Raw genomic sequence first — 57671 nt, 5'->3', positions numbered from 1 at the left:
GGGCGTGGATGATGAAGCGGCCGAAACCTTCATCAAGAAAGACAGCGTCGCCAAAGGCGTGATGCAGCTCAAGGCTGGCAAACGCGTGCAGGCACAGACCGACGAAGACGGCAATCTGCAATGGCTGCGCGCCGTCGTGGTGGATGGCAAGGACATCCCCGTCAAGAACATCCGCATCTCCCGCAAAGGCAATGCTTTCGTGGCGCAGGAAGAAGCTGCCAAGCTGGAACGCCGCGTGGAAATGCATGCGCGTACCATCAGTTCCACCCTGTACGCAGCTACCGACTCCAGCGAAGACGGCGCCAAACTGCCCGACAGCATCGTCAAACAGATCGTCGAAATGTTCTCGACCAGCATAGACTTCCGTGGCGACCTGAAAAAGGGCGACCATTTCAACGTGGTCTATGAAACCTTCTGGCAGGATGGCGAATTTGTGCGTGCCGGCCGCGTGCTGGCCGGCGAATTCACCAACAAGGGCACCACCTACCAGTCGGTCTGGTTCGAAGATCCGCAAAGCAAACAGGGCGGCGGCTACTACAGCTTCGACGGTAAGTCGCTGAAAAAAGCCTTCCTCAAATCGCCCGTCGAGTTCTCGCGGATTTCGTCCGGCTTCGCCATGCGCGTGCACCCGATTTCAGGCCAGTGGAAAGCCCACAAAGGCATAGACTTCCCGGCCGCGACCGGCACCCCTATCCGCGCCGCCGGTGATGGCGTGATCGATTTCGCCGGCACCCAGAACGGCTACGGCAACTTCGTCATCATCAAGCACTGGGCCAACTACACCACGGCCTACGCCCACATGAGCCGCTTCGCCAATGGCATCAAGAAGGGCAGCAAAGTCAGCCAGGGCGACGTGATCGGCTATGTCGGCACTACCGGCTGGTCCACCGGCGCCCACCTGCACTACGAATTCCGCGTCGGCGGCGATGCGCGCGACCCGAACACCATGAACGTGCAGCAGCAGGCGCCGCTGACGGCAGCCGAAATGAGCCGCTTCAAGAGCTACGCTTCCGACATGGCGCACCGCTTCGCGCTGCTGCAGCCGGGCGGCTCGCGCGGCACCCGCGTGGCAGCCAAATAAGCTAGCCCAATAAGCCAGCCACGTCCGCCCGCTGCGCAGGCTAATTCGCAGCCACAGCAAAACACAGGTCGCCACGGCGGCCTGTTTTTTTTTATACTCATGCCTAGCCGTAGCATCCGGCCGCGCCTCCCCTTCTCACCCGCAACAGAAAGCAGACGCCACATGAGTTTATTTATCGGCCTGATGTCAGGCACCAGCATGGATGGCGTGGACGCCGCACTGGCCCGCATCGATGCGGATGGCATCGCCACGCTGGGCGCCGCCTTCCTGGCTTTCCCGCCCGCGCTGCGCACGGAGCTGATGGCCCTGCAAGCTGCGGGCAGCAATGAAATCGAACGCGAAGCGCTGGCCGCCAACGGACTGGCCCGAGTGTACGCCGACTGCGTGACCCTGCTGCTGGAACAGAGCGGGCAGCGCCACGACGCCATCTGCGCCGTTGCCGTACACGGCCAGACCATCCGCCACCGTCCCGAGCTGGGCTTTACACGCCAGACCAACAACCCGGCCCTGCTGGCCGAACTGTGCGGCATCAACGTAATCGCCGACTTCCGCAGCCGCGACGTGGCCGCCGGGGGGCAGGGTGCACCGCTGGTGCCAGCTTTCCACCACGCGCTGTTCAGCCATCCGGCGCAGACCCGTGTGGTGGCCAATATCGGCGGCATTGCCAACATCAGCATCCTGCCCGGTGCGGGTGCGGATGCGGGCGCAGGCACCCGCGTGCGCGGCTTCGACACGGGCCCCGGCAACGCCCTGCTCGACGGCTGGATACAGCGCCATCTGGGCCGCGAATATGATCAGGACGGCGCCTGGGGCGCCACTGGCCAGCTAGTGCCGGCACTACTGGAAAGTCTGCTGCGCGAACCTTATTTCGCCCTGCCCGCACCGAAAAGCACGGGGCGCGACCTGTTCCATATGAACTGGCTGGAGCAACATCTGTCGGCCTGCCCTGCAGCCGCCAGCGCCAGCCCGGCCGACATCCAGCACACGCTGGCGGCGCTGACAGCGCACACGCTGGCGCAAGCCATCCGCAGCGATGCTGACGGTGCCAATGCCAGCGCCGTGTATGTCTGTGGTGGCGGCGCCTACAACGCCCTGCTGATGCAGCAACTGGCAGTCGAACTGGGGCCGCACACCAGCGTGCAATCGACGGCAGCGCTGGGCGTCGCACCCAACCACGTAGAAGCGCTGGCGTTTGCATGGCTGGGCCAGCGCTACACGGCACGGCTGGCCGGCAACCTGCCCGCCGTCACGGGCGCCCACGGCGAACGCATCCTCGGCGCGCTCTACCCCGCCTAAACAACGGGGTCAGGTCGGGCAAAGTGTCGGGGTCAGGTCGGGCAATGTGACAAGCTCTACAATACGAATGCCGAATCTGTCCCTTTGCCCGACCTGACCCCTGCACTTTGCCCGACCTGACCCCGAATTAGGAAATAAAAAAACGGCGGCGCAACCGGAGTTGCCCGCCGTTTTGTAGCTGCCGGTGATAACCGGCGCGCGGTCCTTAGACCGAGAACGAGGAACCGCAGCCGCAAGTCGAGCTCGCAGTTGGGTTCTTGATCACGAATTGCGCACCTTCCAGATCGTCTTTGTAGTCGATCTCGGCGCCCACCAGATACTGGTAGCTCATCGAGTCGATCAGCAACTGAACGCCGTTTTTCACCATGGTGGTGTCGTCTTCGTTGACGATTTCATCGAAGGTGAAACCGTACTGGAAGCCGGAACAGCCGCCACCCTGTACGAATACGCGCAGTTTCAAATCCGGATTGCCCTCTTCCTCGATCAGTTGAGCGACTTTTTCAGCCGCGCTATCGGTGAAGATAATTGGTGCTGGCATTACATCTTGTGCGTCGGCGACAGCGTTCATTTCAGACTCCTAGGTAGAACAATTTGATCCATTATAGACCTTTGGCGAAAATCATGCATTTGGAAGCATCATTTTCCACCCGCCTGCCACAGGGGGCAGACCGGTGCTCATGCCTCTTATCCCCTAGTGTGAACATGGTTTTTCACACTGCGTCGTGCCCTGCAGCCGCACCCCGCACAAACGACACTTTTACAAGCAAAGTGTCGCCGATTGCGCAACCTTTTATTATGGCAGCAGCGCGATCTGGGTCAGGCCCGTGTTTTCTGCCAGACCGAACATCAGATTCATACACTGCACTGCCTGACCGGATGCGCCTTTGACCAGATTATCCTGCACCACCAGCACGATTACGGTGCGGCCATTGCCCGGACGGTGCAGCGCCAGACGCAACATATTCGAGCCACGGGTGGAGCGGGTTTCCGGATGCGAACCGAACGGCATCACATCGACAAACGCCGAATCCTTGTACTGCTCTTCGAACAGCGCCTGCAGTTCCTCATTGCTGATGTCGCGCGTCAGGCGGCCGTACAGCGTCGAGTGCATGCCGCGTATCATAGGCACCAGATGCGGAGTGAACACCAGTTCCACCGGCGCGCTGGTGAATTTCTGCAGTTGCGCCACGGTTTCCGGCGTGTGGCGGTGACCGGCCACGCCATAGGCTTTGAAGTTGTCGCTGGATTCCGAGAACAGCGTACCAATTTCCGCTTTGCGACCCGCACCGGAGACGCCCGATTTGCAGTCGGCAATCAGGCCGGCAGCATCGATCACGCCGGCTTTGAGCAGCGGGTAGTAGCCGAGTTGCATGGTGGTCGGGTAGCACCCCGGATTGGCCACCAGACGGGCTTTGCTGATCGCGTCGCGGTTCAGTTCGGCCAGGCCATAGGCCGCTTCTTCCAGCAGTCCCGGGCAGGTGTGCTCGATCTTGTACCACTGCTCGAACACGGCGCGATCCTTGATACGGAAGTCGGCCGCCAGATCGATCACTTTCACGCCGGCGGCCAGCAGTTCCGGCGCCTGCGCCATGGCCACGCCATGCGGGGTGGCAAAGAACACTACGTCGCACTGACGCAGATCCGCTTTGTCGGGCGAGGAAAACGCCAGATGCACGCGGCCGCGCAGCGACGGGAACATGTCGGCCACGGGCAAACCGTCTTCCTTGCGCGACGTAATCGCTGTCAGCTCTACATCAGGATGAACGGCCAGCAGTCGCAGCAATTCCACGCCGGTATAACCGGTGCCGCCAACAATGCCCACTTTGATCATGTTGTTTGTCCCTTACAAAAGAAAAATGGCGCGTCATGCGCGCATGACCCGCCATTTTATCAGGTAGCGGCGCCACGCGCCGCGCCTCACATCAGTTTAGCGACGTGCGCGGCGCACCAGGCCCAGCAGGCCCAGACCCGCCAGCAGCATGCCGTAGGTAGCAGGCTCCGGCACCGGCGTCGGGGCGTTGGCCCAGGATTGCGAAACGATATTCAGATAGCCGTAGGCCGTCGCGCCCGTCGCCGTGTCAAACGCGCCGCGCATGGTCTCGTGCAGGCTGCCCGTGCTGGTCTCCAGGTTGTAGGACAGCGGAATGAACCGGCCGCCCACAAACACCGCCCCCGTTACCGAGACATTGGCGTGCCCCCAGCCGCCATTCATCGTCATGACACTGGCAATCAGGGGTATGGAGAATTCGGTGTAACCATTGCTGGCAATAAAAGTGATCTTGGTGCTGGCGCTGCTGTAGACCAGTCCCTGGTCCGCCCACGATTCGGCCGAGTTCGTTACATTGGACGAAACTGCCAGCGCATTGTTACTACCAACCGGCAAATAAGTGCTCAGGGAATCCGCGCTGCTGCCCTTCAGTTCTACCGGCACCGCGTTCAGATTGGCGAAGTAACGCACCGTCGTGTCGCTCTGGAGCGAAGTGAAACTGAAGGTCGGGTAGTTGTTGTAGTCGGTCGAATTGAGGGGAGTTTGCGACCAGTGGGTATAGCCGTCGATCCCGGCAGTTGCCGACGATTGGGCCTGGGCGGGCACGACCACAACGGTGGCGGCCAGCAGAACAGCAGACAAGAAGCGTTTCATGGACGTATTTTCGAATGGGGAAAGTTTCAATTATGACAGCCAATTAAAGCTTTAACAACCCCAGAAAACACAACAGCCGCCAGACCCAAGGGCGTGGCGGCTGCCGCAGGGAAGACACGGTGCAGAGACCGTGTCGACCAAAAGCGATTAACGCTTCGAGAATTGTTTTGCGCGACGTGCTTTGCGCAGACCAACTTTTTTACGTTCAACTTCACGTGCATCGCGGGTTACGAAGCCAGCGCGTGCCAGGTCACCTTTCAGGCCCGAATCGTAGTCGATCAGAGCGCGGGTGATACCGTGACGAACTGCACCTGCTTGACCCGACTCACCGCCGCCGTGTACGTTGACTTTGATGTCGAAACGTTCAACGTTGCCGGTCAGTTCCAGCGGTTGACGGATTACCATCAGGCCGGTTTCACGGGAGAAGTATTCAGCAGCTGGTTTGCCGTTGACGATGATTTGGCCAGTGCCAACTTTGATGAACACACGAGCTACTGCACTCTTGCGACGGCCGGTGCCGTAATTGTAGTTACCGATCATGTCAGTTCCTTAGATTTCGAGTGCTTTAGGTTGCTGAGCAGCGTGTGGGTGAGTACCCTCAGCGTACACTTTCAGCTTCTTGATCATTGCGTAGCCCAGTGGGCCTTTAGGCAGCATGCCCTTAACGGCCTTCTCCAGAGCACGACCTGGGAAACGCTGTTGCATTTTCAGGAAGTTGGTCTCGTAGATGCCACCTGGGTAGCCCGAGTGACGGTAGTAGGTCTTCTCGGTTGCTTTGGTGCCGGTCACGCGCAGTTTGCCTGCGTTCACGATGACGATGTAGTCACCGGTGTCGACGTGAGGAGTAAATTCTGGCTTGTGTTTGCCGCGCAGTCGGAGTGCCACTTCGCTGGCAACACGTCCGAGGACTTTGTCCGTCGCGTCAATCACGAACCAATCGCGCTGGACTTCATGGCCCTTGGCGGAAAAAGTTTTCATGTTGACTTCCTAATTAATTGAAACACGCTCAAATGGTGGTTCCGCCACAGCTTCAGCGGACTCGGCCTTCTTATTTACTTTCCTGAGCGAATGGAAAGCCGACAAGTATAAACGCCAAATCCGTCGCAAGTCAAGGCTGGATGCGCTTTCCCGGCCCGTAGGCCGGCATTTTTCTGCGCTGGACCGCAGTTCCGCCCCGATTACGGGGCGGCGGCCTGCCAGCCCTGCGCCAGTCCATTACAATACGGCCAACCTTTACACGCGGAGAGCACGATGGAATGCAAAGTTAGCTGGAATGGCCCGACGGGCATGAGTTTTTTGGCACAGACGGGTTCCGGCCATCTGGTCAACATGGATGGCGCACCGGAAGGCGGCGGCCACAATCTGGCCCCTCGCCCTATGGAAATGGTGCTGCTCGGCACGGGCGGCTGCTCGGCCTATGACGTGGTGCTGATCCTGAAAAAAGGCCGCGCCGATGTCCGCGGCTGCGAGTGCACGCTGAAAGCCGAACGCGCCGAGACGGAACCGAAGGTCTTCACCAGCATCCATTTCCACTTCACCGTGACGGGCAAAGACTTGAAACCGGAAGCGGTGGAACGTGCCGTCAAGCTGTCGCACGAAAAATATTGCTCGGCTTCCATCATGCTGGCGAAAACCGCCAACATCACCCACTCCTTCGAGATTGTCGAAGCTTGATCTGGATGCCGTTTTAGGCGGCTGCGCCTAGCTGTAATCTTAGATGTAATAAGCGGTGCTGGTCATCACCTTGCCCATCACCGCCATCACGGCCTGCACCGGTGCTGGCGTATTGATTGCGCCCAGCGCCTGTGCGGCGGCACCGTGCTCGATTTCATCGATGCGCATCTGGTCGACAATCGCGCGCGAGCGGCCATCCTGCTCGGGCAGTTTTTGCAGATGGCTTTCCAGATGGGCTTCGACTTGACGTTCCGTTTCCACCACAAAGCCCAGACTGGCGCCGTCGCCGATCACGGCTGCCACCGTGCCCAGCGCATACGCGCCTGCATAGAACAGCGGATTGAGCACGCTGATATGCGAGCCCAGCTCTTCCAGCCGCTGGGCCGTCCAGGCCAGATGGTCTTCTTCCTCGCGGCCGGCCTGCTCGAACTGGGCGCGGATTTCCTCGGTCTTGGCAAAGCGGCCCTGCGAGTTGTACAGCGCTTGCGCGCACACCTCGCCCACATGGTTGACCCGCATCAGACCGGCACTATGGCGGCGCTCGGCGTCGCTCATTTGCGCGTCAGGAATGTGCAGGGCCGGCGTCGGACGCGAAGCCGAGGCCACACCCGTGATCACACGCAAAGCCTTGTCGGCGCCAGAGATGAAACGATCCAGTGGGGTGTGCTTGTAAGCCATGGCGAACTCGAGAATATGGAAGCGCATATTATACGGCGCAGCCGCTGATTTTCACGCTTAGTCGCGCTCAGCCCCTGCATCCGGCGCTGCCGTTGGGGTTGCCTGAGCAGCCGCCTGAGCAGCCTCCTCCGCCGCCTCGCGCAACTGGCGCTGGCGTTCGATGTAATCGGCCACGGGGCCGCGCACATCGATCTTGGAGATATCTTTTGCCACGCTCAGATTCAACCCGAGCAGGAAGGGTATGTTCTCCACTGGTACTTCCGTGCAGTATTCGCCGAATGCGCGCAGAAAGCGCTTGGATTCGAGTACCGGCACCACTTTTTCCCCGCTCATGTACTGCAGGATGCTGGTGATGCTATGGCCCTTGCCGATGGTGTGATAGATGAAACGGTTGAACTGGCGGTCCAGCCGCTTGAAATCCAGGGTTTCCTTGGTCATCAGGCCGGACAGGTAATACAGTCCCAGCGCCACGCGGAAAAAGCCGGTGGCTTCGTGCCGGTCCACGCCACAGCGGGTAACGGCCAGTATCTTTTCTTGGAGTTCCGGATTCATTTGCCCATTTTCCCATAATCGATGCTGTGCGGATATGAATCCATGCGAAACTGCAGCACAGTGTTGGCATTTCCTCAGCGCAAGTATTCGCTTGCCGTCCAGGTGGGCTTTTTTGCATCTTGGCGCAATCTTTATGCCGACTATCGCAATCCGCGCCCATGTCCTGCACAAGTTCAATACAATGCCATCTATGTAAAGTGTATAGCTACGTAGAAATAGGGCCAGGCCCGCCACAGGAGTTCGTATGGAATTACGTATCAGCAACCTGTCCAAGACCTACGCCAATGGCGTTGTCGCTTTGGACAATATTTCGCTGACCATCCCGACCGGGATGTTCGGCTTGCTGGGCCCGAATGGCGCCGGCAAGTCGACGCTGATGCGCACCCTCGCCACCCTGCAGGAATGCGATTCCGGTTCCGTCTTCCTCGACGATATTGATGTACTTGATGAAAAAGATGCCGTGCGCCGCCTGCTCGGCTATCTGCCGCAGGATTTTGGCCTGTACCCGAAAGTCACGGCCTATGAATTGCTCGACCATCTGGCCGAACTCAAAGGCCTGTCCAGCCGCGCGCGCCGGCGCGAAGTGGTGGACGGCTTGCTGCAGCAGACCAATCTGTTCGAAGTGCGGCACCAGCGGCTGGGCGGCTTCTCGGGCGGCATGCGCCAGCGCTTCGGCATCGCCCAAGCCCTGCTCGGCGATCCCAAGCTGATCATCGTCGACGAACCGACGGCCGGCCTCGACCCGCAGGAACGCGTGCGCTTCCACAACCTGCTGTCCGACATCGGCGAAGACAAGACGGTGATCCTGTCGACCCACATCGTCAGCGACGTGGCCGACCTGTGCGCCAACATGGCCATCATCAACAAAGGCCATCTGCTGCTGTGCGGCCCCACCCAGCAACTGATCCATGACGTCAGCGACAAGATCTGGGCCCGCTTCATCGACAAGCGCGACCTGCCCTCGTTCCAGTTGCGCCACCCGGTAATTTCCTCGCGCCTGCTGTCGGGCCGCACGCTGATCCACGTGTATAGCGAAAACGATCCGGGCGACGGCTTCGAAGAAACTCTGGGCGATCTGGAAGATGTGTATTTCGCCACGATTTCCGGCCGCCATCAGGCCGACAGTCAGTGCAGCTAAGGATAGATCATGTTCGCCATCGCCTCCTTTGAAGCGCGTCAGCGCCTCAAGCTGCTCTCCACCTGGGTGTATTTCGCCGGCTTCTTCGCGCTGGCCCTGCTGTGGATGGCGGCGGCCGGCGGCGCGCTGAAACAGGCCAATGTGAGCTTCGGCGGCGTGATGATCGATTCGCCGCGCTCGCTGATGCTGACGGCCAGCTATCTGGGTTCGTTCGGCGTGGTGGTGATCGCCGCCATGATGGGCCGCTCGGTGCAGCAGGATTTCGAATATGACATGCAGCACTTCTTCTTCAGTGCGCCCATCAGCAAAGCCCAGTATATGTTCGGCCGCTTCCTCGGCGCCTATCTGACGCTGGCCATCATATTCACCAGCATCATGCTCGGTGCCTGGCTGGGCCGCTATCTGCCCGGCATCGATCCCGACAAGCTGGCCGAGCCCAGCCTGCTGGCCTATCTGATGCCGTATCTGCTGGTCGTGCTGCCGAATATCCTGATCTTCGGCGCCGTGTTCTTCATGCTGGCCGCGCTGAGCCGGCGCATGCTGCCCGTGTATATTTCCAGCGTGGTGATGCTGGTAGCCTATCTGGTGGCGCCCGGTCTGGCGCGCGACCTCGACTACAAGACCCTGGCTGCGCTGATCGACCCGTTCGGCACCATGGCCGTGGGGCGCGTGACGGAATACTGGCCCATCATCGAACGCAATACCCGCATGTTCTGGCCCGAGGGTGTGTATCTGGTCAACCGCCTGATGTGGGCGTCCTTCGCCATCGTCGGTCTGCTGGCCGGCTACTGGCGCTTCCACTTCATCGCCAGCCTCGATACGGGCCGCGCCCGCAGCGAAGGCGAAGAAGCGCGTCCGCTCAGCAGCACGGCCGAACAGACGCGTCAGGCACCCGACTTCGCCAGCCGCAGCCTGAGCCTGCTGCTGGCCAAGATGAGCTGGATGAATTTACGCGAAAGCACCAAGAACATCTATTTCCTCGTCATCGTCCTGGCCGGCGTGCTGATGATGTATGCCAGTTCGCTGGAACTGGGCTCGCTGTACGGCACCGCCACCTACCCCGTCACCTATCTGGTGCTCGAGTCGATCAGCGAGACGTTCGCGCTGTTCATGTTCATCATCACCACTTTCTATGCGGGTGAGCTGGTCTGGCGCGAGCGCGAGGCGCACGTGAGCCAGATGTTCGATGCGCTGCCCATCCCCAACTGGCTGCCCCTGTTCTCCAAGCTGCTGGCCCTGATCGGCCTGCAGGCGCTGCTGATGCTGGTGGTGATGTTATGCGGCATGAGCATCCAGATCGCGCAGGGTTATTTCCTGCTCGAACCGGGCCTGTATGCGCGCCACCTGTTCCTCGTGCTGCTGCCCGGCTATGCCCTGCATGCCGTGCTGGCCATCGCCCTGCAGGTGCTGATCAACCAGCGCTACGTGGCCTACTTCGCCATGATCGTGTACTACATCCTCAGCATCGCCAGCAGCTCGCTGGGCATCGATGATCCCATGCTCATCTTCGGCAACACGCCCAGCTTCATCTACTCGGCCATGAATGGCTACGGCCACTACCTGACGCGCGAAAACTGGTTCCTGCTGTACTGGAGTGGCGCCGCCATCGTGCTGGTGCTGCTGTCGCTGCTGTTCTGGTCGCGCGGCACACCGCATAGCTGGGCGCAGCGTTTGCAACTGGCGCGCCATGGCCTGACGCCGCCAGTACTGGCCGGCTTGGCACTGGGCCTGCTGGTATTCGGCGGCACGGGGGGCCTGCTGTACTACAACACCCACGTGGCCAACCGCTACGAATCGGCCTACCAGAAGGATGCCGACCGTGCCAGCTACGAACGCCAGTACCGCCAGTATCTGGCGCTGCCGCAGGCCCGCATCACCGACGTCAAGCTGGACGTGGCGATCGAACCAGCCCAGCGCGCGCTAACCGTCAAAGGCCGCTACCTGCTGCAGAACAAGGGCAGCCAGCCCGTCACCGATGTGATCGTGTATCAGGACCACAAGGCTACCAGCTTCAACGTACGCTTCAGTCAGGCCAGCCGTCCCGGTCTGCGCGACACTGTTCTGGGCTTCTACAGCTACAAACTGGTCACGCCGCTGGCGCCGGGCGACAAGCTGGCCATGGATTTTGATCTGGCCTACCAGCCGCAAGGCATACTGGGACTGGGCGAGGAAACGCCCGTGATCGCCAACGGTACGTTCTTCAGCAATCAGGTGCTGCCGCATATCGGCTACCAGAGCGCACTGGAACTGCAGGATGCGGGCGACCGCAAGAAACACGGCCTGCCAGCGCGCGACCAGTTGCCGCCACGTGACGATGCTGCCGGCCTCGCCAACAACAACGTCAGCAACGACGCCGACTGGATCAGCTTCGATGCCACCGTCAGCACCAGCGCCGACCAGATCGCGATCGCACCGGGCACGCTGGTCAAGCAATGGAGCAGCAAAGAGCGCCACTACTATCACTACAGGATGGAGCAGCCCATCCTCAATCTGTACGCGTTCCAGTCGGCGCGCTATCAGGTCAAGCGCGACTGGTGGCAGGATGTCAGCATCGAGCTCTACTACCACCCCGGCCACAGCTACAACCTCGAACGCATGAACAAGGGCATCAAGGAAGCGCTGGACTACTACACGCGCAACTTCGGCCCCTACCAGAACAAGCTGGTACGCATCGTCGAGTTCCCCCGCTACGCCAGCTATGCGCAATCGCTGCCCACCACCATCGCCTATTCGGAAGCGTTGGGCTTCATTGCCAAGGTAAATGAGCGCAACCCCAAAGACGTCGACTACCCGTTCTACGTCACGGCACACGAAGTGGCGCACCAGTGGTGGGGCCATCAGCTGGTGGGCGGCAACACCCGTGGCGCTACCGTGCTGAGCGAAACGCTGGCCGAATATTCAGCCCTGATGGTGATGAAGAAAAACGTCGGGCCCGAGCGCATGCGGCGCTTCCTGCGCTACGACCTCGAGCAGTATCTGATGGGCCGTGCGATTGAGCGCAAAAAGGAATTGCCGCTGGCCGACAATGAAAACCAGAACTACATCCAGTACCGCAAAGGCAGTCTGGCCATGTATCAGTTGCAGGAAGCCATAGGCGAGACGCGCATCAACGCGGCGCTGAAAGAGATGCTGGCCGAATACCACCACCGCGCCGGCCCCTATCCTTCGGTGACGGTGCTGGTGGAAGCGCTGCGCAAGATCACCCCGCCCGACTACGCCTACCTGATCGACGATGTGTTCAACCAGATCGTGCTGTACGAGAACCATGCCATCTCGGCCAGCGCACGCCGCCTGCCGGACGGACGCTACGAAGTGGCCTTCAGCGTCAGCGCTGCCAAGGTGCGCGCCAACGAACAGGGCGCCGAAATGGACATGCTGCTGCGCGACTGGATAGAAGTGGGCATAGACGACAAGGACGGCAACAGCCTGTACCGCGAGCGCAAGCTGATAACCCACAAGGATAATCTGTACACGGTGATCGTCAACGGCCGTCCGGCCAAGGCCGGCATCGATCCCGACAACAAGCTGATCGACCGCAAGCCGCGCGACAACATGATCAACGTCGAACTGCTGCCGCTCTAAAAATCGGGGTCAGGTCGGGCATTGGCGCAGAGTTCGCTAAATTTCGTAGCGAGCTCTGCGCCAATGCCCGACCTGACCCCGTGTTTTTATTTGGCAGCGGCTTTCTTGGCCGGCGCTTTCTTGGCCGCAGGCTTCTTCGCTGCTGCTGCCTTGGCCGGCGTGGCTTTCTTGGCGGCCGGCTTTTTGGCCGGTGCCGCTGCGCCCTCGTCTGCACCCTCTACCGCCTGATCGGCCGCCGCCGCAGCAGCCTTGCCTTTGGCCGGTGCCTTGGCTTTGCGCTCTTCGAACTCGAAGCTGATCTTGCCGTCTTTGCCGCGGGTCAGGAAAGCCTTGAACGGACGGCGCGTGCGCTGCGAGACGAAGCCCGGCAGCAGATCCGTCTTGCCATCGTTGAGCAGCTTGGCCATCTGCTCGGGCAGGATTTCCTGCTGCAGAATGATGCGGCCACTACGGAAGTCGCACGTCTTGGGTTTGGCCATGGTGTTTTCGCACACATAGGCCAGCCCCATTTCGTACACGCCGCCCTGGCATTTCGGGCAGCTACCCAGCGGCGTCTGGCCCGTGAAGTCGACCGGCTCGCTATCCTCGGCATCATCGTTCTGGCCGAAGTCGAACTCCAGCTTGAAGTTGCTGATGTCTTCATCGCGCACGATGCGCAGGATGGCGGCAAACGGACGGCCCATCTTGGAGCGGAAGCCCTGCAGCGGACCGATGGTACGGTCTTTCAGCAACTGTTCCACTTCCTCGATTTCGAACTGGCGGCTGCCCGGCGTTTTGCTCATCGAGAAATCACACTTGGTGCAGGCGAAGCGGCGATAGTTTTCCTTCACCACGCTGCCGCAATTCGGGCATGGCGTGTGCAGCGTATGGTAGTCGCCGGGGATGGTGTCGTTGTCGTACTCCTTGGCACGCTTGACGATGACTTGCGCCATCTGGGCGATTTCGCGCATGAATTCATCACGCGAAATTTTGCCCTTTTCCATCTGCGACAGCTTGTATTCCCACTCGCCCGTCAGCTCCGGCGCCGTCAGTTCGTTCACGCCCAGACCGCGCAGCAGGGTCATCAGCTGGAACGCTTTGGCGGTCGGCATCAGTTCGCGCCCTTCGCGCAGCAGATAGCGCTCCGTCAACAAGCCTTCGATGGTGGCCGCCCGCGTCGCTGGCGTACCCAGACCTTTACCGGCCATGGCGTCGCGCAGTTCATCGTCTTCCACCAGCTTGCCCGCGCCTTCCATGGCCGACAGCAGCGTCGCTTCCGTGTAGCGTGCTGGCGGTTTGGTCACCAGACCGTTGGCATGTACCTGATCCGTCAGTACCGATTCGCCTTTGGCGACCGGCACCAAATTGCCCTTGGCTTCACCGTCAGCAGCGCCGTCCTTGTTATCGGCTTCCTTGCCGTAGATGGCCAGCCAGCCCGGATTGGTCATCACCTTGCCTTCAGTCTTGAACTGATGGCCCGCCACTTCCGTGTAGCGCGTGGTGACCTGGAACTCGGCCGCAGGGAAGAACACGGCCATGAAGCGGCGCACCACGAGGTCGTACAGCTTCTGCTCGGGTTCGGACAGATTCTTAGGCGCGATAGTGGTCGGGATAATCGCAAAGTGATCGGAAATCTTGGTGTTATCGAAGATCCGCTTGTTCGGCTTGACCCAGCCCTTGTCCAGTATCTGCTTGGCGAACTGGTGGTAGTTAGGATTTTCCTTGACCACTTCCAGCGCCTGATTCACGGTCGGCATATAGTCTTCCGGCAGATGGCGCGAATCGGTACGCGGATAGGTCAGTACTTTGTGCTTTTCATACAGGGCCTGTGCCAGACCCAGCGTGTTCTTGGCCGAGAAGCCGAAGCGCGAGTTGGCTTCGCGCTGCAAGCTGGTCAGATCGAACAGGGCCGGCGCCATCGAGGTGGTCGGCTTGGCTTCTTCCGTGACCTTGCCCTGCTTGCCGCGTACGGCCAGCGCAATCGTATCGGCGGCGGTCTTGCTCCACAGACGCTCGGCGCGTTTCTCCGGATCGTTCTCGTCCTTCTTGAATTTGGTATCCAGCCAGCGGCCTTCGTACACGCCGGCAGCGCAGACGAACTCGGCGCGCACTTCCCAGAAGTCGCGCGGCACGAATTTCTTGATCTTCTCTTCGCGCTCGACCACGATGGACAGCGTCGGCGTCTGCACCCGGCCTACGGTGGTCAGGTAGAAACCGCCCTCTTTCGAGTTGAACGCCGTCATGGCACGCGTGCCGTTAATGCCGATCAGCCAGTCCGCTTCCGAGCGGCAGCGTGCGGCATCGGCCAGCGGCATCATGTCTTCATCGCTGCGCAGATGGGCAAAACCTTCGCGGATCGCGCCTGGCGTCATCGACTGCAGCCACAGCCGCTTGACTGGCTGCTTGGCCTTGGCGTTCTGCGCGATCAAGCGGAAAATCAGCTCCCCTTCGCGGCCCGCGTCGCATGCGTTGATGAGGGTGGTGACATCTTTACGCTTGATCAGCTTGTTCAGTACCTTGAGCCGTGCTTCCGTCTTGGCGATAGGGTTGAGCGCGAAATACGGCGGAATCATGGGCAGGTGGGCAAAACTCCATTTGCCACGCTTCACATCATGTTCTTCCGGAACGGCGATTTCCAGCAGGTGACCGACGGCGGAGGACAGCACGAACTCGTCGGATTCAAAGTACTCATCGTGCTTGGTAAAGCCGCCCAGCGTCTTCGCGATGTCGTTCGCGACAGATGGCTTCTCGGCGATGATGAGGGTTTTTGTCATATTCTGTATCTCGTTTTTAACACTTTTGGGGTCGGTGCAGCATGCGCATCATACATGGCTCGCCGCGCAGTCTGCACGTTTGCGCGCCTGAAGGCAAGAACGACACGATAAAAATTGTCAAAGTGACTAGTCAAAGCGCCAATAATAAGCGCCTTGCGGGCAGCACTGCAAGCGGCTTGCGCACCGGTATGGCGCACAACATTTTCAAAACTGCAAGTTTAATGCAGCAAGCGCGGGGCTTGATCTTCGTCCGAGCCGAACAGATCGTCGAACATCAGGGCGTCTGGCTCTTTACCTTGACTCCAGAGCAACATCAGCACGATCACCTTGAGTTTGGCCAGCGCAATCGGCGTTTCGCCCAGCGACAGCGCCCGTTCGATCACGATTTCACGCTGTAGCGGCGACAGCACTTTGGCCGATTCGAGGAACTGGATGAAGCCTATGGCCTGGCTGCCCAGTGCGTCGTGCTCCTCGTCCACGTAGAAACGTGTGCCGGTCGAGGCCGCCGTCAGCGATTGTTCCACACCGGCCATGGCCGTGAGGTCGCCCAGCCACACCAGTGCTTCGGAAATTTCCACGTCATCGAAGCCTATGGCCGAAAGTTTCTTGGCCAGCGCTACCGGCTCCGGGCAGGCGTCCGGACGGTAGTAGGTTTCGTAGAGGTAGACAAGGATATCGAACATGGCTCTACTCTATCAGCTAAGGCTGCGCGCCGACAAGTCTCGCCCCGGCTTTGTCTTGTACAGCGGCGCGACGGCAGCGCCACCTGCCTGCACGCATAGCAGCTACTGCCACACACGCTGAAATTGCCCGCCCGGCAGGCGCTCGACGAGTCCGGCCAGCTCCAGCGCCAACAACTGCCCCTGCAGCTCCGCTACGGGCTGGCCCAGTTGCATGGCCAGCCCGTCAGCCGTGGCACACTGCTGACCCAGCGCCTGCAGCAGCGTATCGACAAACGCATCATCAGGCTGGGTATAGCCGGCACCGGTCCTTTCGAGCAGCCCCAGATCGACCAGAATATCATCGGCACTCTCGACCAGCTTAGCGCCATCGCGCCGGATTAGCTGGTGACAACCCTTGGCCAGCGTGGCGTGGATGGAGCCGGGCATGGCATACAGCTCCTTGCCCTGATGCACGGCCAGCCGTGCCGTAATCAGCGAGCCGGACTTGGCCGCCGCTTCGACCACCAGCACGCCGGCCGCCAGCCCGCTGATCAGGCGATTACGGCAAGGGAAGTTGTCGCGCAAGGGCGGCGTACCCAGCGCGAACTCGCTGACCACACAGCCCTCGACGGCAATGCGATGTGCCAGCGCCGCATGCGCGGCCGGATAGATGCGGTCCGGCCCCGTGCCTATGCAGGCCACCGTGCTACCCTGCCCCGCCAGCCCGCCTGCATGGGCGGCGCCATCGATGCCCAGCGCCAGCCCCGAAACAATGGTCAGGCCTGCGTCGGACAACGCATGCGCCATGCGCTGGGCCGTCAGCTTGCCCTGCTGGCTCGCATTGCGCGAACCGACGATGGCCAGCGCCGTACGCGCCAGCAATGCGCGCCGGCCCTGCACATATAACAGCAACGGCGGTGCCGGCAGACGCGCCAGCAGCGGCGGGTAGCCGGGCGCCCCGTAAGCCAGCAGCGCGTGGCCGCCCTGCTGCTGCCAGCGCAAGGTCGTCTCAACCAGCGCGGCCAGTGCGGGCGCAGGCGGCGCCAGCACGGCGCTGGCCTGGGCCGGCCGCAGACAGCCCAGCAGCGCAGTGTAGTCGGCTTCGAACAGCGCCTGATAGCTGCCGTAGCGCTGCAGCAGGCGGTGCGCCGTCAGCAGGCCTACGCCGGCCACCTGCTGTAAACGCAAACAGCCGGCCAGCGCTTGCGCACTGACCGGCTGTATTTCTTCAGGCTGGATATCCGTGGCTGGCACGGCACACCTCACTCGGGTGATTTGGCGTAGTCGCCCACCTCCACTGGCGCCGACACCTGCATGATCAAGCCATACGACACATGCTTGAACACGCGGAAAATAAACAAGTTACCTACTTTCTCGTCGGGCAACTTGACCTGCTGCGTACGCAAGCCCAGCCAGCTTTTCGGCGCCGTCTCGTCGTTCACAGTCTTGCCTGTATGGTAAAGCTGCAGCACAGCGCCGATATCGAGTCCGTCAAGCTGGCCGCGATTAATGCTGACCACCTGATTCTGCCCGGCATGGGAAACGCCGCCGTAGATGGCCAGCACGCGCGCGGCCACGGGCTGGGCCGGTGCGTGGGGTACGAAGTTCTGCATGGGCATCGGTGGTAACGGCCGCAATTGGTCGCCCTTGCCCATTTCTTCCTTGGCGTTCTGCACGATGAAGGTATGCACATCGCTACCGGGCGGCGCTTCCGCCTGCAGGCTCAGCGTGCCCAGATAGAAGGCTTCGTAGGCAATCACCTGCCCGGTCTGCGGATCCTTCAGCGGCTTACCGGGACGGAAAGCCTGGAAGGTCGGGCCACCGGTCAGCGTGCCGCGCACATAAGCCTTGTCGTCCTTGCCGATGAACACATGGTTATCCGGCGTGGCGACTATGCGCGGCGCGCCCGTGAGCTCGTCGTTTTCGATAATCAGCGGCTGGGTCAGGAAAGGTTCGATCACATGGGCGGGAATGCTGCTGATGGCATCCTGCCCCACGCCCAGCACGCGCGCCTGCGGCTGCAGGCGCTGGCTGGGCAGGCCGCTGCCATCGTCCGTGCTGACAGCCAGCGGCTGGCCCAGCCGCAAGCGTCCGGCCGTGCGGTCGAACCAGATGATCTGGCCCGGATAAATCCAGTGCGGGTTGGCGATTTCTTCGCGGTTCATGCCCCACACGGTAGGCCAGCACCACGGCTGGTCGAGGAAGCGGCCGGCAATGTCCCACAAGGTATCGCCCTTGACCACTTTATGCTGGTCCGGCGCATCGGCACGGAAGCTGCAAGCATCTGGCGCCGCATGGGCGCTGGCCGCCAGCAGGGTGATGCTGCCCAGCGCCAGCGCGGCCGCCAGACCTGTCCACGCGCGTGTCCGTGCTAAGCGGGGGCCGACTGTGCTAAAATTTTTCATAGTTGGATCCAGTAAGTGTGCCCGCTAGCCATGCAAATCATGCCTCAGGCACACACCGCAAACAGTACCCTGCCGTTACACCATGCAGGTCGCTGAAGTTGCCAAATTGAATCAAATTCTGCCCACAAAACCCTGAACTAGCAAGCGAAACCACTGTGTCTCTGTGTTGCATTTCGGGTCAATAAACATAGTGCGATGTGCAGCCACTGCAGCCCGCGTTATCAAGGCAACCACATAGTTATCAACTACGACAGCCGTCGTATTACATCGAGAGTTACCTACCCCTTATGGCTATCCTGAATATTTTGCGTTATCCCGATCCCCGTCTGCACAAGGTGGCCCAGCCTGTGACCGTGTTCGACGAGCGGCTGGAAAAACTCGTGGCCGACATGGCCGAAACCATGTACGACGCACCGGGCGTGGGTCTGGCCGCTTCGCAGGTGGACGTGCATGAACAGGTAGTGGTAATCGACACGACCGAAACCAAGGATGCACTGCAAGTATTCATCAATCCGGAAATCCTCTGGACCAGCGAAGAACGCGAAGTGTATGACGAAGGCTGTCTGTCCGTGCCCGGCGTGTACGACGGCGTGGAACGCCCGGCCCGCGTCAAGGTGCGCGCACTCGACGCCAAAGGCCAGGCCTTCGAACTGGAAGCCGATGGTCTGCTGGCCGTCTGCATCCAGCACGAAATGGATCACCTGAAGGGTAAGGTATTTGTCGAATACCTGTCGCCACTCAAGCGCAACCGCATCAAGACCAAGCTGCTGAAAGAAGAGCGCGGCATGGAACGTGCGGCCCAACTGCGCGCGCAAGGCCGCCGCTTCTAAGCGGCTGCCCGTCTTACGCTACCGATCAGGAATCCCGCATGAAAGTGATTTTCGCCGGCACGCCGGAATTTGCCGCCGTGGCCCTGCAAGCTCTGCACGAGGCCGGTTTTGAAATTCCGCTGGTGCTGACCCAGCCCGACCGCCCGGCCGGGCGCGGCATGCATTTGCAGCCGTCCGCCGTCAAGCAGTACGCCGTGGCACACGGCATGGAAGTGCTGCAGCCGCTGTCGCTGCGCATGGACAGCCCTGATCCGGTGCGCGCCGAACAGGCCAAAGCTGCGCACCAGCGCCTGTTGTCCACGCCCTACGATGTGATGGTGGTGGCGGCCTATGGCCTGATCCTGCCGCGCAGCACGCTCGACATCAAGCCCTGCCTGAACATCCACGGTTCGCTGCTGCCGCGCTGGCGCGGCGCCGCACCGATCCACCGCGCCATCGAAGCGGGCGACAAGGAAACCGGCATCACCATCATGCAGATGGAAGAAGGCCTCGATACGGGCCCCATGCTGCTGGTGGAAAACCTGCCCATCACCGCGCACGACAGTACCGGCACGCTGCACGACAAGCTGGCCGCCATGGGCGGCCAGATGATAGTGCAAGCCTTGCGCCAGCTTCAGCACGGCCAGCTCGAAGCCGTGCCGCAGCCGGAAGCGGGCGTCAACTACGCCGCCAAGATCAGCAAGGAAGAAGCGGCGCTGGACTTCAGCCTGTCCGCCATAGAACTCGACCGCAAGATCCGCGCCTTCAATCCCTTCCCCGGTGCCCATGCCAGCGTCAACGGCGTGCACATCAAGCTGTGGGGCGCGGAAGTGCTGCCTGCCAGCAGCAAGGCCGAGCCGGGCCAGATCCTCGCGGCCGATGCCCAGCACGGCATCGTGGTGGCCTGCGGCACGGGTACGCTGCGCCTGACTTCGCTGCAGAAACCGGGCGGCAAACGCTTGCCGGCTGCCGAGTTCATCAAGGGCTTCCCGCTCGAAGGCCTGAAGCTGGGCTGAGTTTCAGCCTGCCCGCGCCCGGCGCAAAACCGGGGGCGCTCAGCGCATCCTGAGAATTTATGTTAACGTCTTATGCTAGAGCCCGCTAATGAGCGGGTTCTGCTCTGACTGATAACATATTCACAGGAACACCACCCATGACGCTGATTGACAAACTGAACTGGCGCTACGCCACCAAAAAATACGACGCTTCCAAAAAGGTCGCCGCCGACAAGGTCGAGCGCATCCTCGAAGCGATCCGTCTGGCCCCCACTTCGAGCGGCCTGCAGCCGTTCGAAGTGCTGCTCGTGACCAATCCGGAAAAACGCGCCCAGATGCAGACCGTGGCCTGGAATCAGGCCCAGGTGACGGAAGCGTCCCACCTGCTGGTCTTTGCCGCATGAGACAACATCACCGAAGCGCGCATCGATATGATGTTCGATCTGACCAACGAGCAGCGCGGCTTCATCAATGAAGGCTGGGAAGCCTATCGCAAACAGCTCAAAGGCATCGTTGCCGCCCGTGGCGACCAGGCCAACTTCGACGCGGCCGCCCGTCAAGCCTACATCGCGCTGGGCGTCGCGCTGGTGGCTGCTGCTGAAGAGCAGGTCGATGCCACGCCGATGGAAGGTTTCGATCCGGCTGCCGTCGATGAGATTCTGGGCCTGAAACAGCGCGGCCTGCGCTCGGTGGTGATCCTGCCACTCGGCTACCGCGCCAACGACGGCGACTGGCTGGTCAACCTGAAAAAAGTCCGCCGCTCGAGCGAGCATCTGGTGTCCGAAATCGCCTGATGTCCGCGGCGCGCCGGCCACGCCGCCGGTGCGCCCTGACAGCCGCAGGCGGCCCTAGTCGGCCAGCGGTATCACACGGTCATCCGGTCCCGCCACACAGCCGGCAGCGACGGGCGACCAGCCACGATGCACCACGATCTGGTGTTCATCGTGGCACAGCTCCACCCGGCTGCTGCCCGGAAAACGCTGCTGCACAAACTGCTCTATCGCGACCGGCAAGCTCACTTGCAGGCGCATGGCGCTACGCGCCTCGGGCGGATGGTCGTCCAGATGCAGCAAGGGTACAAAGGCCGATGCCAGCATCAGCCAGCGCGATCCCACTTCGACCGGCTGCGGCGCGTAGACCGCCTGAGCCAGCCAGGCCTGGGCACGCAGGCGCAGGTCCTCACCGTCAGCTAGATCGGCCCAGCCCGCCGCCAGCATTTCCACTACCCACTGATTGCAGTTCTGATATTGCACGCTATACGCGTACGCATTCGCGCTATAACTAGCCGCCAGCAAATGCTGCACGCGGCTGGCATCGAGCAGTGCGGGGCGCAAGGCGGTACTCGCCTGCGCCGGCATACGCACCAGCGAGACAAAGCCAAGCGCAGGGTCATCCGTGCCCAGGGCAAATCCGGCCAGTCCCTGATCATAGATACGTGGCCGTCCTTCGTCGCAGGCGTAGTAAAGCTGGCGCGCCGACCAGCGGCCTTCGGCCGAACGCCAGGCTAGTGCCGCATGCGAATAACGGATGGCAAAGCGGCTCAAATCCAGGCCAGAACGGCTCAGCAAAACAATATCGTCGTCCTCGCCCAGTTCATCGCGCAGCGCAGCGGCGAAGCGCAGCAAGCGGTCCTGCTCGATGGCGCTCAGGGCTTGGCTACGGTCACAGAAATGCGAGGCACCCGAACCGCGGCCTGCACGGACAGGGGCTGGCGCGAACGCCGCATCCGGCGCCTGCGTGCTAGCCTGAGCTGCCGCGGCCGTGCCTGCCAGCAGCAGCCCAGCCGCCCATTGCCGCATCAAAGACTGACGGGGCGCGATGCCAGTTCGCCGTACCACGCATCGGCCAGCACCAGATAAAACGGCTGACGCTGATCGCTACGGCCAAACTCGATCCCGTACACACGGTTCTGTGCATACATGCGATCACCACGGCCCAGATGCTGGGCCGCGAACGTGCTGTGCGGCAGATCCAGCACCACTTGCTGGTCCGGCTGCTCGCCTTGCAGCGTCAGACGCGTGCGGTCAGCATGGCCCGGCATGGCCGCGATATCGATGATGTGGTAATTGCCATCGGCGACTTTACGCTGGTTGCCACCCGAGCTATTGCTGGAACTGCTCAGTGAATCGGAGACGCTGCCGCTGGAAGCCGAGCCGGCACTGGAAGCCGACGACACGGAGCTATCGGCCTGGGCACTAGCCGTAACAAAAGCGCAGGCTATTACAGCCAGCTGCCAAGACTGAAAAATTTTCATCGCAAAGTCCTAGGTTGAACGAGGACATCAGTATAGCCTCAGCCGGTAAAGGGCTGATAGTTAAATCCCTGGCCGATCACGCCTATTAGCGCCTCCTGATTCTCCGGACTTTCGCTGAACGCGGCCAGCACTTCTGCCCGGCTGACTGCGCCACGGTTCAGCACATCGAGCCAGAACGCATAGCCGCCCGCATCCGGCGTGCGGTGCAGCACGTTCTGATAAATCCGTCCGAGCAGCTCCGTATTCGTAGGCTGAGCGCCATAGAGTGTGGAAAACTCCGTCGATTTGATAAACTCTGCCGCCACGTCCACCAGCGCATAGCCCTTATCCATCACACTGATCCAGAAGCCCAGACCCACTGCATCCGGACTGCGGTCGAACGCTGCCTGATAAATCCGGTAAGCCTTGCCGCCCACGCCATTGATATCGAGCGCCACCGCCTGATCGCTGAACTGCAAACGTTCCATATTGATTAGCTGATCCACGCCTTCGGCGCCGCTGTTATCAGTAATGCTGTAGCCGCCCGCACTCTTGTGGATGGTGTACTGACTGCGCGCCGCGCTGTAGAAGGCCCAGTCCCGGCCGGCGCCGCCGTCCAGCGTATCATTGCCACCGCTCCCCGTGAACACATCATCGGCGGCACCGCCTTGCAGATTGTTCGCGCCGTTATCGCCCATCAGGCTACGGCGGCCATCGCCAAACGCCAGTATTTCTACCTGGCTCAGCGTGGCAAAGCCGGACTGGCCATCTTTGGCCGCCACTTGTAGGGTGTCGTAACTTGAGTTGATGGTGTAATCGCTCATGCTGCCAGCAAACAGCACGGTATCCTGCCCCGCACCGCCATCGATCACATCATTGCCGCCATTGCCCTGCAGCAGATTGTCACGCTCATTGCCGATCAGGACATCGTCGTAACGCGAGCCTATCGCCTGTTCGATCCAGCTATCGGCTGCGATGGCCAGATTATTCACGGCAGCCACGCCGCCGGGCGTCAAGCCTATGCTGGACAGACTGCCCGGAGTCAGATTGATCTGCACGCCCAGCGTCGCTGCGCTGGCATCGATGCTGTCTGTCCCGCCATCATCGACCAGCGTACTACTGGTGCTGGTCGCGGCACCGAACTGATAATGGTCGTCCCCCGCCGCATGCAACTTGCTGCCATACAGATAGCGCAGCGCCAGCACGTCGTACAGTCCCCAGTCCGAGCGGAATAGTCCATCGGCGGAAGCAGCCGACGCCATCACCGAAGTCTGCTTGCTGTTAAACGCGGCCATCACCACATTGCTCCAGGCATCACCCGGGTCGACATTGGTCGGATGGCGCAAGCCCAGCGCGTGACCCAGTTCATGCAACAAGGCCGCATAGCCTTCGCTGCCCGGCGTCAGATTGGCCATGGATTCCACATCCATCCACACGTCGCCGGCCTGATCCCCGGCCCCGCTCTGATTGGGCAGCCAGGCCACGCCTTCGGTTGCGCTTTGCTGGCTCACGCCGAAGCGGATCTGGCCATGGTTGCTGGCGCTATCGGCCACTTCGCTGAAACTGATGCCGCTCAGCGCGCTGGTTTCGGCCAGCAATTTGCGCACCACCTGCTGCTCGGCTGCACTGAACGCACGGAAGCCGCTTGCCCCCACGCCGCTGGCAGGGGCCGTGCTCACGAAGCTATAGCTCACTGTCACCTTGCTGCCCACTGCTGCATCGGCATTCCAGCGCAGATTGCTGCCTGCAGCAATGGCCTGCTCGGCGATCTGCTCGGGCGTAATGAAGTCGCGTAGCGCCAGGCGGGGCTGGCTCCAGTCCAGCGCTATCAGTTCGACATTGCTGATATCTAAGCGGTAGTTCGCATCGGCCGGTGCTGTGATCAGAGCGTGGCTACCGTCGAGCGAGACTGCGATCTTCAAGTCCGCCAGCGTCGCCACATGGCCATCGACCCAGGGCAGGATGATGGTGTCGATGCCGCCACGGCCATCAACGATATCCTGCCCGCCGCCGGTCGAGAACAGATTGTCGCCGTCACTACCATACAGGCGGTCGTTCGCGCCACCGCTATGCACATCATCGACATGTACCAGTATGTCGAAGCTGCCCCAGCCATCCTGCGCCGAACCGCTGGCCAGGTCCACCACCACCCCGGCCGGCGCATCCCAATAGCGCACGGCCAGTTTGTCCCATTGGTTACCCGGCAATTTTTCTACCATATCATTCCCGGCACCGGGATTCACACCACCCCGATACATGCGAATAATATCGTCGCCGCCCAGACCGAAATAATCTAGCCAGTCCGTGATACCGAGCTTCTGCTGATCGTATAGATCCGCCCCTGCGCTACCTTTAACTTCCATAGTGATCTTTCTGTCTCTGGTGGAGCGGCATCTAGCCACGCAATATCGGCAGCTTGTGGACGCTGAAGTTGGCCAGGGTCGGGAACACTGATGGCAAGGCAGAATCAGGCAAGCCTAGCCACTGCATCAAGGTTGCCGCCACCTGCTCCGTACTGGTGGTCGGCACCATACGGCCACCACCGCCGGGGTCGCCATCATCGCGCCCGCCCAGCACCAGCGAAGGGAATTGCCCAACCACCTGTCCTCCCGCGACCGCGCCGCCCAGCACGAACCAATGATTGCCCCAGGCATGATCGGAACCGGCCCCGGAGGCGGGACGCAGCGTACGGCCAAAATCGCTCATCATCAGCGTCGTCACATCCATATCCACACCAGAGGCGCGATTGGCCTGGTCAAATGCCGCCACGGCCTTGCCGACGATGGCCAACTGGCTATCCTGGGTACGCGCTTCACTACCGCGCTGGCCAAAGTGGGTGTCGAACCCGCCCCAGCTCACCAGAAAAATCTGCCGCCGGTAGCCCATGGACTTAAATACCGGAATCGCGGAAGCCAGCGCACGCAGATTATTCGCCAGTTCGTCCGAGGCAAAATCCGCCTTGGGGGCTTGCGCCATCGCCAGCACTTTCACCAGCAGGGTGGAGTCTTCCAGGCTCGCGCCAAAATTGCGGGCAAAGCCGGCCTCGTAATCGTTGTTGAACTGCCAGCGCGCCATGGTGTTGAGTGCTTGCGTCCAGTACGACTGCGGCTGGGCCAGATCGGCCCTGCCCCAATATTGCATGCCGCCCGAAGTCATCAAGGACACTGGAGAATTGCGGCCCAGTACCAGCGTACGATCCTGGTTCATGGTCATCGCGCGCAAAGGATTGAGCAGCGTGGTCGGCATCAGCTCCAGCCCGCGCCCGCCCCAGCCGCTGGCATCGGCGTCCCCTCCCCAGCCTTGCTGCATGGCCGTCTGGTCGCTATGCGACATCAGGAAAGGCGGCAGTGGCACAGCATTATTGATCACCTGCTCTGCCGTCGATGGCACCAGCAAAGGCCCGGCGTTGGCTATCCACGCGAGGCGATGCTGGTTGTACAGCTCGGCCAGCGGCGCCAGCGCCGGATGCAGGCCGAAACTGTGGCCTGCGCTGCTGCCGCTCAGCGGTGCCAGCGTTTCCTTGGGCAGCGCCAGCACGGGCCGCGCCGCGGCGTAGTCGTTATACGCACCATCCAGCGGAATCAAGGTGTTATTGCCGTCGTTGCCGCCATTCAGGTACAGGCATACCAAAGCCTTGTAGTCACCACCGCCTGCCGCTTGTGCCCCCAGCAGCCCCATGCCGCCCAATCCAAGCAGGGTCCCGGCCCGCAAAAAATCCCGTCGCTTCATCGCATTACTCCATAGTAGGGACTGGCCAGTGCGAACTGAATCATCGTCAAAGCCCCTTCCTCATTGCTATTCCAGGTTTCCGACTGCATCAGCGTGGCCATCTTGCTGCGCAAGGTAGGCGGCATGGCGCCACGGAACCAGCGCTGACTGACCATGTCCAGAAATGCCGTGGGATCGGTACGCAACAACTGAGCCGGCGTACTGAGGTCACAACCGCTATTGCTACGGTTGCTGGCACTGGCAGGGTTGTTACTGTCCAACAAATGCCAGTTGAGCATACCTAAACGACTATTCAATTCCATCGTTCCCACGATCTTTTGCTCTGGCGCCAGCAGATTGCTGCCCGGTACGCGGTCAGTGGCCTGATAGAAGGAAAACACACTGGGCGGCGCATTGGGCGGCTGACCCGGCGGCCCCACCACCCACTGACTCTTGCCATCCGAGCTATACAATGGCGCCGTGCACGCGAGTCCGCGCATCAGAGCACTCATCCACTGCACCGGCTCGCGGAACTTGCCAGATTGCCGGGTTTGCTGACCGGGCACGTCGCCGGCACGCGCTTCCGGATCCAGCAAAATAGCTTTGACCACGGCACGCAGATCGCCAGCCACCCCGCTGCCATTGTTACGAAATACGGTGCTGATCCGGCTCAGGTAGGCCGGCGACGGGTTGCTGGTCACCAAATGCTGGATCAGTCGCAAGCTCACGAAGGGCGCCACATTCGGGTGCTGCATCAGCAAAGCTATCACTGCATCGAGTTCGGCCGCAGCGCCCATGCCGGCGACCAGCGGCATGCCCATCACCACCTTGGCCTTGCTATCGTGCAGAAACGCTTCCGCTTCGGGCGTCATGCGCTGGTCGAAATTCGCCATCTTGCTCAGCGGGTCATTATCCCAGGCACCGCGCCAGCCCGTTAGAGCCCGTGCCAGTGCTTCCACATCCTTCTGGGTATATGTCTCGCGCGGTTTACCGTTGGCATCGCGGATCACGCTGCCATCGCTATTGAGCTGCACCACGCCGATGGAAAACAGTTGCATCAGCTCGCGCGCATAATTCTCGTTAGGGGTACAGCCCAGGCACTGGGGCGAAGGCGGACGGTTAGTCTCGTTGTTCAGATACCAGCCCATCATGGGCTGCACCGTCACTTCATGCAGTAACTGCGGATACGTGCCGAAGGCATTGTTGATCAGCATGTTGTAATACTGAACCTGGCCATTCGGCTGGCCCTGCGCCACGGGAATGAATTGGAATAGTGCCCATGTCACGCGCTGGCGCAATTGGTCGGGCGCACTCAGCGCACGACGCCAGAACTGGTCGGACGGAAAGTTACCAGCGCGGTTACTGGCTAACTCATTTTTATCATCGTAATAACGCACCCAGGTTGGCGACACTGCCGTACTTGGCGGCAGCGCAAATTGCTCATCGATCCAGCTCGCCAGCCCCTTGCGCTGCAGCTCCGCCACCAATGCCGGATTTGCCCCAAAACTCACCTGCTCGGCAGCGCGGGAAGCCGCGTAAAAATTCATCCGCAGCTCCGCCTGCGGCTTGACCTGACCGGCCGACTCTGCTGGCGGTGTTTGGCTGCCCGGCGAGCAGGCCAGCAACAGCGGCAGCAGCGCGCCAGCCAGCGGCCAACGCCAGTTACACAGACCATTCATGGTCAACTTCCTTTCAGCTTGAGACGGCGGCAAACGATGCTTGCAGGCGCAACGGCGGCAAGCTCAACAACCAAATTACACGCATTTACAATTGCTTACAATAATTGCCTACCAAATATTTCAGGAATCAATATTGCGCCGCGCCACCTGGCAATACCCCAGTCTGGCGCCGCCCACCACACTTTCCTGCGCGGCACAGCATTTTGTTGCTGCGAGCACGTGATTTTCTGAAGCAAATTTTGCGATGCCGTATAATCTCAGACCGCCTTCAACTTCTGGACCCCGCCCGTCCACGATCTCAGAAAGTAGCAAATGAACAACAACGTGTCCCGCCCCGTCATGTCCAAGACCGATGCCCAACTGCGCGCAATTCTCGCGCGCCGCATCATGATTCTCGACGGTGCGATGGGCACTATCATTCAACAGTACAAGCTCGATGAAGTGGCTTACCGTGGCGGCCCGCAGGGCGCCTTCATTGATTTCGCCGCCCCGGCCGATTCCGGCGCGCGCGAGCTGTTCGTCAAAGGCAATAACGAACTGCTGACGCTGACCCAGCCGCAGGTGATACAGGAAATCCACGAGCGCTATCTGGCCGCCGGTGCCGACATCATCGAAACCAATACCTTTGGCGCTACCACCATCGCGCAGGACGACTACCACATGGGCCATCTGGCCTATGAAATGAACGTGCAAGCGGCCAAGCTGGCGCGCGCCGCCTGCGACAAGTACAGCAGCGCCGACAAGCCGCGCTTCGTGGCCGGCGCACTGGGCCCGACCCCGAAGACGGCTTCGATTTCGCCCGACGTCAACGATCCGGCCGCGCGCAACATCACTTTCGACCAGTTGGTTGCGGCCTACCACCAGCAGGTAGAAGGTCTGGTAGCCGGTGGCGTCGATCTGCTGCTGGTGGAAACCATCTTCGATACGCTCAACTGCAAGGCCGCCCTGTTCGCCATCGACCAGTACTATGAGCAGCACCCAGAGCAGCCACGCCTGCCGCTGATGATCTCAGGCACCGTCACCGATGCCTCGGGCCGCATCCTGTCCGGCCAGACCGTGCCCGCTTTCTGGAACTCGGTACGCCACGCCAAGCCGCTGACCATAGGCCTGAACTGCGCGCTCGGTGCAGCGCTGATGCGCCCGTATGCGGAAGAACTGTCGCAGATCGCCGATACCTTCGTCTGCATCTACCCGAATGCCGGCCTGCCCAACCCGATGAGCGACACCGGCTTCGACGAACTGCCGGCCGATACTTCGGCGCTGCTGCGCGAATTTGCCGAAGCAGGCTTCATCAACATCGCCGGCGGCTGCTGCGGCACCACGCCCGATCACATCCGCGCGATCGGCGAGATCCTAGCAACCACGGCGCCGCGCCAGGTGCCGCAAGTGCCGGTAGCCCAGCGCCTGTCCGGTCTGGAGCCGTTCACCATCGACGAGTCCTCGCTGTTCGTCAACGTGGGCGAGCGTACCAACGTGACGGGCTCGAAAGCCTTTGCGCGCATGATCCTCAACGAGCAGTATGACGAGGCTCTGAGCGTGGCGCGCCAGCAGGTGGAAAACGGCGCCCAGATCATCGACATCAACATGGACGAGGCGATGCTCGATTCGCAGGCCGCGATGACGCGCTTCCTGAATCTGATCGCGTCGGAACCGGACATCTCGCGCGTGCCTATCATGATCGATTCGTCCAAATGGTCGGTGATCGAAGCCGGCCTCAAATGCGTGCAGGGTAAATCGGTGGTCAACTCGATTTCGATGAAGGAAGGCGAGCAAGAATTCATCCGTCAGGCCAAGCTGTGCCTGAGCTACGGTGCTGCCGTGATCGTCATGGCCTTCGATGAAAAAGGTCAGGCCGATACCTTCGAGCGCAAGATCGAAATCTGCGCGCGTGCCTACAAGCTGCTGACGGAAACCGTGGGCTTCCCGCCGGAAGACATCATCTTCGACCCGAACATTTTTGCGATTGCCACCGGCATCGAAGAGCACAACAACTACGCGGTGGACTTCATCAACGCCACCCGCTGGATACGCGAAAATCTGCCGCACGCCAAAGTCTCGGGCGGCGTGTCCAACGTATCGTTCTCGTTCCGCGGCAATGATCCGGCGCGCGAAGCCATCCACACGGTATTCCTGTACCACGCCATCAAGGCCGGTATGACCATGGGCATCGTCAACGCCGGCATGGTGGGCGTGTACGACGAACTGCCGGCCGAGCTGCGCGAGCGCGTCGAAGACGTGGTGCTGAACCGCCGCGAAGACGCCACCGAGCGCATGATCGAATTCGCCGGCACGCTCAAAGCGGGCGCCGGCAAGCAGGATGCACAGAATCTGGAATGGCGCAATCTGCCGGTAGAAAAACGTCTGGCGCACGCGCTGGTGCACGGCATTACCCAGTACATCAACGAAGATACGGAAGCCATGCGCCAGCAGGTGATGGCGGCCAATGGCCGGCCTATCCACGTGATCGAAGGCCCGCTGATGGACGGTATGAACATCGTCGGCGACCTGTTCGGTCAGGGCAAGATGTTCCTGCCGCAGGTGGTCAAATCGGCGCGCGTGATGAAGCAGGCCGTGGCCCATCTGGTGCCGTTCATCGAAGAAGAAAAACTGGCGGAAGAAAAGCGTACCGGCATCGTCGCCAAACCGAAGGGCAAGATCGTCATCGCTACCGTCAAGGGCGATGTGCACGACATCGGCAAGAACATCGTCTCCGTGGTCCTGCAATGTAATAACTTCGAAGTGGTCAACATGGGCGTGATGGTGCCGTGCTCGGAAATTCTGGCGCGCGCCAAACTGGAGAACGCCGACATCATCGGCCTGTCCGGCCTGATCACGCCGTCGCTGGAAGAGATGGCCCACGTGGCCAAGGAAATGCAGCGCGACGAACACTTCCGCATGCTGAAGATCCCGCTGCTGATCGGCGGCGCCACCACCAGCCGCGCCCACACGGCCGTGAAGATCGCCCATAACTACGAAGGCCCGGTGGTGTATGTACCCGATGCTTCGCGTTCCGTCTCGGTGGCGCAGTCGCTGCTGACGCCGGAAAGCCGCCAGCAGTATATCGACGACATCGCCGAGGACTACGAGCGTATCCGCGTTCAGCACGCGGGCAAGAAAGCCCTGCCTATGCTGACGCTGGAACAGGCACGCGCCAACAAGATGGTGCTGTCGTTCGATGGTGCGAAGGCGCCCGTCAAGCCGAAGTTCATCGGCCGGCGCGAATTCAAGAATGTCGATCTGGCCACCATCGCCCAGTACATCGACTGGGGTCCGTTCTTCCAGACCTGGGATCTGGCCGGTCCGTTCCCTGCCATCCTCACGGACGAAGTGGTGGGCGAAGCGGCGACCAAGGTGTATGCCGAAGGACAGGCCCTGCTGAAGAAACTGATCGATGGCCGCTGGCTCACCGCGAATGGCGTGATCGCGCTGCTGCCGGCCAATAGCGTCAACCATGACGATATCGAAATCTATACGGACGACACGCGCAGCACGGTGGACTTCACCTACTACGGCCTGCGCCAGCAAAGCGTCAAGCCGGTGGTGGATGGCGTGCAGCGGCCTAACCAGTGTCTGGCCGACTTCATCGCCAGCAAGGACTCGGGCGTGAAGGATTACATCGGCATGTTCGCCGTCACGGCCGGCTTGGGCATCGAGAAGCACGAGCAGCGTTTCGAGGCAGCGCATGACGATTACTCGTCCATCATGCTGAAATCGCTGGCCGACCGTCTGGCCGAAGCGTTTGCCGAATATCTGCACCAGCGCGTACGTACCGACCTGTGGGGCTATGCGGCCGACGAAACGCTGGACAACAACGCCCTGATCGGCGAGCAGTACCGCGGCATCCGTCCGGCGCCCGGCTATCCGGCCTGCCCCGAGCACACCGTCAAGCGCGATATGTTCAAGACCATGCAACCGGAATCGCTCGGCATCACGCTGACGGAATCGTTCGCGATGCACCCGGGCGCGGCCGTATCCGGCTTCTACTTTGCCCATCCGGAAGCGAAGTATTTCGTGGTCGGTAAAATCGGCCAGGACCAGCTCGACGATATGGCGACGCGCCGTCAGGTCGACAAGGCACAACTGGAAAGCTGGCTGGCCCCTAACCTGTCCTGAGCCCGCGCCTGGCGGGCCGGGCAACCCGCTAGACGGCTGCCATCAGCAGGGTGGCGGGCGTCTGCGTGGCCGGCGGGTGGGCCAGCAGCGAAGAGTCAGGCGCGAGATGGGCCTGAAACAGTTTGAGCGCTTCCGACGTCAGCGCAACGAAGGCGCTCTGGTGTTCCTGCAACTGGCGCATCATCCACTGCCAGCCTTCGTCCGTCTCCTGCAGCCACACCATGCCATCGGGGAAGGCACGCGGTATCGCGTGCAGCGGCGCACGCACCACGATGCTGCTTTGCTTACCCCACAAGAAATCCGGCGGCAAGGCCCGCTGCCAGCCGAAGCCATTCTGCTCGGCATAAGTGTGGTTATGGCGGAAAGTCAGATCGACCACTTCGCGCTCGCTCACCAGATCGTCGGCCGATTCTATCCAGCAATGATAGGAACCGCCGGCCGGATTGGCAAAGGCGGCGTTGTCGAGCATGGTCATCAGCTGGCCGCCGCCACAATCGACGGCCGCCAGCCCCGCCACGGGGCGGTACACGCGGTCCAGCACGATGCTGATCAGGTTGGAGCCGACAATGGCATACACATGACACAGCGAGCTGTATTGTCTGGGGTAGTACTGGCGTATGACCTGATTCACACAATGGGCGATCAGGCTGCGGATGGGTAAAGCCATCGTTTACTCACGTAACAGAATGTTACCTTATGTATCGGGTTGATTCAGAGAAACTTTAGCCCGATGGGTCAACTTCCACGCTGTTACGTGCGGCCGGACGGCGCTTCTATTGCTGCGCCTCGCGGCGGAATTTCCCGATAGCCAGCGCAGCAAACACCAGCGCAAAGCCCAGCAGCACGGCCACCGGCGGCAGCACGGCATCCAGCCCCAGCCCGCGCCACGTGACGGCATCAAAGCCATCCACTGCCCAGCGGGTCGGAATGGCCAGCGTGACTTGCTGCATCCACTCGGGGAAGATGAAAGATGGCACCCAGGCGCCGCCCAGCATCACCATGATCATGGTGGCGAACACAGCCATACCGCGCGCGGCTTCCGGGGTTTTGCCGAAGGCCGCAATCAGCAGGCCGAAGGCGGCCGTCATCAGCGCGAAACTGATGGCCAGAATCAGGAAGCCGGCCAGCGTGCTGATGGTGACTTTAAAGATCAGCATGGCGCAGGCGAACAGTGCGCACATCAGCCCCAGCGCTATCAGCGCGCCGGACAGGCCGCGCCCGAGCAGCACGGTGGTCAGTGTCACGGGCGCGGCCATCAGGCGGTTCCAGATGCCCGAGCGGCGGGCCAGCAGGATGCTGATGCCCATATCGATGCCCATGAACAGGATGAACTGCACACCCATGCCGGCAAACGAATGGGCATAGCCGTTGTAGCGCGGGCCGCTGCTCAGCGCTTCATCCTTGGTACTGAACGGCACGCTCATGCCGGCCGGTTTCTTGTTGGCCTGCGCGTCCGCCTGGCCTTCCGCCTGCTGCTTGTGTGCAGTGGCGGCACGCTGGTCCTGATATTTTTTCAGGCTGCCGAGAAAGTCGCTGAGCTGGGCCTTGTCGTCTGCCGCCAGATCGCTGCTGGCCACCTGCTCGAGTTGCTTGCTGGTCACGCTGCTATCCGTGAAGCTGAAGGCTGCGGCGCTGCTGGCCTGCATCACCTGCTGGGTCAGCAAGCCTTTCACCATGGCCAGCATGGTCGATTGGGAAGGATCGTAGTACACCGTCAGGCTGGGCTTGTCGATGCCGCTGAACAGGGCATCGGCAGCGCGCTGGCCAAAGCCGGCCGGGATCACCACCGCCACCGGCAGCTTGCCTTTGCGCACCTGCGCCTGCGCTGCCGCTTCATCGAGCAGGCTGACCTTGAGCGCGCTATCGGCCTGCAGGCCCGCCGCAATCTGCTTGCCCACGTCCGACTGGTCAAGCACAACCAGCCCCACTTCCACCTTGCTGGTATTGGCTTCCGGCCCGCCGCCGAACAGCGAACCGAAGAAGGCGGCCAGTACTACCGGCATCAGCAGATGCATCATCAGGGCGCGCTTATCGCGCAGATACAGTTTCACATCCTTGCGGATCAAAGCTATCAGAGCAGTCATGGTGATCAGTCGCGCAGCGAACGGCCAGTGAGGTTGAGGAAGATGTTTTCCAGCGAAGTTTTCGCCGTGGCGAAATGCAGCAGGGTCACGCCCTGCCCGGCCAGCCAGCCCAGCACGGCTGCCGCCTGCGCCGCCTCGGCCAGCGCGATGCTGAGCTGCTGGCCGCTGGCCTGCACACTACGCACGCCGTCCAGAGCGGACAGTGCGGCCACCAGTTCGGCGCCGGCCGGCACGGCCAGTTCCACCTGCAGCGCCGCTTGCGCGGGCAGGCGCTGGTACAGGGCGGCCGGGGTTTCGTCGGCCAGCACCTTGCCGTGGTCAATGATGACCAGATGGTCGGCCAGCCGCTCCACTTCTTCCATGTAGTGGCTGGTGTAAATCAGCGCGCAGCCTTGCGCCTGCAGGGCTTCCAGCGTGTCGAAGATGGCATTGCGGCTTTGCGGATCGACGCCCACCGTGGGTTCATCGAGGATCAGCAGTTGCGGCTCATGCAGCAAGGCCGCCGCAATATTCAGACGCCGTTTCATGCCGCCCGAAAAAGTCGAGGGATTATCGCCGGCACGGTCGCTCAGGTTGACCAGCGCCAGCACCTGTTCGCAGCGCTGCTTGAGCTGCGCGCCCTTGAGGCCGTACAGGGCACCGAACAGCTTGAGGTTTTCCAGTGAGGACAGATCGTCGTACAGCGCCAGATCCTGCGGCACGTAGCCGATCAGCTGTTTGGCCGCGCTGGCGCCCTGCGTCACGGGCACGCCATTCAGCAGGATGCTGCCGCTATCGCTGCGCAGCAGGCCGCAGATCATGCTGACCGTGGTGGACTTGCCGGCGCCGTTAGGGCCGATCAGGCCCACCGTCTGGCCCTGCTGTACCTGAAAGCTCACCCCGTCCACGGCCTTGCGCGCACCGTAGGATTTGCTGAGCTGATTGACGCTGAGTAGAACCGCTGCCATAAGCCATCCCGTCGCTGGTATTTTCGATAAGCGGCCAGCATAGCGATGGCATGCTAATTAGGCAAGATGGCAGAGAGGAAATACAAAAATATGAACTTTTTGCGCAACAAGGGGCCTAAACGGGAATGTCGCCAACCGGCGGCTCTATCAAGGAGGTGTATATGGCAACTCATCCGGAAAACCATCCATCCCTCAAGCGCTGGCAGGATCAGCTGATCTTGCTGCTGGGCTTGTGGTTCTTTGTATCACCGTGGGTATTTTCCTATCCCATCCCGTCGATACAGGCGGGGACCGCCATGATATCGGGCGCCGTGATGGCCGTACTGGCCGCGTTTGACCTGTACAAAACCTATTTCTGGGCAGTGCTGCTCAACCTGCTCGTGGGATTGTGGGTGGCGCTGTCGCCATGGCTGATGAAAATTGCCGACAACCGCGAACTGATGTGGAATTCGCTGCTGGTCGGCATCGCCGTAGTGGTACTGGCACTGTGGGAAATGCGCACCGATCCGGAACTGCACAAGCACTGGCCCGGCGCAGGGCACGCAACCTGATCCGGTTCAGCGCACCGGCCCGCAACGTCGTATCAAAGGGCGTAGCGCACCACGTTGTCGCTCCACTCGAAGGCAGCCATTTCCAGCTCCAGTAGATCGTCGGTGGAAACGGCCAGATCGCGCAGCGTGGGCAGTATCTGGTGGTCCAGGTCTTCGATGCGCTCTATGCATTCGGCCAGTTTGAGCAGGTCGCCGAAGAAGCCTTCGCGCTCGAGCAGCGCACGGGTGACTTCGGCACTGACGGGTATCTGCGCCAGGATGTCGGCCATCGGCAAGCCGAACAGCGTATCCATCAGCGACATGATGCCCACGGTGAAAGCAATTTCCGACGACTGGCGATGGGCGGGCCGCAGCTTGCCGGCCAACAGTTCCAACAAGCGGCCACGGGTAGTGGCCAGCATCAGCAGCGGGGTCATGCTATGGCCCCGCTTGCTGGGTTCGGCGTACAGCATGATCTGCAGCCAGCGCTGCAATTGGCGCCGGCCCAATATCATCACAGCCTGACTCAGCGAATCGACGCGGTGGCGCAAGCCCACGGCCGGCGTATTTACCAGCCGCAGCAGATTCAGCGCGAGCGACACATCACGCTTGATGGCCCGCTCGACTTCCATATTGTCCGCTTCGGAAGTGACCAGCGTCATCAGCTCCATCACGGCCAACTGCGACGGCGACAGCTTCTTGCCGCTCATGATGACGGGCTTGGCAAAGTAATAGCCCTGGAAATAATCGAAGCCCAGATCCAGGCAGTTCTTGAATTCTTCGCGGCTTTCCACTTTCTGCGCGATCAGGGTTTTGCGGCTTTCGCGGAAGCGCGGCGCCAGCTTCATCAGGCTGGACAGGTCCACCTTCTGCACATCGAGCTTGACGTAGTCCACCAGCGGCAACAAACGGTGCAGGCCCGGCGCCGTGCCCTGCACTTCGTCGAGCGCAAAGCGGAAACCCTGGGCATGCAGTTCGGCCATGCGGCTGATCAGCGCAGGCGTGACAGGCGTGTGTTCGCTCACTTCCAACACCAGCCGTTCGCGCGGCAGGAAGGAGAAGATATCCGTCATGAGGACTTCGGCATCGACATTGACGAAGCCCAGCGCATCCCCCACCGTGCGCTCCATGCCCAGCTGGGAAGCATGGGCGATCACGGCGGCCGTGGCCGTCAGCTCGTTGCTGATGCGGGCCGGACCGACCGGCGCATTACGGAACAGCAATTCGTAGGCAAACAGCGACTGATTACGGTCCAGTATAGGCTGCCGTCCCAGATAGAACTCACGCACGCGTAATTGGTCGGCTTCGGGGCCACGGGGAGATAGTTCGATCATTGCGTTTGCCAGTACAAAAAGCGGCGACACTGCGCCATGCTATTATTTTGACATCAAACCGCAACCATGTCTTGAAATATTTACATCACAGTTGCGCTTCCGGCATGCCGTCCACGAACACTTTCAACTCACCGGGCTGAAACGCCGTCCATTGTTCATTGCTCGTCAGAGGTTGCGTCACGATGATGGCCACCCGGTCATTCGGAGTAGTCACCTGTGAGAAATCCACCTGCACATCTTCATCCGACAAGTGCGCCGTGTCAAACGGAAACTGACGAACCAGATACACCAGATGGGTAGAACAGTGGGCAAACAGTTCTGCGCCCGAGGACAGCAGCATATTGAACGTGCCATAGGCGGCAATTTCCTGCGTCAGCTCGGCCAGCGCTACGCGCAGCGCCGCCCGCTCGGGACGCGCCGTGCCAAAGCGGTTGCGCAATTGCTGCATGATGTAGCAGAACGCCAGCTCGCTATCGGTGCTGCCGACGGGACGGTAAGGCCCGTCCAGCACAGGCGCAAAAGCTTTGAGGTCGCCATTGTGGGCAAACACCCAGTACTGGCCCCACAGCTCGCGCACAAACGGATGGCAGTTCTCCAGCGCCACCTGGCCCTGCGTGGCCTTGCGGATGTGAGCGATCACATTCTTGGACTTGATGGGATAGCGCTTGATCAGCTCGGCGATGGGCGAGTTCACGGCCGCCTGATGATCGACGAAATGGCGCACGCCGGCGCCCTCGAAAAAGGCAATGCCCCAGCCATCGTGGTGGGTGTCGGTCTGGCCGCCACGCATGGCAAAGCCGGTAAAGCTGAACACAATGTCGGTCGGCACATTGCAGTTCATCGCGAGTAATTGGCACATCACCCGATTATACCCACTGGCAGTATGGGCAAAACAGCGAATTTACGAACGCAATAAAAAACCGGTGCGGGCGCAGAGCGCGCCGGCACCGGTGCATGGCCATACCGCGCCTTTCAGTGCGGCGTAGCGGGATAGCTCATGACTTCGTTATAGCTGCCGAGGAATTCGTCGATCTCGGCCATCGTCGGTTCGCTCGCGATCAGTTCGCTGACGTCGCGGCGGAAATTCTGCGCCAGTATGCCGTTGATGAAAATTTCGCGCTTGCCCCCCTTGTCGACAATTTCATAGCCGCCGAAGCGCAAAGCTTCATGGCTGCGGTCGACGCCAAACTCGAGGACGCTGAACTGTTCGCTGTTGTAGATGAGGTTCATGCTGCTTCCTTTCACTAGGGACGTAACACTAGTCGGTTGCGTCTTCCCCACCCAAATGGGGCTGGAGACGCCCAATTACAAGTACGGCGGCCGGCGGTCCGGCGCTCCGGCGGCCGGCGCTCCGACACTCCGGCCGATCGGCAGCAGGGTTCAGGCAGCCAGATCAGCTTGCAGGTCCAGCAAGGCGGCATACGGGGCCGCCTGTAAAAAGTCACGGAACAGCTCGAGGTGCTCGGCACTGGCCAGCCCGATATACAGCTGTTGGGGCGGATGGCGCAGAACACGGTTCAATGTTACCCGCAAAACCAGATTGCCGCTGCAATGCAGGCAACCGGGGGCAATACGCAACACTTGCACACTAGGAGAGGTATCGGCCAGATCGGCCAGCGGCGATAGCCCGGTGGGCATGCCTTCGAGTATGACGACACGGGAAACTGCTGCACCAGCGGGGGATGCAGCAGCGAGGCGGGCGGCAATGGCCGTTTCGCGCCCCGCGCCGGTAGCGAGCCAGGTGGGGACCGGCGCGCGTGCTGCAGCGCCGGACACCGGCTTACACGCCTTTCTTGGCCAGCTTGCCGGGCTCCACGCCCAGTTGCTTGAGCTTGCGGTACAAGTGGGTACGTTCCAGCCCCGTTTTTTCCGCCACACGGGTCATGCTGCCCCCTTCGCGGCCCAGATGGTGCTCGAAGTACATGCGCTCGAAAGCGTCGCGCGCTTCGCGCAGCGGCAGGTCGAACGACAGGTTGAACATGTGGTTATCGGCACCGGCGATGGTGGCACCGCCGCGCACGGCAATTGCCGCCGCCGGGCTGGCCTGGCCGAAGCCGCTGCCACTGCTCTCTTCCACCGGGCTAGCCACTACCGGGCGAGTCGCCAGCGCTGGCGCGCGCACGGTTTCCTGCGCACGGGTCAGGCCCTGTTGCACAGCCTTCAGAAGTTTCTGCAAGGCAATTGGCTTCTCGAGGAAGTTGAGTGCGCCTATGCGCGTCGCTTCCACGGCCGTATCGATGGTGGCATGGCCCGACATCATGATTACCGGCATGGTCAGCAGACCATCGCGCTGCCATTCCTTGAGCAGCGTGACGCCGTCCGTATCCGGCATCCAGATATCGAGCAGCACCAGATCCGGCGCCCCGGCGGCACGGGCTTCGCGCGCCTGCTGGGCGTTCTCCGCCAGTGTAATTGCATGTCCTTCGTCGCTCAGTATCTCCGAGAGCAACTCGCGGATACCCATTTCATCGTCCACTACCAGAATATTTGCCATCTTCCCTTGCCTTCCTCATTTCGCCAGCTTGTAGCCGGCAATGATTTTTCTAATCCGTGCAACTCAGGTACTTACTGCGGTACTAACTTCGGTACTTACTGCGGTACTAACTTAGGTATTGTGCGTCGTCGGCGCTAACTTTAACAGCAAAATCACTACCGACGCACCACTTCTATCGACATGGTTCTGAATATCGATCCGTCCACCATGTTCTTCGATAATCTTTTTGACCATAGGCAGCCCCAGTCCCGTGCCTTTGGCCTTGGAGGTGACATAGGGCTCGAAGGCCCGCGCCAGGATTTTCGGCGCAAAACCGGGCCCATTATCGCTGATTGCCAGCCGTACAGCCGTACGGGTGCTGCCATCCGCGCCCTGATAATGAATCGCTTCGCTGATCACGTCAATGTGGGCCGGCGGTGCGCCCTCGGGGCGTTCGGCCATGGCATCCTGCGAATTCTGCAGCAGATTGTGGATCACTTGACGTAGTTGCGTGGCGTCGCCCATCACCAGCGGTAGGCCCGGCGTCAGCTGCGGGTAGATGATATCGTCATCCTCGCCGGCCAGATACAGGTGCAGGATCTCTTCGATCAGCGCATTCAGGTCCAGCGGTTCCAGCTGGGCCGGCGGGGTTTTGGCGTAATCGCGGAAATCGTCCACCATGCGCTTCATGGCCGCTACCTGATTGACGATGGTGGCCGTGCCCTTGTTGAGCAGTTCGTTATCGGCCGGTGCCAGCTTGCCATCGAGCTTCATCTGCATGCGCTCGGCCGACAACTGAATAGGCGTCAGCGGATTCTTGATCTCGTGCGCCAGACGGCGCGCCACTTCGCCCCAGGCGATCGAACGCTGCGCCGAAATCACGTCGGAAATATCGTCGAACACTACCAGATAGCCGCTTTCGCCCCCTTCGATGGGCAGACGCGAACCGCGCGCCAGCAAGGTCTGATCGTTATCATCCAGGCTGGCCGTGCGGCGCGGCACTTCGATCTGGCGCTGCCAGTGCAGGCGCTGCAACGTGCGGTCCGAGGCCGACTGGGCGCTCTGGGCCGCAAATGCGGCCACGATGGCGCCGCCGAATTCCTGCAGACCTTCGATCTGGTCCAGCTTCTGGCCCAGCATGGCCGAGCCGGACTGCTGCAGGATGCGCTCCACCGAGTCATTGCAGCTGACCAGATGGAATTCGGGATCGAGCACCATCACCCCGGCCGACATATTCGCCAGCACGGATTCCAGGTGGGCCTTGGCGTTCTGCAGCGCGGTGCGGTTCAGCTCGACTGCGGTGCGCGCATCGAACAACTGGCGCGTCATGATATTGAACGACTGGGTCAGCGTGCCCAGTTCGTCGGAGGTGGTCATGATGGGGCGCGGCGACAGGTCGCCCTCGGCCACGGCACGCGTACCTTCGGCCAGCAGCAGCAGCGGCTGGGCCAGATCGCTGGCAATCAGGAAGGCGCTGGCGATGGCGCCAAACACGGCCAGCAGCAGGGTCAGCGTCAGCGTGACGATGTACATCTTGCGCAACCCGACCCGCGCGACGAAGCGTTCCTTGTAATCGGAATAAGCACTGCGTATGGTTTCGCCATCGGCCGCCAGCTGCTCGGGTGCCAGCTGGATCAGCTGCAGATAACGCGGTGCCAGATGCACGCCGTTCGGCTGCGGCCGCTCGGGTATCGGCAGCACCACGCGCAGGCGCAGCTGGTGCACCACGTCGCGCGAACCGCCAGGTGCGTTGATCAGATTGCTGCGCAGTTCGTTACCCCCTTCGGGCGCGCCATACAGGCCGTCGCTCTTGGCCTTGGCCATCATTTCGCTGGTCGGCAGGTCGGCGCTCAGGTTGCCGCCACGATTCGCGCGCGCGCTGATGATCAGCCCCCCTTCCGCATCGACGATGATGGCGTTCTGCATACCGTACTGCTGCTTGACCAGATAGGCCAGCGTGGCCCGCTCCGTGCCGAATGGCTGTTCCGATAGCTGGTCGGCGGTGCGGCGCGCCGTGCCCTGCAGCTCGTTGAGCGCGGTATCGAGGCCCGCGCGGCCCAGATTGATGCCGGACTGCAGCGCTTCTTCCACCGGCACGTTGAACCAGGAATCAATCGAATGGGAGACGAACTGGATGGAAACGAAGAAGATGACCAGCCCCGGCAGCACGCCTATGGCCGCGAACAGCAGCACCAGCCGCGTCATCAGGCGCGAGCCGAAAGCCCCCGTGCGGAAGCGTACGTACAGACGGAACAGCGAAACGGCCACCAGCAGCAGCAGGGCCACGGCCACGGCCGCGTTCAGGCCCAGCAGCCAGCCATAGTAGCGGTCGAAAAAGCCGGAATTATCGGATGCGGAAGCCAGCAGGAACAGCAGTATGCTGACAACCACGCCGCCAACGACGGATGCATACCGCAATGCTGTATTCACTTACTCCGCCTTGTACTGGAAAATTTTCTTGTCCGAGGTCAAACGCCATTCGCTGTTATTCAGCGCGCTGACTTTGAGAGGCTTGGAGATGTAATTGGTGTCCAGCCCCATGCTCAGCTTGACGTTGTAGTTCTCGCCCACTTTGAGGGCTGTACGGGGCGCCACCACCCAGCGGTTGGGGTTGCGGATCGACAGCAGCGCATCTTCCAGCGAGGACGAATAGTTCTGCTTCAGGCTGCCATTCACGTTGACGCTGTATTTGCGCGTCAGCACGTTATAGCCGAGTACTATGGTCTGGCGCGCAACTATCGCCTTTTCATCGAACCAGTACCAGCGCGGGCGGGTGAATTCCACTTCCGTGGTGAAGTACAGCGACACGCCATGTTGCAGCGTATCTTCCATGTCGCTGCTCAGTTCGAAACCATAGCGCGCGTTCAGGCGGTAGCCTTCTTCGCTCGCCTCGATGCTGGCGCGGCGGATTTCCACGCCATCGGCGCGTGCCACCTGCGGCAATAGGCACGCCAGTATCAGCAGGAGTTGGGCGATCAGCAGGCGAAAAACTCGTCGTGTCACGTCAGGGCCGGTACTTGGTTGCTGCGGGCAAAGGGAGCTAATACTACGCATTTTTCTGGAACAGGGCGTAGAACAAGCCATCTTGATCCTGTCCCGCTACGCCACCCGGCAGCAGCTGGCCGGGGGCATCGAGCCGCACAGCCTGATGCCGTACTGCGAATGCCGCGGCCTGCGCCTCGGATTCCTGTGGCCAGAGCGAACAGGTCACGAATAGCAATTTACCACCCGGTGCCAGCATCTGCCAAAGGTTGTCGAGGATTTTGGCGGAAAGTGTTGCTAGTTGGAGCGTGTCGCCCTTGCGCCGCAGCCAGCGGATATCGGGGTGGCGCCGTACGATGCCGGAGGCCGTGCACGGCACATCGGCCAGTATGCGGTCGAACTGCTGGCCATCCCACCAGGCTGCGCTCTGGGCATCGGCCGTGCGCAAGGTGGCTTGCAGCTGCAGCCGTTCGAGGTTCTCGCCTACGCGCGCCAGCCGCTTGGGATCGGCATCGAGTGCGGTCACTTGGGCATCAGCCAGTTCCAGTATGTGGCAGGTTTTGCCGCCCGGCGCCGCGCACGCGTCGAGCACGCGCATGCCGTCCTGCACATCGAGCAGGGGCGCGGCCAGCTGGGCGCCGGCATCCTGTACCGACACCACGCCCTCGGCAAAACCGGGGATCAGATGCACGCCCACGGGTTTTTCCAGCCGCACGGCATACGGGCCGATAGCGCTGGCCGCCATGCCGGCTTGCTGCAGGCGCTGCAGATACTGCTCCATGCTGGTTTTACGGGCATTGATGCGCAGCGTCAGCGGCGGCGCGCCATTGCCGGCCTGGAGGATGGCCTGCCAGTCGCGCGGCCAGGCCGTGCGGGCCGCATCTATCCACCATTGCGGGTAATTCCACTGCGCCACTGGCTGCAGCAGCGCAGTCTCCAGCAGGGCCGCGCGTTCGCGCTGGAAGCGGCGCAGCACGGCGTTGACCATGGCTTTGGCGCGCGCCGTGTCGGGGTGGGCTTCGGCCGCCGTCACGGTCTGGTTGACCACGGTGAATTCTTCGTACGGTGCTACTGCATCGGGCGCCGTCATCAGGGCCAGCGCGCAGGCCAGCAAGGCCGCCACCAGCGCATCGGGCGCTTTCGGCGCCAACTGGGCGATCAGGGCTTCGCTCTGGCCGAGCTGGCGCATGCAGCGATAGGCAATATCCTGCATGGCGCCACGCGCCTGCGGACTGGTCTCGCTGCGCGCCCACAGCTGGGCCAGCGCCTGCGGCAGATTGGTGCCGGTACGTACCAGCGCCACGGCCTGTGCTGCGCCCAGCAGGCTGTATGCCAGCGAATCGCCTTTCAACGAAGTCTGGAAGCTGGTCTGCAAGGCCGGTTTGAACTCGCGCGCATGGCTGGCACGCAGCGCAGCAGGTCGTTCTTGAGCTGGACGCGGCGCGCGCTCCTGAGCCGGGGCCCGGACCGGTGCGGCGGTCCTGGCTGGTGCCTGGGATGGTGCCTGGGCTGGCGTTTGGGCAGGTCCTCGGGCTGACTCCCTGGCCGGCCCGCGGGCTGGCGCCTTGGCTACGGCCTTGGCGGGTGCCTTGGCTGGCGCCTTGGCGGAGGTCTTCAGAGAGAGCGTCGGACGCTTGTTCATATGCTAATTCCAGAGTGGGTGGCACCAGCGTGGCTGCGGGTCCGGGGCAGCTATCACACACTAAACGCCAAGTAATCGCGCAGTATACAGTAGTGACTCTGCCGTGGCGATGCCGTTGCGGCATGAAGCGCGCCGCGCCACGCCGCCAGGCCGCGTCCGCTGCGGTGACCGGCCGACAGCAAACCAGTATAATTACCGCTGTTTGGCCGGTGCCAGCGTACCGGCCGTTTTCGCTTCTGGATAGACCAACCCGACCTATTGCGCGGCTAGACCGCCCCATTGACCATGCTCGCCCAACAAAAACAAGATATCTCCGCCCTGTTCCAGTCCGCTCTGGCCCCTCTGCTGGCCGGCACCGAAGTGGTGGCCAACGTCGTACTGGAACGCCCGCGCGATCCTTCGCACGGCGACGTCGCCTGCAATATCGCCATGCAGCTGGCCAAACAGCTAAAAATGAACCCGCGCGAGCTGGCCACCAAGGTGGTGGACGCGCTGCTGGCCAATCCGGCTGCCCAGGGTCTGGTGGAATCGGCCGATATCGCCGGCCCAGGCTTCATCAACCTGCGCGTGAGTGCGGCAGCCAAGCAGGCCGTGGTCAAAGCCGTGCTGGCACAGGGCGCCGCTTTCGGCAGCGCGAGTGCTGGTGCCGGTAAAAAAGTCATCATCGAATTCGTTTCGGCCAACCCGACCGGTCCGCTGCACGTAGGCCACGGCCGTCAGGCTGCGCTGGGCGATGCGCTGTCCTCGCTGTTCCAGTCGCAGGGCTACGATGTCACCCGCGAGTTCTACTACAACGACGCCGGTGTACAGATCCAGACGCTGGCCAATTCCGTGCAGGCGCGTCTGCGCGGCTACAAACCGGGCGACGCGGCATGGCCGGAATCGGCCTACAACGGCGACTACATCGCCGATATCGCCGAAGACTTCAAACTCAAAAAGACGGTTTCCGCTTCCGACGGCGCACCTGCGACAGCTTCCGGCGAGGTAGAAGATATCGAATCGATCCGCCAGTTCGCCGTTACCTATCTGCGTAACGAGCAGGATATCGACCTGCAGGCCTTCGGCGTGAAGTTCGATAACTACTACCTCGAATCCTCGCTGTACTCGGACGGCAAGGTCGATGCCGCCGTGGACATGCTCAACAAGTCCGGCAAGACCTACGAAGAAGAAGGCGCGCTGTGGCTGAAAACCGAAGACTACGGCGACGACAAGAACCGCGTGATGCGCAAGAAGGATGGCACTTACACCTACTTCGTGCCGGACGTGGCCTACCACATCGTCAAATTCCAGCGCGGCTTTACCCAGGCCATCAACGTGCAGGGCTCCGACCACCACGGCACCATCGCCCGTGTGCGCGCCGGCCTGCAGGCCGTCAACGTGGGCATACCGCAAGGCTACCCTGACTACGTGCTGCACAAGATGGTCACCGTGATGAAGGGCGGCGAGGAAGTCAAGATTTCCAAGCGTGCCGGTTCCTACGTTACCGTGCGCGATCTGATCGATTGGTCGGGCGGCGGCGATATCGCCAAAGGCCGCGACGCCGTGCGCTTCTTCCTGATCTCGCGTAAAGCCGATACCGAGTTCGTGTTCGACGTCGATGTCGCGCTGAAAACTTCGGACGAAAATCCGGTCTATTACGTGCAGTACGCGCACGCCCGTATCTGCCGCATGCTGGAACAATGGACCGGCAACGAAGCAGATCTGGCCAATGTCGACCTGTCGCCGCTGACGGCACCGACCGAAGCCGCCCTGCTGGCGACTCTGGCCGCCTATCCGGAAACGCTAGCGCGTGCCCAGGCCGAACTGGGCCCGCACCAGATCGCCTTCTACCTGCGCGATCTGGCCGCCAATCTGCACAGCTTCTACTTCGCCGAGCGCGTGCTGGTGGAAGACGAAGCGCTGAAAGCGGCCCGTATCGCACTGATGGTGGCCACCCGCCAGGTGCTGCGCAATGGTCTGGCACTGATCGGTGTTTCGGCACCGAACAAGATGTAATTACCGAGGATGTCCCGCACCATGACTTTCCGCTCCCGTCTTCCTGCCCTCTCGCGTCAGCGCGGCAATACCATCATCGGCATCGTCATCGGGCTGGTCATCGGCCTGTCGATCGCCGTGGTGGTGGCACTCGTCATCAACAAGGGTGCTACCCCGTTCACCGACAAGGGCCGCAGCAGCAAGACGGCGGAACCGACGGCGGGACAGACGGCCGATCCGAACAAGCCTATGTATGGCAACAAGGAGGCGGCCCGTGAAGCGGCGCGCGACTTCTCCAAAGATGCACCAAAAGCACCGGCGGCCGATCCGCTGCAGTCGGTGGTCGACAAGATCCAAGGCGCTGTGACGCCGGCTGCCCCTGCGGCGCCAGCACCCGCACAGGCACCTGTGGTCGACAAGAGCAAGCCGGCTACTACGCCAGCCGCTGCCAATGTCGCCCCTGTGCCAGCAGCCAAAGTGGCAGCCGACAGCGGCGATGAAAAATACATCTACTATCTGCAGATCGGCGCCTTCCGCGAAGTCAGCGATGCCGAGAGTGCGCGCGCCAAGCTGGCCCTGCTGGGCTTTGAAGCCAATGTGTCGGACCGTGCGACCGATAACGGCGTGCTGCACCGCGTACGCATGGGCCCCTTCAATCAGGTGGAAGCCATGAACAAGGTGCGTAGCAAGCTGTCGGAAAACGGCATCGATGTAGCCGTGGTGCGCAACCAGAAATAAAACCATCTCAGTCGGTCGGAATTCAACCTTCTTGTATCAGGAGTAGTTCTATGCGTTTCATGAAATGGCTGGCAGGTGCTTTGATGCTGGGTGTAGTCGCCATGGCGAGTGCTACGCCGGCCGATCCGAAGAACGGCGTGGAATACCGCACGCTGGCGCAGCAGCAGCCCGTTGAAGCAGGCAAGAAAGTCGAAGTGCTGGAGTTCTTCGATTACGCCTGCCCGCACTGCCATGCTTTCGATCCCGACCTGACGGCTTGGGTGAAAAAACAGGGCGACAACATTGTCTTCAAGCGCATGCACATTTCCCGTCAGGGCAACGATTTGCCACAGCAGAAAATGTACTTCACCCTGATCGCCATGGGTCTGATGAACGACGCCATGCACAGCAAGATCTTCCAGGAGATGCACGTCAACCATAACCGTATGAACCGCGACGAGATGGTGTTCGACTTCATCGCCAAGCAGGGCATCGACAAGCAGAAGTTCATCGATACCTATCGCGGCTTCGGCGTGGCCGGCAGCGTGCGCCGCGCCAGCGCCATGATGGATGCCTACACGGTGGACTCGTGGCCGCTGATCGCCATCGACGGCAAGTACATCACCTCGCCTACCATGGCCAACGAAGGCAGCAAGAGCGCCAGCTCGGAAGCCCAGCTGCACGCCCAGGCGCTGCAGGTGATGGATATCCTGGTCGCCAAGGCCAAAGCGGAAAAGAAATAAGCATGTCGATACGGGGCGCCGCGCCTGATCGGGTTTTCATCACCGGCGCTTCCAGCGGCATAGGCGCGGCACTGGCTGCCGAATATGCGGCACAGGGTGCCACTTTAGGCCTGCTGGCGCGCCGCAGCGCCGTACTGGACCAATTGATCGCCAGCCTGCCCCATCCCGAACGGCATCGCGCCTATGCGGTCGATGTGCGCGACCATGCGGCCATTGCGGCAGCCGCGCAAGATTTCCTGACCCATGCGGGCGGCATCGATGTAGTGGTAGCGAATGCCGGCATCTCGGTCGGCACGCTGACTGAATTTTCCGAAGACATCCCCGTATTCGAAGCCGTCATCGCCACCAATGTGGTGGCCACGGCTGCCACATTTGCGCCCTTCATCCCGGCCATGAAGGCACAGGGCACAGCAGCGCGGCTGGTCGGCATCGGCAGTGTGGCCGGCATCCGTGGTCTGCCCGGTGCGGAAGCCTATAGCGCTTCCAAAGCGGCCGTGATCAGTTACTGCGAATCGCTGCGACTCGAACTCAAGCGGCACGCTATCCGCGTGGTCACCATCTGCCCCGGCTACATCGATACGCCGATGACGCAGATAAATCCCTACCCCATGCCCTTCTTGATGCCGGTGCAGCAGTTCGCCCGCAAGGCCGTGCAGACCATCGCGCACGGCAGCAGCTACCGGGTGATCCCGTGGCAGATGGGCATCGTCGCCAAGCTGCTGCGTATGCTGCCCAACTGGCTGTACGATCTGGCCTTCGGCAACGCGCCGCACAAGCCGCGCAAGGGTGAGGCATGACGCGGCCACATACTCCACCGGCAGCGCAGACAACAACGACGGCCGCCGCACTCGGACAGCAGGACGCCGCAGCCATCAGCGCCGCCTGCGCCAGCAGTGCCAGCCACGTCGCCATCGAAATCGTCGGGCAGACCGGCTCCACCAATGCCGATCTGCTGGCCCGCATCGACACGCTGGCCGGCCCTACCCTGCTGATCGCCCACCAGCAGACTGCAGGACGGGGCCGTGCCGGCCGTAGCTGGCTATCCGCGCCCGGCGCAGCGCTGATGTTCTCGCTGGCGTGGCGCTTCAAGGGGCCGTTGCACCGCATGTCCGGCCTGCCCATGGCCGTCGGCGTGGCGCTGGCCGAAACGCTGGGCAGCCTGGGCGTGCCCGTCCAGATCAAATGGCCCAACGACCTGCTGCGCGACGGCGCCAAGCTGGCCGGCATACTGGTGGAAAGCCAGACCGCCAAACGCGATACGGACGGCGCCATCTGGGCCGTGATCGGGGTCGGTCTGAATCTGCTGATGCCGGACCAGCTGGAAGCACAGATAGGCCGCAGCGTGGCCGCAGCGCCATGGCTGGCGCAGATGCCGCGCCAGCAGCTGGTGGCCGCCCTGCTTAGCCGGTTGGCCGCCGTGCTGGCCGAATTCGACGATACCGGCTTTGCTCCGTTCTGCGAACGCTGGAATGCGCTGCATGCGTGGCACGGGCGCGAAGTCGTCATCCTCGACCATGATCAAGTGCTGCAGCAGGGCCGCGCGGCTGGCGTGGACGCCATCGGCCGCCTGCTGCTCGATACATCGGCGGGCCGGGTCGAAGTGCTATCGGGCGATGTCTCGCTGCGCCTGAACCCCGCATCTGCCGGCGCGGCAACGCCCAACCCAACCCTTCCGGACTAATATGATTTTACTGATAGACGCAGGTAACACGCGGGTCAAATGGGCGCTGGTGGAAACCGGCACCACGCTGGGCACATGGTATGCCCACGGTGCCGTCAGCCATGCCGACCTGCCGCAACTGGAACTGCATCTGCACGATGCCGTGGCCGAACACGGTGTCGACCGCATCATCATCGCCAACGTGGCCGGCAATGCGCTGCGCGTACAGCTGGAATACGTGCTGCAGCGGACCTTCCCCGCCATGCTGCTGCCCGAGCAGACCATCAGCTGGTTTGCCTCGGTGGCCGAATTGGCGGGTCTGCAGAACGGCTACCGCAACCCCGCCCAGCTAGGCTGCGACCGCTTTGCTGCCGCCATTGCCGGCCATGTGCTGGCACGCGGGCAGGATGTCATCGTGGCCAACTGCGGCACGGCGACCACCATCGATGCCGTCACGGCCGACGGCCGCTTCCTCGGCGGGATGATCATGCCTGGTCTGGGCCTAATGGCCAGTTCGCTGGCGCGCAACACGGCGCAGTTGCCGCAGATCGCGCAAGACGGTAAGCTGCCGGATGGATTTGCTGACAACACGGACGATGCGATTCTGAGCGGCTGTCTGGCAGCGCAGAGCGGCGCCATCGAGCATGCCTTCCAGCGCCATCAGGCCAGCGTATGCCTGCTGTCGGGCGGCGCAGCCCAGTTCATCGCGCCCATGCTCACCGTGCCGTATCGCATGGTAGACAACATCGTCCTGATCGGCCTGCACGCTGCCAGCGGCAGCGCCACCTAGGCGGTAACACTCAAGGAAAGCGTCGTGCTGAAATTTATTTTCTGGTCGCTGTTAGCAGTAAATGCTGGGCTGTACGCCTATGGCAAAGGCTATCTGGGCCATTTCAGCGGCAACGAACGCGAACCGCAGCGGCTCAGCAACCAGCTCAATGCCGACAAACTGCTCATCATCTCGGAAGAGAAAGCCAACAACGCCAGCAGCGTGAATAGCGCCAGCGCAGCTGCGGCCAGCACCGCCAGTGCCGCAGCCGCTGCCAAGCCGGCACCGGAAGTTCTGGCCTGCGTGGAGATTTCCAGCTTTGTACTGGCCGATGCACGCCGCTTTGAAACCGTGCTGGCGCCGCTCAAGCTCGGTGATCGCCAGTCGCGCCACAACCTGCCCGGCAGCGAAGTATCCAGCTATGTAGTGTATATGCCGCCGCAAGGCAGCAAGGAGGGCGCAGAGAAAAAGGCGGCCGAACTGCGCGGGCTCGGCGTGCACAACTACTTCATCATGAGCGATAACACGCCTATGCGCTGGGCCATTTCGCTGGGCGTCTTCAAGACGGAAACGGCAGCACAGAACCAGTTGGCAGCGCTGATGAAACAGGGTGTGCGCACGGCCAAGATCGCGCCGCGCATGAGCGGCAGCAAACTGCTGTCGTTCCAGTTCCGCGATGTCGATCCCGATCTGAAAATCCGCCTCGAACAGCTACGCAGCAGCTTCCCCGGCACCGACACCCACAGCTGCAAATAAACCGCCAGCCTTAGCCGCGTACCTTAGCCGCCAGCCGCTCCACTGGCGCGCTACGCATGAGCCGCGTCCGGGCGGGCGTCACGCCCGGGCCTCGGCCTAGCGCTGGATGACGATAGGCTTCAGATTCAGCGTAGCAGGCAGGCCGCGCGCCGCCTGCAATGCATCCTGACGGCTCGCGAACGGTCCCGTGTACAGGCGGTGCACCGCGCCATTCTTCACCACTTCCAGTCCGCTCAGGCCACTGCCATTGAGTTTGCTGCGTACCGCTTCGGCATTTTCCGCGCGGGCGTAGGCGCCCAGTTGCAGGTAGAAATTCGCTTTGGCCGGCGACGCTTCGGCCTCGCCCGGCGCACGGTCATCGCGCATCAGCGCTTCGATCTCACTGGCACTGGCGGGGGCCGATTCGCCCAGCGCCGTGGCGGCCGTCAGCAGCAGCGGCGGACCGGCATCACCGCGTCCCAGCAGGCCGGCACCGGCGCTATTGCGCGCTGCCTGTGTGGCCAGACGCGGCGCCACCGTGCCCGATACGCCGCTGCGCGTGGCCAGCATGCGGTCCACTTCGTCCGGCAGTATGCGTTCGATCTGCAGTTCGTGGCTGCCCTTGCCGAGCAGCCCCAGCTTCAGCGCCGCCGTGTAAGACACGTCGATGGCGCGGCTGGCGTGGAACGGGCCACGGTCATTGATGCGCACGATCACCACTGCGCCACTGACCATATTGGTCAGGCGGGCATAGGACGGAATCGGCAGCACGGGGTGGGCCGCCGTCATCTTGTACATATCGTATAGCTCGCCGGACGAGGTGCGCTGGCCGTGGAATTTTTTGCCGTACCAGCTACCCACGCCGATCTGGGTATAGGGCCGGTTATCCGTAATCGGCGTATAGGTTTTGCCGAACACCGTGTAGGGCCGGTTGGAGAATGGCAGTAGCGGATCATTGCGCACTTCGGCATCGGGCACGTTTTCCAGATCCGGCGGCGGGGCATCGCCGGGGCCATCATCCTGATAATAACCGCCGCGGCCGGAATTGGCAGGTGGCAGCTCCGGCAGGCCGGTGGCCGGCTTGCCGGCAGCCGGTGCACGCAGCACGGTCGCTGCAGTCGCCGTCGGGCGTGGCGTGCGCGCCGTGTCGCTGACTACCGGCGCCGTAGTACATCCGGCCAGCGCCAGCATTGCCAGTGCAGCCAGCCATATGAGGATACGACTCCGGTAATAACGCATGCCTGTCTCCTTACTGTTTTTTTCTAGCCGTTGCCGGCGCGGGCGCAGCAGCGGGTGCGGCAGTGGTGCCGGTCTTTAGCGCCGGTGCAGTTGCTGGCGCCAATGCCGGTGCAGGCGCAACAGCTGCCTGCACGCTCTGGCGCTCCTGTTCGGCCGCCGCAGCCTGCTGCTCGAGCAGCTCGCCTTCCACCGGCACCACGGCCACTGCGTCTTCGCGCGCAACCTTGGTACTGTCTTTTTCAGCCGGGCGTTTGCCCAGTAAATAATAATCGATGGCCTTGCGCGCGATTGGCGCCGCTTCCAGCCCGCCTTTACCGGCATTTTCTACGACCAGCGCCAGCGCAATGCGCGGCTTGTCGGCCGGTGCAAAAGCCGTGAACAGCGCATTATCGCGCAAACGTTCGGCCAGCTTGGCAGCATTGTATTTATCGCCCGTTTTAATCGTGATCACCTGCGCCGTACCAGTCTTGCCGCCCACCGTGTAGGCTGCGCCGCTAAACGCGCGGAAGCCGGTACCACCGGCTTCGCTGGTTACGCCGACCATGGCGTTCTTGATGAAATCGATATTCTCCTGTTTGAGAGGGATCCGGTAACTCTCCTTGGGCACTGTCAGCTTGCGCGCACGGGTGGCACCATCTTCGAGAATTTTCACCAGATGGGGCTTCATCACCACACCATCGTTGGACAGATTGGCGACCGCGTGGGCGATCTGCAGCGGCGTGTAGGCATTGTAGCCAGAGCCGTTGCTGACCGAGATGGTATCACCCCCCACCCACTTGCCGGCCGCACCCTTGAAGCGTTTGCGCTTCCATTCCTGCGAGGGCAGCACGCCGGTCTTTTCGTTTTCCAGATCGATGCCGGTCAGCTGGCCGAAGCCGAACGGTTTCATGAAATCATGGATCATGTCTATGCCCATGTCATGTCCCAGCGCGTAGTAGTAGGTATTGCACGATACGATGATGGACTTGCGCATATCCACCCCGCCATGGCCACCCACCAGGTCGTCGTTGAACTTGTGGCCGCCCAGGTAGTAGAAGCCGGGATCGGGCGTGATCTGGCTTGGCGTGCGTTTGCCCAGCTCCAGCGCGGCCAGCGCCATGAAGGGCTTGAAGGTGGACCCGGGCGCATAGGTGCCGGACAGTGGACGGTTAACCATGGGCCGGTCCAGCGAATTATTCAGTTCATTCCAGCTAGCCGTATCGATACCATCGACGAACAGATTGGGGTCGTAGCCGGGCCGCGACACATAGGCCAGAATATCGCCGGTCGAAGGCTCGATCGCCACCAGCGCGCCACGCCGCTCGCCGAAGGCTTCTTCCACCACTTTCTGCAGCTCGATGTCGATCGACAGCATCAGGTTATTGCCCGCCACGGCAGCCTTGCGCGACAGCGTGCGGATGGCGCGGCCACGCGAGGTGACTTCCACTTCCTCGTAGCCGGTAACACCATGCAACTGCTTTTCGTAGCTCTTCTCCAGCCCTTCCTTGCCGATGTAATCGGAGCCGTTATAGTTGGCGCCGTCGTCGCCCTCTTCCAGCGCTCTGGCTTCGGCGCGGTTGATGCGGCCGATATAGCCGATTACGTGGGATGCCGTTTCGCCGAGCGGATACTGGCGGAACAGCCGCGCCTGCACTTCCACCCCGGGGAAGCGGAAGCGCTGCGCAGTAAAGCGCGCCACTTCTTCGTCGGACAGGCGGTTGCGCAGCGGGACGCTTTCGAAATTCTTGGATTCTTCCAGCAGCTTGCGGAAGCGCTTGCGGTCTTTCAGCTCCACCAGCACCAGCTTGGACAGCTGGTCGATGACTTCATCGAGCGGTGCGGCCAGTTTGGACGGAGTGATCTCCAGCGTGAAGGCGGAATAATTCCGTGCCAGTACCACACCGTTACGGTCCAGTATCAGGCCGCGGCTAGGCACGATGGGCACCAGCGCGATGCGGTTTTCATCCGCCTTGGTGGCAAATTCATCGTGCTTGATCACCTGCAGCCAGATGAAGCGCAGCAGCAGCAGGCCGAAACACACGAGCACCAGTCCCACCAGCACCGTGATACGGGCGCGGAACTGCGCGAGCTCGCGCTCGGTGTCCTTCATTTCTATCATGGCTGTGCGCTCCCGCCGCGCCTCAAGTCTGCACCAGCTTGCGGTGGCGCTGGATGCTCATCAGGATGCCGGCACCCAGTCCCAGCGTCAGCAGCGCAGTGCCGCCATAACTCATGAACGGCAGCGGCACGCCAACGACCGGCAGGATGCCGCTCACCATGCCCATGTTGACGAAGGCATAGGTGAAGTAAATCATGGTGATCGCGCCAGCCAGCAAACGGGTGAAGAAGGTCGGGGCATTGCCGGCGATGACCAGCCCGCGGCCTATCAACAGCAGATACAGCACCATCAGCACCAGATTGCCGGTCAGGCCGAATTCTTCCGAGAACACGGCAAAAATAAAGTCGGTGGTGCGCTCGGGGATGAACTCGAGGTGGGCCTGGGTGCCATGGGTCCAGCCCTTGCCGGTAATCCCGCCCGAACCTACCGCAATGGTGGACTGGATGATGTGGAAGCCCTTGCCCAGCGGGTCGGAAGTCGGATCGATCAGCGTCATCACGCGCTCGCGCTGGTAATCATGCAGCACCGACCAGATCACGGGCAGGCTGGCGGCACCGGCCACCAGCAGTGCGATCAGCGCCTTCCACGCCAGACCGGCCAGAAAGATCACGGCGAAACCGCTGGCCACCACCAGCAGCGCGGTACCGAGATCGGGCTGTTTCACGATCAGGCCCACGGGGATCGCCAGCAGCACGGCGGCTATCGCGTAATGTACCCACTGCAGCTGGCCGGCACGCTGCTGGAAGAACCACGCCAGCATCAGCGGCATGGCGATCTTCATGAATTCGGATGGCTGGATATCCACCCCTACGTGCAGCCAGCGCCGCGCACCGAGCTTGATGGTGCCGAACAGGGCCACGCCTACCAGCAGCGCCACCGCCACCAGATAGGCAGGAACGGCGATGCGCATCATCATCTGCGGCGAGATGTTCGCCACCACCCACATCACCATGAAGGCGAGGAAGATATTCCGCAACTGGTCTTCCACCTTGCCGGGTATGCCTATGCCGGCCGAGTACAGCGTGACCAGCCCCACCGATAGCAGGGCACAGATGATCAGCGCCAGCGGTATATCGAATACCGTGAAATATGGCCGCAGGCGGCGCCACAGCGAGCGCCTTTCGTTGATATGCATGGTTTCCCTTATTCCTTGTTGCCGGGAGTCTCGGCGCCGGGACGTTTTTCGTCGCTCAGGCCTTGCTCGGCCTGCACGTCCTGCACGGAACGCAGCTCGGCATCCTCGCGCGGCACGGCAGTGGTTTCTTTTTCATGCGGGCGTTTGCCCAGCAGGTAGTAATCGAGCGCCTTGCGCACGATGGGTGCGGCCACGCCGGCACCGAAGCCGCCGTTCTCCACCACCACGGCAATGGCAATGCGCGGATTGTCGGCCGGCGCGAACGCCGTATACAGCGCATTGTCGCGCAGCCGTTCGGCAATCAGATTGGCGTTGTACTTCTCGTTTTTCTTAATCGCGATCAGCTGCGCCGTGCCCGTCTTGCCGCCCGAGGTATAGCCGGCACCGGCAAACGCGCGCGCCGCCGTGCCGCTCAGCGTCACGCCCACCATGGCGTTCTTGATGATGTCGATATTTTCCTGCTTGAGCGGTATGCGGTAGCTTTCCTTGGGTACGGTCAGCTTGCGCGTGCGGGTGGCGCTGTCTTCGATGATCTTCACCAGGTGCGGCTTCATCACCACGCCATTGTTGGCCAGATTGGCTACGGCGTGCGCCAACTGCAGCGGCGTATAGTTGTTATAGCCGTTGCCGATGGCGATGGAAATCGTGTCGCCGCCCTGCCACTTCTGCGCTGCGGGATTTTTCTTGAAGCGGCTGGCTTTCCATTCCTTGGATGGCAGCACGCCCTGCTTTTCGTGTTCGAGGTCGATGCCGGTGATCTGGCCGAAACCGAAAGGCTTCATGAAATCGTGGATGGCGTCTATGCCCATCTCGTTGCCGAGGATGTAGAAATAGGTATCGCAGGATTCGACGATGGCCTTGTACATATCCACCGTGCCATGGCCGCCCGGTTTATCGTCGCGGAATTTGTGTCCGCCCAGCGTGAACGAACCGGGATCGTAGATGGTCTGGCCCGGCGTGCGCTTGTGCAGTTCGAGCGCGGCCAGTGCCATGAAGGGCTTGAAGGTGGAACCGGGCGGATAGGCGCCGGACAGGGGCCGGTTGACCATGGGCCGGTCTAGCGAGTTATTCAGCTCATTCCAGCTCTGGCTATCGATGCCGTCGACGAACAGATTGGGGTCGTAGCCGGGGCGCGAGACGTAGGCCAGAATGTCACCCGTGGCCGGTTCGATTGCCACCAGCGCGCCACGCCATTCGCCGAAAGCTTCCTCGATCACTTTCTGCAGTTCGATATCGATCGACAGGATCAGATTGCTGCCCGGCGTGGCGGGCGTGCGCGACAGCGTGCGGATGGCACGGCCGCCGGCCGACTTTTCCACTTCCTCGTAGCCGGTAATGCCGTGCAGCTGCTTCTCGTAGCTCTTTTCCAGCCCTTCCTTGCCGATATGGTCGGTGCCGTTGTAGTTGGCCGCGTCGTCCATCTGCGCGATCAGCTTGGCCTCGGACTGGTTGATGCGGCCGATGAAGCCGATCACGTGGGAAGCGATTTCACCAAGCGGATACTGGCGGAACAAGCGCGCCTGCACTTCCACCCCGGGGAAGCGGAAACGCTGCGCCGAAAAGCGCGCCACTTCTTCATCCGTCAGGCGGTTACGCAGCGGCACACTCTCGAAACCGCGCGATTCTTCCAGCAGCTTCTTGAAGTGCTTGCGGTCCTTGGTTTCGATGGTGATCAGCTTGGACAGCTCATCGATGGTTTCATCCAGCGTGGCATTCAGCTTGGATGGCGTGATCTCCAGCGTGAAGGCGGAGTAGTTCCGCGCCAGCACCACGCCGTTGCGGTCGAGGATCAGGCCGCGGTTAGGTTCGATCGGCACGATGGCGATGCGGTTTTCTTCCGCCTGCGCCACATAGTCGCTGTGCTTGTAGACCTGCAGCCAGATGAAGCGCGCCAGCAGCAGGCCGAAACAGATGAACACCAGCCCGCCCAGCACCGTCAGGCGCAGGCGGAACTGGTAGAGTTCACGCTGATTATCCTTAAGCTCAGTCATACTGCCAGCGCGGGGTCAGATCGGACGGGTATGGTCGCGGTCCACTGCGCGCCGCTGAGGCGCCAGCAGTATCCAGGTCGCCAGTGGCCACAGCACCACCGATACGGCGCTTTCGACAAAATAGAACCAGCCGGGGAATTTGCCGGACACGATGAAACGCACCAGCAACTGGATGGACTGGGCCATCAGCAGCAGCGGGAACACATGCATGGCCTGGGTCACCAGCGGGAACCACAACACACGCCGGTGCAGCATGATGGCGAAATAGGACAGCAGCGTGTAGGCCAGCGCATTTTCGCCGAGCAGGGTGGAATCATGCACGTCCATCAGCAGGCCGAGGCAGAACGCCGTACCGATGCCGACGCGGCGCGGCTGGTGTATGCCCCAGAACACCAGCACCAGCGCGACGAAGTCGGGCACGCCGATGAAGTTACCCCACGGGAGCAGATTCAGTAAAAACGCGCAGAACAGGCTGAAGGCGATGAACATGGGGCTCACCGGCAGCAGGATGTAGTAAGGACGGTTCATCGCGCTATCTCCTTGGCTTTGGCGCGCTCAGGCCCTTCGGCCGGCTTGGCGGCAGGTGCCGCGGCCGCGGCCGGGCGGGCGCCCGGCGGCG

48 protein-coding genes and 1 pseudogene (1 of these 49 running past the window's edge) are annotated in these 57671 nt (G+C 61.6%); 17 read left to right on the top strand and 32 right to left on the bottom strand.

Going from position 1 to position 57671, the window contains the following annotated elements; translation table 11 throughout:
• Both GM655_RS08465 and GM655_RS08460 read left to right on the top strand, forming a co-directional pair.
• Positions 1-1081, top strand: partial view of a M23 family metallopeptidase gene (locus tag GM655_RS08465; protein ID WP_155434248.1) — the 3' portion only. The gene continues 302 nt to the left of window position 1, outside the view; only the last 1081 of its 1383 coding nucleotides appear in the window; its start codon lies beyond the left edge, outside the window; it ends in the stop codon at positions 1079-1081.
• A gap of 99 nt (positions 1082-1180) precedes the next feature.
• The gene (locus GM655_RS08460; RefSeq protein ID WP_371866753.1) at positions 1181-2377 is read left to right on the top strand and encodes an anhydro-N-acetylmuramic acid kinase; all 1197 of its coding nucleotides are present in this window, start codon (positions 1181-1183) and stop codon (positions 2375-2377) included.
• A gap of 205 nt (positions 2378-2582) precedes the next feature.
• On the opposite strand, the gene erpA is transcribed toward GM655_RS08460, so the two are convergent.
• The 5 genes from erpA to rplM form a co-directional block, all read right to left on the bottom strand.
• Complete coding sequence (gene erpA, locus GM655_RS08455; protein ID WP_155434246.1) at positions 2583-2945, bottom strand: iron-sulfur cluster insertion protein ErpA; 363 nt, start codon at positions 2943-2945, stop codon at positions 2583-2585.
• A 225-nt stretch (positions 2946-3170) separates the two neighbouring features.
• A complete protein-coding gene (argC, locus tag GM655_RS08450; protein ID WP_155434245.1) occupies positions 3171-4208 on the bottom strand; it encodes an N-acetyl-gamma-glutamyl-phosphate reductase in 1038 nt (345 codons plus the stop codon).
• A gap of 96 nt (positions 4209-4304) precedes the next feature.
• Positions 4305-5018, bottom strand: coding sequence for a PEP-CTERM sorting domain-containing protein (locus GM655_RS22940; protein ID WP_229632475.1), 714 nt, complete (start codon positions 5016-5018; stop codon positions 4305-4307).
• Between the two features lie 147 nt (positions 5019-5165).
• A complete protein-coding gene (rpsI, locus tag GM655_RS08440; protein ID WP_154382826.1) occupies positions 5166-5558 on the bottom strand; it encodes a 30S ribosomal protein S9 in 393 nt (130 codons plus the stop codon).
• 9 nt (positions 5559-5567) lie between these two features.
• A complete protein-coding gene (gene rplM, locus GM655_RS08435; RefSeq protein ID WP_155434244.1) occupies positions 5568-5996 on the bottom strand; it encodes a 50S ribosomal protein L13 in 429 nt (142 codons plus the stop codon).
• A 273-nt stretch (positions 5997-6269) separates the two neighbouring features.
• Here rplM and GM655_RS08430 point away from each other — a divergent pair, with 273 nt between their 5' ends.
• Positions 6270-6692 carry an OsmC family protein gene (locus GM655_RS08430; protein ID WP_155434243.1) on the top strand — a complete coding sequence of 141 codons (423 nt, stop codon included), beginning with the start codon at positions 6270-6272 and terminating at the stop codon, positions 6690-6692.
• Positions 6693-6731: 39 nt separating this feature from the next.
• Here GM655_RS08430 and coq7 read toward each other — a convergent pair whose 3' ends face one another.
• Both coq7 and GM655_RS08420 read right to left on the bottom strand, forming a co-directional pair.
• Positions 6732-7370: a 2-polyprenyl-3-methyl-6-methoxy-1,4-benzoquinone monooxygenase gene (gene coq7, locus GM655_RS08425; RefSeq protein ID WP_155434242.1), complete on the bottom strand. Its 639-nt coding sequence runs from the start codon at positions 7368-7370 to the stop codon at positions 6732-6734.
• A 57-nt stretch (positions 7371-7427) separates the two neighbouring features.
• Positions 7428-7922, bottom strand: a complete 495-nt coding sequence (locus GM655_RS08420; RefSeq protein WP_229632474.1) for a hypothetical protein — start codon at positions 7920-7922, stop codon at positions 7428-7430.
• Positions 7923-8166: 244 nt separating this feature from the next.
• Between GM655_RS08420 and GM655_RS08415 the strand changes: the two genes are divergently transcribed.
• Positions 8167-9060: an ABC transporter ATP-binding protein gene (locus GM655_RS08415; protein ID WP_155434241.1), complete on the top strand. Its 894-nt coding sequence runs from the start codon at positions 8167-8169 to the stop codon at positions 9058-9060.
• Between the two features lie 9 nt (positions 9061-9069).
• Entirely contained in the window at positions 9070-12642 is a 3573-nt protein-coding gene (locus GM655_RS08410; RefSeq protein WP_155434240.1) for an ABC transporter permease/M1 family aminopeptidase, read from the top strand.
• An 86-nt stretch (positions 12643-12728) separates the two neighbouring features.
• Here the strand turns inward: GM655_RS08410 and GM655_RS08405 are convergent, their stop codons facing one another.
• From GM655_RS08405 to GM655_RS08390, 4 genes are all read right to left on the bottom strand, one after another.
• Complete coding sequence (locus GM655_RS08405) at positions 12729-15395, bottom strand: DNA topoisomerase III (protein ID WP_155434239.1); 2667 nt, start codon at positions 15393-15395, stop codon at positions 12729-12731.
• A gap of 218 nt (positions 15396-15613) precedes the next feature.
• Positions 15614-16078: a Smg family protein gene (locus GM655_RS08400; RefSeq protein ID WP_155434238.1), complete on the bottom strand. Its 465-nt coding sequence runs from the start codon at positions 16076-16078 to the stop codon at positions 15614-15616.
• A 102-nt stretch (positions 16079-16180) separates the two neighbouring features.
• Entirely contained in the window at positions 16181-17311 is a 1131-nt protein-coding gene (gene dprA, locus GM655_RS08395; protein WP_371866752.1) for a DNA-processing protein DprA, read from the bottom strand.
• Between the two features lie 8 nt (positions 17312-17319).
• Positions 17320-18462 (bottom strand): LysM peptidoglycan-binding domain-containing protein, encoded by a 1143-nt coding sequence (locus GM655_RS08390; RefSeq protein ID WP_155434237.1) that lies wholly within the window; start codon positions 18460-18462, stop codon positions 17320-17322.
• 287 nt (positions 18463-18749) lie between these two features.
• Here GM655_RS08390 and def point away from each other — a divergent pair, with 287 nt between their 5' ends.
• The 3 genes and pseudogenes from def (at position 18750) to GM655_RS08375 (ending at position 21060) form a co-directional block, all read left to right on the top strand.
• On the top strand, positions 18750-19292 hold the full coding sequence (gene def / locus GM655_RS08385) for a peptide deformylase (protein WP_155434236.1): 543 nt from the start codon (positions 18750-18752) through the stop codon (positions 19290-19292).
• Between the two features lie 38 nt (positions 19293-19330).
• Positions 19331-20287 carry a methionyl-tRNA formyltransferase gene (fmt, locus tag GM655_RS08380; RefSeq protein ID WP_155434235.1) on the top strand — a complete coding sequence of 319 codons (957 nt, stop codon included), beginning with the start codon at positions 19331-19333 and terminating at the stop codon, positions 20285-20287.
• Positions 20288-20424: 137 nt separating this feature from the next.
• A pseudogene (locus tag GM655_RS08375) lies at positions 20425-21060 on the top strand (NAD(P)H-dependent oxidoreductase).
• Positions 21061-21114: 54 nt separating this feature from the next.
• Here GM655_RS08375 and GM655_RS08370 read toward each other — a convergent pair.
• The 5 genes from GM655_RS08370 to GM655_RS08350 are packed head-to-tail and all read right to left on the bottom strand — an operon-like array spanning position 21115 to position 27886.
• Positions 21115-22065: a DUF2145 domain-containing protein gene (locus tag GM655_RS08370; RefSeq protein WP_155434234.1), complete on the bottom strand. Its 951-nt coding sequence runs from the start codon at positions 22063-22065 to the stop codon at positions 21115-21117.
• Complete coding sequence (locus GM655_RS08365; RefSeq protein ID WP_155434233.1) at positions 22065-22520, bottom strand: hypothetical protein; 456 nt, start codon at positions 22518-22520, stop codon at positions 22065-22067. Before GM655_RS08365 ends, GM655_RS08370 begins: the two co-directional genes overlap by 1 nt.
• Positions 22521-22558: 38 nt before the next feature.
• Entirely contained in the window at positions 22559-24862 is a 2304-nt protein-coding gene (locus tag GM655_RS08360; RefSeq protein WP_155434232.1) for a DUF4214 domain-containing protein, read from the bottom strand.
• A gap of 31 nt (positions 24863-24893) precedes the next feature.
• Complete coding sequence (locus GM655_RS08355) at positions 24894-26228, bottom strand: DUF1501 domain-containing protein (protein ID WP_155434231.1); 1335 nt, start codon at positions 26226-26228, stop codon at positions 24894-24896.
• Positions 26225-27886, bottom strand: a complete 1662-nt coding sequence (locus GM655_RS08350) for a DUF1800 domain-containing protein (RefSeq protein ID WP_155434230.1) — start codon at positions 27884-27886, stop codon at positions 26225-26227. The genes GM655_RS08355 and GM655_RS08350 overlap by 4 nt, the downstream gene beginning before the upstream one ends.
• 339 nt (positions 27887-28225) lie before the next feature.
• Here GM655_RS08350 and metH point away from each other — a divergent pair, with 339 nt between their 5' ends.
• Positions 28226-31999 (top strand): methionine synthase, encoded by a 3774-nt coding sequence (gene metH, locus GM655_RS08345; RefSeq protein WP_155434789.1) that lies wholly within the window; start codon positions 28226-28228, stop codon positions 31997-31999.
• A 28-nt stretch (positions 32000-32027) separates the two neighbouring features.
• Here the strand turns inward: metH and GM655_RS08340 are convergent, their stop codons facing one another.
• From GM655_RS08340 to GM655_RS08330, 3 genes are all read right to left on the bottom strand, one after another.
• Positions 32028-32666 carry a hypothetical protein gene (locus tag GM655_RS08340; RefSeq protein WP_155434229.1) on the bottom strand — a complete coding sequence of 213 codons (639 nt, stop codon included), beginning with the start codon at positions 32664-32666 and terminating at the stop codon, positions 32028-32030.
• Positions 32667-32772: 106 nt separating this feature from the next.
• Positions 32773-34083 carry an ABC transporter permease gene (locus GM655_RS08335; RefSeq protein ID WP_155434228.1) on the bottom strand — a complete coding sequence of 437 codons (1311 nt, stop codon included), beginning with the start codon at positions 34081-34083 and terminating at the stop codon, positions 32773-32775.
• A 5-nt stretch (positions 34084-34088) separates the two neighbouring features.
• Positions 34089-35030: an ABC transporter ATP-binding protein gene (locus GM655_RS08330; RefSeq protein WP_155434227.1), complete on the bottom strand. Its 942-nt coding sequence runs from the start codon at positions 35028-35030 to the stop codon at positions 34089-34091.
• A 161-nt stretch (positions 35031-35191) separates the two neighbouring features.
• Between GM655_RS08330 and GM655_RS08325 the strand changes: the two genes are divergently transcribed.
• On the top strand, positions 35192-35581 hold the full coding sequence (locus GM655_RS08325; RefSeq protein WP_155434226.1) for an SPW repeat protein: 390 nt from the start codon (positions 35192-35194) through the stop codon (positions 35579-35581).
• A gap of 32 nt (positions 35582-35613) precedes the next feature.
• Here the strand turns inward: GM655_RS08325 and GM655_RS08320 are convergent, their stop codons facing one another.
• The 8 genes from GM655_RS08320 to rsmB form a co-directional block, all read right to left on the bottom strand.
• Complete coding sequence (locus GM655_RS08320) at positions 35614-36894, bottom strand: EAL and HDOD domain-containing protein (protein WP_155434225.1); 1281 nt, start codon at positions 36892-36894, stop codon at positions 35614-35616.
• Positions 36895-36979: 85 nt separating this feature from the next.
• Positions 36980-37753: a class II glutamine amidotransferase gene (locus tag GM655_RS08315; protein WP_155434224.1), complete on the bottom strand. Its 774-nt coding sequence runs from the start codon at positions 37751-37753 to the stop codon at positions 36980-36982.
• Between the two features lie 113 nt (positions 37754-37866).
• Positions 37867-38124 carry a BTH_I0359 family protein gene (locus GM655_RS08310; RefSeq protein WP_155434223.1) on the bottom strand — a complete coding sequence of 86 codons (258 nt, stop codon included), beginning with the start codon at positions 38122-38124 and terminating at the stop codon, positions 37867-37869.
• A 150-nt stretch (positions 38125-38274) separates the two neighbouring features.
• Positions 38275-38670 (bottom strand): GTPase, encoded by a 396-nt coding sequence (locus GM655_RS08305; RefSeq protein ID WP_308807403.1) that lies wholly within the window; start codon positions 38668-38670, stop codon positions 38275-38277.
• A 4-nt stretch (positions 38671-38674) separates the two neighbouring features.
• Positions 38675-39388, bottom strand: coding sequence for a response regulator (locus tag GM655_RS08300; RefSeq protein WP_155434222.1), 714 nt, complete (start codon positions 39386-39388; stop codon positions 38675-38677).
• Positions 39389-39499: 111 nt separating this feature from the next.
• On the bottom strand, positions 39500-41797 hold the full coding sequence (locus GM655_RS08295; protein WP_371866751.1) for a sensor histidine kinase: 2298 nt from the start codon (positions 41795-41797) through the stop codon (positions 39500-39502).
• Positions 41798-42370 (bottom strand): DUF4390 domain-containing protein, encoded by a 573-nt coding sequence (locus GM655_RS08290; protein WP_371866750.1) that lies wholly within the window; start codon positions 42368-42370, stop codon positions 41798-41800.
• Positions 42371-42413: 43 nt separating this feature from the next.
• On the bottom strand, positions 42414-43991 hold the full coding sequence (gene rsmB / locus GM655_RS08285) for a 16S rRNA (cytosine(967)-C(5))-methyltransferase RsmB (RefSeq protein WP_229632473.1): 1578 nt from the start codon (positions 43989-43991) through the stop codon (positions 42414-42416).
• A gap of 285 nt (positions 43992-44276) precedes the next feature.
• Here rsmB and argS point away from each other — a divergent pair, with 285 nt between their 5' ends.
• Genes argS through GM655_RS08250 form a run of 7 tightly spaced genes read left to right on the top strand, consistent with a single transcriptional unit; the run spans position 44277 to position 50610 of the window.
• Complete coding sequence (argS, locus tag GM655_RS08280) at positions 44277-45986, top strand: arginine--tRNA ligase (RefSeq protein WP_155434220.1); 1710 nt, start codon at positions 44277-44279, stop codon at positions 45984-45986.
• A 21-nt stretch (positions 45987-46007) separates the two neighbouring features.
• Complete coding sequence (locus GM655_RS08275) at positions 46008-46703, top strand: SPOR domain-containing protein (RefSeq protein ID WP_155434219.1); 696 nt, start codon at positions 46008-46010, stop codon at positions 46701-46703.
• 50 nt (positions 46704-46753) lie between these two features.
• Positions 46754-47425 (top strand): thiol:disulfide interchange protein DsbA/DsbL, encoded by a 672-nt coding sequence (locus GM655_RS08270; protein ID WP_155434218.1) that lies wholly within the window; start codon positions 46754-46756, stop codon positions 47423-47425.
• 2 nt (positions 47426-47427) lie between these two features.
• Positions 47428-48222, top strand: coding sequence for an SDR family oxidoreductase (locus tag GM655_RS08265; protein WP_155434217.1), 795 nt, complete (start codon positions 47428-47430; stop codon positions 48220-48222).
• Complete coding sequence (locus GM655_RS08260) at positions 48219-49106, top strand: biotin--[acetyl-CoA-carboxylase] ligase (protein ID WP_155434216.1); 888 nt, start codon at positions 48219-48221, stop codon at positions 49104-49106. The genes GM655_RS08265 and GM655_RS08260 overlap by 4 nt, the downstream gene beginning before the upstream one ends.
• A 1-nt stretch (position 49107) precedes the next feature.
• On the top strand, positions 49108-49875 hold the full coding sequence (locus GM655_RS08255) for a type III pantothenate kinase (protein ID WP_155434215.1): 768 nt from the start codon (positions 49108-49110) through the stop codon (positions 49873-49875).
• Positions 49876-49899: 24 nt separating this feature from the next.
• Positions 49900-50610 (top strand): SPOR domain-containing protein, encoded by a 711-nt coding sequence (locus GM655_RS08250; RefSeq protein ID WP_371866749.1) that lies wholly within the window; start codon positions 49900-49902, stop codon positions 50608-50610.
• A 96-nt stretch (positions 50611-50706) separates the two neighbouring features.
• Here the strand turns inward: GM655_RS08250 and GM655_RS08245 are convergent, their stop codons facing one another.
• Genes GM655_RS08245 through mreD form a run of 5 tightly spaced genes read right to left on the bottom strand, consistent with a single transcriptional unit; the run spans position 50707 to position 57580 of the window.
• The gene (locus tag GM655_RS08245) at positions 50707-51828 is read right to left on the bottom strand and encodes a septal ring lytic transglycosylase RlpA family protein (RefSeq protein ID WP_155434214.1); all 1122 of its coding nucleotides are present in this window, start codon (positions 51826-51828) and stop codon (positions 50707-50709) included.
• A gap of 10 nt (positions 51829-51838) precedes the next feature.
• Positions 51839-53926, bottom strand: a complete 2088-nt coding sequence (gene mrdA / locus GM655_RS08240) for a penicillin-binding protein 2 (RefSeq protein WP_155434213.1) — start codon at positions 53924-53926, stop codon at positions 51839-51841.
• A gap of 22 nt (positions 53927-53948) precedes the next feature.
• Positions 53949-55061 (bottom strand): rod shape-determining protein RodA, encoded by a 1113-nt coding sequence (gene rodA, locus GM655_RS08235; RefSeq protein WP_155434212.1) that lies wholly within the window; start codon positions 55059-55061, stop codon positions 53949-53951.
• Positions 55062-55069: 8 nt separating this feature from the next.
• Positions 55070-57052, bottom strand: a complete 1983-nt coding sequence (mrdA, locus tag GM655_RS08230; RefSeq protein ID WP_155434211.1) for a penicillin-binding protein 2 — start codon at positions 57050-57052, stop codon at positions 55070-55072.
• Between the two features lie 15 nt (positions 57053-57067).
• A complete protein-coding gene (gene mreD / locus GM655_RS08225; RefSeq protein ID WP_155434210.1) occupies positions 57068-57580 on the bottom strand; it encodes a rod shape-determining protein MreD in 513 nt (170 codons plus the stop codon).
• Positions 57581-57671: the final 91 nt, after the last annotated feature.

Source organism: Pseudoduganella danionis, from assembly GCF_009720775.1.
GTDB lineage: Bacteria > Pseudomonadota > Gammaproteobacteria > Burkholderiales > Burkholderiaceae_D > Rugamonas > Rugamonas danionis.
The sequence above is the reverse complement of the archived record's forward strand: the minus strand, read 5'-3'. Positions and strand labels throughout refer to the sequence as shown.

Coding starts and splice junctions, on each gene's coding strand:
- GM655_RS08460 (WP_371866753.1), top strand. CDS start 1,181: ATGCCTAGCCGTAGCATCCGGCCGCGCCTCCCCTTCTCACCCGCAACA.
- erpA (WP_155434246.1), bottom strand. CDS start 2,945: ATGAACGCTGTCGCCGACGCACAAGATGTAATGCCAGCACCAATTATC.
- argC (WP_155434245.1), bottom strand. CDS start 4,208: ATGATCAAAGTGGGCATTGTTGGCGGCACCGGTTATACCGGCGTGGAA.
- GM655_RS22940 (WP_229632475.1), bottom strand. CDS start 5,018: ATGAAACGCTTCTTGTCTGCTGTTCTGCTGGCCGCCACCGTTGTGGTC.
- rpsI (WP_154382826.1), bottom strand. CDS start 5,558: ATGATCGGTAACTACAATTACGGCACCGGCCGTCGCAAGAGTGCAGTA.
- rplM (WP_155434244.1), bottom strand. CDS start 5,996: ATGAAAACTTTTTCCGCCAAGGGCCATGAAGTCCAGCGCGATTGGTTC.
- GM655_RS08430 (WP_155434243.1), top strand. CDS start 6,270: ATGGAATGCAAAGTTAGCTGGAATGGCCCGACGGGCATGAGTTTTTTG.
- coq7 (WP_155434242.1), bottom strand. CDS start 7,370: ATGGCTTACAAGCACACCCCACTGGATCGTTTCATCTCTGGCGCCGAC.
- GM655_RS08420 (WP_229632474.1), bottom strand. CDS start 7,922: ATGAATCCGGAACTCCAAGAAAAGATACTGGCCGTTACCCGCTGTGGC.
- GM655_RS08415 (WP_155434241.1), top strand. CDS start 8,167: ATGGAATTACGTATCAGCAACCTGTCCAAGACCTACGCCAATGGCGTT.
- GM655_RS08410 (WP_155434240.1), top strand. CDS start 9,070: ATGTTCGCCATCGCCTCCTTTGAAGCGCGTCAGCGCCTCAAGCTGCTC.
- GM655_RS08405 (WP_155434239.1), bottom strand. CDS start 15,395: ATGACAAAAACCCTCATCATCGCCGAGAAGCCATCTGTCGCGAACGAC.
- GM655_RS08400 (WP_155434238.1), bottom strand. CDS start 16,078: ATGTTCGATATCCTTGTCTACCTCTACGAAACCTACTACCGTCCGGAC.
- GM655_RS08390 (WP_155434237.1), bottom strand. CDS start 18,462: ATGAAAAATTTTAGCACAGTCGGCCCCCGCTTAGCACGGACACGCGCG.
- def (WP_155434236.1), top strand. CDS start 18,750: ATGGCTATCCTGAATATTTTGCGTTATCCCGATCCCCGTCTGCACAAG.
- fmt (WP_155434235.1), top strand. CDS start 19,331: ATGAAAGTGATTTTCGCCGGCACGCCGGAATTTGCCGCCGTGGCCCTG.
- GM655_RS08370 (WP_155434234.1), bottom strand. CDS start 22,065: ATGCGGCAATGGGCGGCTGGGCTGCTGCTGGCAGGCACGGCCGCGGCA.
- GM655_RS08365 (WP_155434233.1), bottom strand. CDS start 22,520: ATGAAAATTTTTCAGTCTTGGCAGCTGGCTGTAATAGCCTGCGCTTTT.
- GM655_RS08360 (WP_155434232.1), bottom strand. CDS start 24,862: ATGGAAGTTAAAGGTAGCGCAGGGGCGGATCTATACGATCAGCAGAAG.
- GM655_RS08355 (WP_155434231.1), bottom strand. CDS start 26,228: ATGAAGCGACGGGATTTTTTGCGGGCCGGGACCCTGCTTGGATTGGGC.
- GM655_RS08350 (WP_155434230.1), bottom strand. CDS start 27,886: ATGAATGGTCTGTGTAACTGGCGTTGGCCGCTGGCTGGCGCGCTGCTG.
- metH (WP_155434789.1), top strand. CDS start 28,226: ATGTCCAAGACCGATGCCCAACTGCGCGCAATTCTCGCGCGCCGCATC.
- GM655_RS08340 (WP_155434229.1), bottom strand. CDS start 32,666: ATGGCTTTACCCATCCGCAGCCTGATCGCCCATTGTGTGAATCAGGTC.
- GM655_RS08335 (WP_155434228.1), bottom strand. CDS start 34,083: ATGACTGCTCTGATAGCTTTGATCCGCAAGGATGTGAAACTGTATCTG.
- GM655_RS08330 (WP_155434227.1), bottom strand. CDS start 35,030: ATGGCAGCGGTTCTACTCAGCGTCAATCAGCTCAGCAAATCCTACGGT.
- GM655_RS08325 (WP_155434226.1), top strand. CDS start 35,192: ATGGCAACTCATCCGGAAAACCATCCATCCCTCAAGCGCTGGCAGGAT.
- GM655_RS08320 (WP_155434225.1), bottom strand. CDS start 36,894: ATGATCGAACTATCTCCCCGTGGCCCCGAAGCCGACCAATTACGCGTG.
- GM655_RS08315 (WP_155434224.1), bottom strand. CDS start 37,753: ATGTGCCAATTACTCGCGATGAACTGCAATGTGCCGACCGACATTGTG.
- GM655_RS08310 (WP_155434223.1), bottom strand. CDS start 38,124: ATGAACCTCATCTACAACAGCGAACAGTTCAGCGTCCTCGAGTTTGGC.
- GM655_RS08300 (WP_155434222.1), bottom strand. CDS start 39,388: ATGGCAAATATTCTGGTAGTGGACGATGAAATGGGTATCCGCGAGTTG.
- rsmB (WP_229632473.1), bottom strand. CDS start 43,991: ATGAACAAGCGTCCGACGCTCTCTCTGAAGACCTCCGCCAAGGCGCCA.
- argS (WP_155434220.1), top strand. CDS start 44,277: ATGCTCGCCCAACAAAAACAAGATATCTCCGCCCTGTTCCAGTCCGCT.
- GM655_RS08275 (WP_155434219.1), top strand. CDS start 46,008: ATGACTTTCCGCTCCCGTCTTCCTGCCCTCTCGCGTCAGCGCGGCAAT.
- GM655_RS08270 (WP_155434218.1), top strand. CDS start 46,754: ATGCGTTTCATGAAATGGCTGGCAGGTGCTTTGATGCTGGGTGTAGTC.
- GM655_RS08265 (WP_155434217.1), top strand. CDS start 47,428: ATGTCGATACGGGGCGCCGCGCCTGATCGGGTTTTCATCACCGGCGCT.
- GM655_RS08260 (WP_155434216.1), top strand. CDS start 48,219: ATGACGCGGCCACATACTCCACCGGCAGCGCAGACAACAACGACGGCC.
- GM655_RS08255 (WP_155434215.1), top strand. CDS start 49,108: ATGATTTTACTGATAGACGCAGGTAACACGCGGGTCAAATGGGCGCTG.
- GM655_RS08245 (WP_155434214.1), bottom strand. CDS start 51,828: ATGCGTTATTACCGGAGTCGTATCCTCATATGGCTGGCTGCACTGGCA.
- mrdA (WP_155434213.1), bottom strand. CDS start 53,926: ATGATAGAAATGAAGGACACCGAGCGCGAGCTCGCGCAGTTCCGCGCC.
- rodA (WP_155434212.1), bottom strand. CDS start 55,061: ATGCATATCAACGAAAGGCGCTCGCTGTGGCGCCGCCTGCGGCCATAT.
- mrdA (WP_155434211.1), bottom strand. CDS start 57,052: ATGACTGAGCTTAAGGATAATCAGCGTGAACTCTACCAGTTCCGCCTG.
- mreD (WP_155434210.1), bottom strand. CDS start 57,580: ATGAACCGTCCTTACTACATCCTGCTGCCGGTGAGCCCCATGTTCATC.